The sequence below is a fragment of the Pseudomonas sp. P4_B4 genome (assembly GCF_056402255.1).
Genome location: NZ_JBFUHS010000005.1, coordinates 169,888 through 227,558, shown reverse-complemented (window position 1 = coordinate 227,558; position 57,671 = coordinate 169,888). Strand labels below are relative to the sequence as shown.

The 57,671-nt window shown below is 59.7% G+C and carries 44 protein-coding genes and 1 pseudogene (2 of these 45 only partly in view); 21 read left to right on the top strand and 24 right to left on the bottom strand.

What is annotated here, in order from left to right:
- Positions 1 to 89, top strand: partial view of a CS1 type fimbrial major subunit gene (locus tag AC1DVE_RS08680; RefSeq protein ID WP_223458696.1) — the 3' portion only. 406 nt of this gene lie to the left of the window's left edge; 89 of the gene's 495 nt are visible here — the last part of the coding sequence; the start codon falls outside the window, past its left edge; the stop codon is at positions 87 to 89.
- Positions 90 to 138: 49 nt separating this feature from the next.
- Here the strand turns inward: AC1DVE_RS08680 and AC1DVE_RS08675 are convergent, their stop codons facing one another.
- The 3 genes from AC1DVE_RS08675 to AC1DVE_RS08665 form a co-directional block, all read right to left on the bottom strand.
- Entirely contained in the window at positions 139 to 4,800 is a 4,662-nt protein-coding gene (locus AC1DVE_RS08675; protein WP_477783884.1) for a dermonecrotic toxin domain-containing protein, read from the bottom strand.
- Positions 4,801 to 4,971: 171 nt separating this feature from the next.
- Positions 4,972 to 8,085: a transglycosylase domain-containing protein gene (locus AC1DVE_RS08670; RefSeq protein ID WP_223533231.1), complete on the bottom strand. Its 3,114-nt coding sequence runs from the start codon at positions 8,083 to 8,085 to the stop codon at positions 4,972 to 4,974.
- Between the two features lie 252 nt (positions 8,086 to 8,337).
- Positions 8,338 to 8,796 (bottom strand): REP-associated tyrosine transposase, encoded by a 459-nt coding sequence (locus AC1DVE_RS08665; protein WP_477783883.1) that lies wholly within the window; start codon positions 8,794 to 8,796, stop codon positions 8,338 to 8,340.
- A gap of 482 nt (positions 8,797 to 9,278) precedes the next feature.
- Here AC1DVE_RS08665 and AC1DVE_RS08660 point away from each other — a divergent pair, with 482 nt between their 5' ends.
- Entirely contained in the window at positions 9,279 to 10,700 is a 1,422-nt protein-coding gene (locus AC1DVE_RS08660; protein WP_223458701.1) for an amino acid permease, read from the top strand.
- Between the two features lie 62 nt (positions 10,701 to 10,762).
- Here the strand turns inward: AC1DVE_RS08660 and AC1DVE_RS08655 are convergent, their stop codons facing one another.
- Positions 10,763 to 11,896 (bottom strand): OpgC family protein, encoded by a 1,134-nt coding sequence (locus tag AC1DVE_RS08655; RefSeq protein ID WP_223458704.1) that lies wholly within the window; start codon positions 11,894 to 11,896, stop codon positions 10,763 to 10,765.
- A 243-nt stretch (positions 11,897 to 12,139) separates the two neighbouring features.
- Here AC1DVE_RS08655 and AC1DVE_RS08650 point away from each other — a divergent pair, with 243 nt between their 5' ends.
- The 6 genes and pseudogenes from AC1DVE_RS08650 to AC1DVE_RS08625 all read left to right on the top strand — a co-directional run bounded on the left by AC1DVE_RS08650 (position 12,140) and on the right by AC1DVE_RS08625 (position 17,989).
- Entirely contained in the window at positions 12,140 to 12,514 is a 375-nt protein-coding gene (locus tag AC1DVE_RS08650) for a GtrA family protein (RefSeq protein ID WP_223458706.1), read from the top strand.
- Complete coding sequence (locus AC1DVE_RS08645; protein ID WP_223458708.1) at positions 12,511 to 13,452, top strand: glycosyltransferase family 2 protein; 942 nt, start codon at positions 12,511 to 12,513, stop codon at positions 13,450 to 13,452. Before AC1DVE_RS08650 ends, AC1DVE_RS08645 begins: the two co-directional genes overlap by 4 nt.
- A gap of 1 nt (position 13,453) precedes the next feature.
- Positions 13,454 to 14,962 carry a glucosyltransferase domain-containing protein gene (locus AC1DVE_RS08640; protein ID WP_223458709.1) on the top strand — a complete coding sequence of 503 codons (1,509 nt, stop codon included), beginning with the start codon at positions 13,454 to 13,456 and terminating at the stop codon, positions 14,960 to 14,962.
- 147 nt (positions 14,963 to 15,109) lie between these two features.
- A pseudogene (locus AC1DVE_RS08635) lies at positions 15,110 to 15,483 on the top strand (GtrA family protein).
- Positions 15,480 to 16,445 carry a glycosyltransferase family 2 protein gene (locus tag AC1DVE_RS08630; RefSeq protein WP_223458712.1) on the top strand — a complete coding sequence of 322 codons (966 nt, stop codon included), beginning with the start codon at positions 15,480 to 15,482 and terminating at the stop codon, positions 16,443 to 16,445. The pseudogene AC1DVE_RS08635 and the gene AC1DVE_RS08630 overlap by 4 nt, the downstream one beginning before the upstream one ends.
- Positions 16,442 to 17,989: a glycosyltransferase family 39 protein gene (locus tag AC1DVE_RS08625; protein ID WP_477783882.1), complete on the top strand. Its 1,548-nt coding sequence runs from the start codon at positions 16,442 to 16,444 to the stop codon at positions 17,987 to 17,989. Before AC1DVE_RS08630 ends, AC1DVE_RS08625 begins: the two co-directional genes overlap by 4 nt.
- Positions 17,990 to 18,021: 32 nt before the next feature.
- Here the strand turns inward: AC1DVE_RS08625 and AC1DVE_RS08620 are convergent, their stop codons facing one another.
- Complete coding sequence (locus AC1DVE_RS08620) at positions 18,022 to 19,641, bottom strand: FMN-binding glutamate synthase family protein (protein ID WP_223458716.1); 1,620 nt, start codon at positions 19,639 to 19,641, stop codon at positions 18,022 to 18,024.
- A gap of 181 nt (positions 19,642 to 19,822) precedes the next feature.
- Positions 19,823 to 20,623, bottom strand: coding sequence for a helix-turn-helix transcriptional regulator (locus tag AC1DVE_RS08615; RefSeq protein WP_008000231.1), 801 nt, complete (start codon positions 20,621 to 20,623; stop codon positions 19,823 to 19,825).
- 124 nt (positions 20,624 to 20,747) lie between these two features.
- On the opposite strand from AC1DVE_RS08615, the gene AC1DVE_RS08610 reads away from it, so the two are divergent.
- From AC1DVE_RS08610 to AC1DVE_RS08590, 5 genes are all read left to right on the top strand, one after another.
- Positions 20,748 to 21,569 carry a carbon-nitrogen hydrolase family protein gene (locus AC1DVE_RS08610; RefSeq protein ID WP_223458719.1) on the top strand — a complete coding sequence of 274 codons (822 nt, stop codon included), beginning with the start codon at positions 20,748 to 20,750 and terminating at the stop codon, positions 21,567 to 21,569.
- A 161-nt stretch (positions 21,570 to 21,730) separates the two neighbouring features.
- Positions 21,731 to 23,056, top strand: a complete 1,326-nt coding sequence (locus tag AC1DVE_RS08605) for an APC family permease (protein WP_046041027.1) — start codon at positions 21,731 to 21,733, stop codon at positions 23,054 to 23,056.
- A gap of 169 nt (positions 23,057 to 23,225) precedes the next feature.
- A complete protein-coding gene (locus tag AC1DVE_RS08600; RefSeq protein WP_223458721.1) occupies positions 23,226 to 23,660 on the top strand; it encodes an NUDIX hydrolase in 435 nt (144 codons plus the stop codon).
- A gap of 23 nt (positions 23,661 to 23,683) precedes the next feature.
- Entirely contained in the window at positions 23,684 to 24,322 is a 639-nt protein-coding gene (locus AC1DVE_RS08595) for a LysE family translocator (RefSeq protein ID WP_015093692.1), read from the top strand.
- 2 nt (positions 24,323 to 24,324) lie between these two features.
- Positions 24,325 to 24,822, top strand: coding sequence for a GNAT family N-acetyltransferase (locus tag AC1DVE_RS08590; RefSeq protein WP_223458723.1), 498 nt, complete (start codon positions 24,325 to 24,327; stop codon positions 24,820 to 24,822).
- A gap of 119 nt (positions 24,823 to 24,941) precedes the next feature.
- Here the strand turns inward: AC1DVE_RS08590 and metR are convergent, their stop codons facing one another.
- Both metR and AC1DVE_RS08580 read right to left on the bottom strand, forming a co-directional pair.
- The gene (gene metR / locus AC1DVE_RS08585; RefSeq protein ID WP_223458725.1) at positions 24,942 to 25,859 is read right to left on the bottom strand and encodes a transcriptional regulator MetR; all 918 of its coding nucleotides are present in this window, start codon (positions 25,857 to 25,859) and stop codon (positions 24,942 to 24,944) included.
- Between the two features lie 117 nt (positions 25,860 to 25,976).
- Positions 25,977 to 31,211 carry a dermonecrotic toxin domain-containing protein gene (locus AC1DVE_RS08580; protein WP_223534247.1) on the bottom strand — a complete coding sequence of 1,745 codons (5,235 nt, stop codon included), beginning with the start codon at positions 31,209 to 31,211 and terminating at the stop codon, positions 25,977 to 25,979.
- A 218-nt stretch (positions 31,212 to 31,429) separates the two neighbouring features.
- Here AC1DVE_RS08580 and AC1DVE_RS08575 point away from each other — a divergent pair, with 218 nt between their 5' ends.
- The gene (locus tag AC1DVE_RS08575; protein WP_223533235.1) at positions 31,430 to 32,464 is read left to right on the top strand and encodes an alpha/beta fold hydrolase; all 1,035 of its coding nucleotides are present in this window, start codon (positions 31,430 to 31,432) and stop codon (positions 32,462 to 32,464) included.
- Between the two features lie 153 nt (positions 32,465 to 32,617).
- On the opposite strand, the gene aauR is transcribed toward AC1DVE_RS08575, so the two are convergent.
- The 7 genes from aauR to AC1DVE_RS08540 all read right to left on the bottom strand — a co-directional run bounded on the left by aauR (position 32,618) and on the right by AC1DVE_RS08540 (position 41,170).
- Positions 32,618 to 33,946 carry a two-component response regulator AauR gene (aauR, locus tag AC1DVE_RS08570; protein ID WP_223458730.1) on the bottom strand — a complete coding sequence of 443 codons (1,329 nt, stop codon included), beginning with the start codon at positions 33,944 to 33,946 and terminating at the stop codon, positions 32,618 to 32,620.
- Positions 33,943 to 35,844, bottom strand: coding sequence for a two-component sensor histidine kinase AauS (aauS, locus tag AC1DVE_RS08565; RefSeq protein ID WP_223458731.1), 1,902 nt, complete (start codon positions 35,842 to 35,844; stop codon positions 33,943 to 33,945). Before aauS ends, aauR begins: the two co-directional genes overlap by 4 nt.
- Positions 35,845 to 36,007: 163 nt before the next feature.
- Positions 36,008 to 36,742: an amino acid ABC transporter ATP-binding protein gene (locus AC1DVE_RS08560; protein ID WP_007985725.1), complete on the bottom strand. Its 735-nt coding sequence runs from the start codon at positions 36,740 to 36,742 to the stop codon at positions 36,008 to 36,010.
- On the bottom strand, positions 36,739 to 37,410 hold the full coding sequence (locus tag AC1DVE_RS08555; protein WP_223458957.1) for an amino acid ABC transporter permease: 672 nt from the start codon (positions 37,408 to 37,410) through the stop codon (positions 36,739 to 36,741). The genes AC1DVE_RS08560 and AC1DVE_RS08555 overlap by 4 nt, the downstream gene beginning before the upstream one ends.
- On the bottom strand, positions 37,410 to 38,156 hold the full coding sequence (locus AC1DVE_RS08550; protein ID WP_223458733.1) for an amino acid ABC transporter permease: 747 nt from the start codon (positions 38,154 to 38,156) through the stop codon (positions 37,410 to 37,412). Before AC1DVE_RS08550 ends, AC1DVE_RS08555 begins: the two co-directional genes overlap by 1 nt.
- 193 nt (positions 38,157 to 38,349) lie before the next feature.
- Positions 38,350 to 39,264 carry a glutamate/aspartate ABC transporter substrate-binding protein gene (locus AC1DVE_RS08545; protein WP_103394668.1) on the bottom strand — a complete coding sequence of 305 codons (915 nt, stop codon included), beginning with the start codon at positions 39,262 to 39,264 and terminating at the stop codon, positions 38,350 to 38,352.
- Between the two features lie 277 nt (positions 39,265 to 39,541).
- Positions 39,542 to 41,170: a glucan biosynthesis protein D gene (locus AC1DVE_RS08540; protein WP_477783881.1), complete on the bottom strand. Its 1,629-nt coding sequence runs from the start codon at positions 41,168 to 41,170 to the stop codon at positions 39,542 to 39,544.
- 418 nt (positions 41,171 to 41,588) lie between these two features.
- On the opposite strand from AC1DVE_RS08540, the gene AC1DVE_RS08535 reads away from it, so the two are divergent.
- The gene (locus AC1DVE_RS08535) at positions 41,589 to 41,774 is read left to right on the top strand and encodes a hypothetical protein (protein ID WP_150754247.1); all 186 of its coding nucleotides are present in this window, start codon (positions 41,589 to 41,591) and stop codon (positions 41,772 to 41,774) included.
- Positions 41,775 to 41,837: 63 nt separating this feature from the next.
- Here AC1DVE_RS08535 and AC1DVE_RS08530 read toward each other — a convergent pair whose 3' ends face one another.
- Positions 41,838 to 42,350, bottom strand: a complete 513-nt coding sequence (locus tag AC1DVE_RS08530; RefSeq protein WP_477783880.1) for a BRO-N domain-containing protein — start codon at positions 42,348 to 42,350, stop codon at positions 41,838 to 41,840.
- A gap of 440 nt (positions 42,351 to 42,790) precedes the next feature.
- On the opposite strand from AC1DVE_RS08530, the gene AC1DVE_RS08525 reads away from it, so the two are divergent.
- Positions 42,791 to 43,372: a ComF family protein gene (locus tag AC1DVE_RS08525; RefSeq protein WP_223458741.1), complete on the top strand. Its 582-nt coding sequence runs from the start codon at positions 42,791 to 42,793 to the stop codon at positions 43,370 to 43,372.
- A gap of 5 nt (positions 43,373 to 43,377) precedes the next feature.
- Positions 43,378 to 43,935, top strand: a complete 558-nt coding sequence (locus AC1DVE_RS08520) for a hypothetical protein (protein ID WP_223458743.1) — start codon at positions 43,378 to 43,380, stop codon at positions 43,933 to 43,935.
- Between the two features lie 62 nt (positions 43,936 to 43,997).
- Here AC1DVE_RS08520 and AC1DVE_RS08515 read toward each other — a convergent pair whose 3' ends face one another.
- The 8 genes from AC1DVE_RS08515 to AC1DVE_RS08480 all read right to left on the bottom strand — a co-directional run bounded on the left by AC1DVE_RS08515 (position 43,998) and on the right by AC1DVE_RS08480 (position 54,149).
- Positions 43,998 to 45,482, bottom strand: coding sequence for an APC family permease (locus tag AC1DVE_RS08515; RefSeq protein ID WP_223458745.1), 1,485 nt, complete (start codon positions 45,480 to 45,482; stop codon positions 43,998 to 44,000).
- Between the two features lie 206 nt (positions 45,483 to 45,688).
- Positions 45,689 to 47,113, bottom strand: a complete 1,425-nt coding sequence (locus tag AC1DVE_RS08510) for a gamma-aminobutyraldehyde dehydrogenase (RefSeq protein ID WP_223458747.1) — start codon at positions 47,111 to 47,113, stop codon at positions 45,689 to 45,691.
- Positions 47,114 to 47,293: 180 nt separating this feature from the next.
- Entirely contained in the window at positions 47,294 to 48,103 is an 810-nt protein-coding gene (locus AC1DVE_RS08505; protein WP_046041051.1) for an ABC transporter permease, read from the bottom strand.
- The gene (locus tag AC1DVE_RS08500; RefSeq protein WP_223458749.1) at positions 48,093 to 49,040 is read right to left on the bottom strand and encodes an ABC transporter permease; all 948 of its coding nucleotides are present in this window, start codon (positions 49,038 to 49,040) and stop codon (positions 48,093 to 48,095) included. Before AC1DVE_RS08500 ends, AC1DVE_RS08505 begins: the two co-directional genes overlap by 11 nt.
- Before the next feature lies 1 nt (position 49,041).
- On the bottom strand, positions 49,042 to 50,079 hold the full coding sequence (locus tag AC1DVE_RS08495; RefSeq protein WP_223533237.1) for an ABC transporter ATP-binding protein: 1,038 nt from the start codon (positions 50,077 to 50,079) through the stop codon (positions 49,042 to 49,044).
- 248 nt (positions 50,080 to 50,327) lie between these two features.
- On the bottom strand, positions 50,328 to 51,479 hold the full coding sequence (gene ydcS, locus AC1DVE_RS08490; RefSeq protein ID WP_046041056.1) for a putative ABC transporter substrate-binding protein YdcS: 1,152 nt from the start codon (positions 51,477 to 51,479) through the stop codon (positions 50,328 to 50,330).
- A 150-nt stretch (positions 51,480 to 51,629) separates the two neighbouring features.
- The gene (locus tag AC1DVE_RS08485) at positions 51,630 to 53,129 is read right to left on the bottom strand and encodes a gamma-aminobutyraldehyde dehydrogenase (protein WP_477783879.1); all 1,500 of its coding nucleotides are present in this window, start codon (positions 53,127 to 53,129) and stop codon (positions 51,630 to 51,632) included.
- Between the two features lie 105 nt (positions 53,130 to 53,234).
- The gene (locus AC1DVE_RS08480; protein ID WP_007975056.1) at positions 53,235 to 54,149 is read right to left on the bottom strand and encodes a LysR family transcriptional regulator; all 915 of its coding nucleotides are present in this window, start codon (positions 54,147 to 54,149) and stop codon (positions 53,235 to 53,237) included.
- A 194-nt stretch (positions 54,150 to 54,343) separates the two neighbouring features.
- On the opposite strand from AC1DVE_RS08480, the gene AC1DVE_RS08475 reads away from it, so the two are divergent.
- The 4 genes from AC1DVE_RS08475 to AC1DVE_RS08460 form a co-directional block, all read left to right on the top strand.
- Entirely contained in the window at positions 54,344 to 55,036 is a 693-nt protein-coding gene (locus AC1DVE_RS08475) for a tellurite resistance TerB family protein (RefSeq protein WP_223458755.1), read from the top strand.
- A gap of 325 nt (positions 55,037 to 55,361) precedes the next feature.
- Positions 55,362 to 56,984, top strand: coding sequence for a methyl-accepting chemotaxis protein (locus AC1DVE_RS08470; protein WP_223532487.1), 1,623 nt, complete (start codon positions 55,362 to 55,364; stop codon positions 56,982 to 56,984).
- Positions 56,984 to 57,520: a chemotaxis protein CheW gene (locus AC1DVE_RS08465; protein ID WP_477783878.1), complete on the top strand. Its 537-nt coding sequence runs from the start codon at positions 56,984 to 56,986 to the stop codon at positions 57,518 to 57,520. Before AC1DVE_RS08470 ends, AC1DVE_RS08465 begins: the two co-directional genes overlap by 1 nt.
- Positions 57,517 to 57,671, top strand: the start of a protein-coding gene (locus AC1DVE_RS08460; protein ID WP_223532491.1) for a CheR family methyltransferase. It continues 1,117 nt past the right edge of the window; only the first 155 of its 1,272 coding nucleotides appear in the window; its start codon is at positions 57,517 to 57,519; its stop codon lies off the right edge, out of view. The genes AC1DVE_RS08465 and AC1DVE_RS08460 overlap by 4 nt, the downstream gene beginning before the upstream one ends.

The window sequence follows — 57,671 nt, the reverse complement described above, 5'->3', positions numbered from 1 at the left end:
AGATCGTGCCGAAAGTGCCTGTCGGCGGATACAAACCGGGTGTTTATTACGGCAATGTGCAACTGATATTCATCGCCGCTGCGCCTTGATGTGCGGCAGCCTGACGCGTCAGGCTGCCTTTGACTTGCTTTGTGGACTTTATTGGCCGGCTTTGCGCAGCGCCTCTCGGGTCAGTTGTCTCGCCATCTGTTTCTCCTCGTCACCCAGGTCGATGAGAAAACGATCGAAGTCAGATTCGCTGATGGGCTCATCGGCAAAGACTACGGTCTCTGGAACGGGCAGAACGTTGATGAGTTCCCAGAGCCGGTTGCGCAGGTCGGCTTTCTCAATGTCTGACGTCGACTCGAGCCACTGAAGCTGGGTTGTGCGCAGTGTCTCCAGTTTCTCGAATTTGCTCTGGTAGAGATGTTTGTTCGTCTCCGTTCCAACAGGCCATTTTTCACACAAGTAACGCTCCCAGAAGTCCTGTTCAAGCATCTTGTTGATCAGACCATCGCCTTCGCCCAGGGCCAGCACCGTGTCGTATGCCTGATCGATCATGGTGTCGGTTACACCGGCTACCGTTCGGTACAACATGCCTTCGGATTGCCAGGGCAGGTTCAACCGCGAGACGAGACCCGTCTGGTACGCCAGGTAGATTTCGACTTCATCAGGGTTGCCGCCACGACTGGCGACGTCGGCCCGGGCAATGTCGTTGACGTGATCCAGCCGTGCGGCGCCTTTGGCCAGGGTCACCAGTTTGCGCTGAAGTTCTGCACTGTCGGTGGTGTACGAATACGCCTCGGAGGCGAGCACGCGAATCCCCATGTTGTTGAACAACTGCGCACCGGCATCGGCGCAATCGACGGGGGCGATGGCCATGGTGTAGAGCTGCTCGCGCAGATGAGTGTCGATGTACACGGCATCGAGCATGCGCGCCATGCGCTGTACCAATTGCTGGCGAGCAGAGCCACCAGCGGCAAAGTCCTTGGTGTTTTCCTGTTTGAGCACCGCCTCGATAAACTTATGAGACAGAGGGTCGTCGGACAGTTCCCGGAAAGAGGCGATCCGTTCTACCCCCAACCCCGGTACATTGGCCCAATCATTGGCAGTGGTCCGGTATTCCATCGGGTGAGGAATCACGAGAGGTTCGGGAGGCAATCCCACTGAGCGACGAATCTCCTGGTATCTCAGTTGGTTTACGTCCGACAAATCACCGACATTGAGTCGGGTGCGCGCAACGACCCAGGCTTCGGGCCTGCCGGGCACCACCTCGGGAATTACTCTGAGGGGATTGTCCCGCAGGTCCAGGAGAAAACCCCTTGGTCGGTTTTTGGCCAGGGTGCCGACGGGCCAGGTGGTCAGGCCGGTGTTTTTCAAGGCCACAACTTTGAGCCTGGGCATGCGACGAATGTCCGGTGCCATTGCCAGAGGGTTGCCTTCGAGCCTGAGTATTTCCATATAGGTGAGTTGCTTGAGTCGCAGCACTGCGTAGGCATCCAGCACAATGGCATTGTCGCTCAGCTGCAAGCATTCCAACCGGTGCATGGCCCCGATCCTGTCGGGCAGATTCTTGAGCTCGCAATGTCTGGCGCTGAGTTGGCGCAGGCGGGGGAAGTCTTGAAGCAAGCCATCCGGTGTTGCCAGAAAGCGCGTGTTGTCGAGCTTCAGTACCGTGACTTTATCCAGATATTTTTTCAGTTCCGGTCTTTTCGGCCATGAAGCTTCCAGGTCCACGGGCGATAGCCCCTGTGATACATCCCGTGAAAGATCCAGCGCGTAGCCATCCGGATCGATACGGTTGCCGAACTCGCTGTTCTTTCGCTCGAAACACTTGAGCAGACGCTCGGCAATGTGCGAGCGCGTGCCATGTAGCGGTATTGGATTATCGGCATCCAGCCCGGCGAATTGGTGCTCCCAGAGTTCGACAGTCTTGCGTAGTTCGTCGAGATCTTTTTCCTGTTCCTCCAGACGTTTCATCGGCTCGCCCTTTTCAATCAGGGCTTGGGCAAAGACGTCGACCTCGTTGTCGCTAAAATGTGGATGCAGGTCGTGAATTCTTTCGTGCAGTGTTTTTCCTTCCTTGCTTAGGCCTCCTCCACGTACCAACAGCATGGTCTCGTGCTCGGCCACCGTACGAATCGGTGGTGTGGCCAGAACCGCTCGGCGCTCGCTCGGTGTCTCGGTCTTGGCGATGATCCAGTGCTTGAAGAACCCGATATCCCCCGCTCGATATCCCACCGCTCTGCGCCCATCCCGGCCCATGGCCTGGAGCAGGGCTGGAAGAAAATCATCGGCTGCGTGGATCTGCTGATCCTCGGCGTCACGTACTTCGTATTTTCCGGATTCGTCGCGAATCATGACCCTTACTTGTGCTGCATCTTCCGGCCCGGCGCTGCATCGCAGTTCGCCGTCGAGCGCGCCTTGGCGGATTTCGATGCGCAGGTTGCCGAAGGTATCGGTTTGCGTCCGCAGGGTGCCCAGCACCAGGCGTTCGGTATCGCGACTGACCAGCGCGTTGTCGTACAGGCCGTGGGCGGCGCGCACCGCCTGGGTCTCGAACTGAAGTTCCCGGGCCTGGCTTTTCAGGCGCAAGGGCAGGCGCTTGTGTCGGGTAGTCTGCTGGCGTTCCGAATGGGTGGCGCCGGCGAAGATTTTTTTCGCGACGGGGCCGGGCAGTTCGGGAAATTCGCTGAAAAGTGCAGCCATTTCGGGGGACAACGCAGGAGGTGGATTCACCGGTGCCCCCAGGCGTTGCAGGGTGTCGGTCAGCAAGGGCGGCGGCGGGGCGTGCTCGATGTGCATCCTGCGCAGTTCGGCCTCTTCAGTACCGCTGATCTGACGGATCCGCTCCAGTTGTGTGTCGCTGAATGCGTCGGTCGTATGGCCCAGGCGACGCATCAGGGTCGTGCCTTCCCACTCGCGCGGGTTCTCCGTTTCACTGACCCAGGCACCATGACTGTTGTGCCGCAGGTTCGGGGTATACGCGTCGGGGCGTTGTGGATGTTGAATGCGGTGTTGTCCGGTTACCGGGTCTGTTTGCACGGCGAACAATTGATCGTCCAGTCGCAGAATCTGTTGCCCTTGATGCTGGTAAATCCCCTGTGCATCGGGCCTGGCGTCTGTGGGCAAGGCCAGGTCAGATTGTTGATAGGGGGCGAGGTCCGGGTTCCACAACCGCGTCCGCCCATCGGCCGTTTGCACCGGCTTGAGTCCTTCGAAAAACGGCGAGAGCTTCGCGCGCGCGACATTGCCGATTGCGCCGCCCGCGGCAAATGCGCCCAACTGGACGACGCTTTCCAGCACGCTGATGGTCTGTTCTGCCGCCTCGGCAAAATGACCCTCGGCCAGGTCGACGATACCCTCGACCACTTCATCGGTCAGTTGATAGGCGGTGTAGGCCAGCATCAACTCGCCAAGGCCGGGGACAAGCGGCGTGGCCACCAGCAGCGCGACGTTGAGAATGTCCGACAGCATTTTTTCCAGGTTATCCCACCAGGCCCAGCGGGCCATACGATCGGCGTACTCGGTGGAAATCGCGATTTCCCGCCCATCGTTGAGAATCTTGTTGAGCTTCTGGCGGTAGTAGTAGCCCCAGAGATCATTCTTGAACACAGTCTCTCGGTCGGTCTTGACGCTCGACAGGCTGAACTTCAAGTCGGGGTTGGCCACGGGCGTTTCACGCCAACTGGGCAAGCTGGAGCCAGGTGGGACCGGCTGCCATTCGATTGTGCTCAGGCGGTCATTGAGTCCGGCGAAGAAATGCCCGCGTTGCTGATGGGGCACGAACTGGCTGAAGTACTGTTGATAACTTTTGCTGGAGGTGCCATCGCGCAGCTGGCGTGTCAGTTGCGCCATGAAATCGAGCGTCGACGGGTACAGCTTGAGCGGATGCTCCGGGTCATGGGGAACATACGCCAGGACCGGGACGGCACCTGTGGCGGTGAATACATCGGGGGCGATCAGCACAATGCCAACCAGGCGCGTGTCCATCATCGACAGGTTGTAATAGCCGACGGGCTGACCGTGCCATTGCAGTTGTGAACGATCGTCGAGCATGCCTTGCACGACGTCATAGGCCTCCTGGTCGATGTCCTTTTTCATCAGGGCCATTTGTGCCGCAACATTCAACGCGCTTTTCTGACTGCGAATGACGATGTAACGCAGGTAATTGCTCGCCACTCTGTTGGTCGACAGCAAAAACTCGTTCAGATGCTGTTGGTATCTGGCACCGGTGTTCAGTTCGCGGCACAGTGATTTGAACTGATCGATGCTCAGTTTGTGCTTGAGGTGTTTGACCCCGAAATGCCCGCGAGCGTCGGGGCGGGTGATGAACTCGGAGTCTTGGTGAAATGACTCGTCGAGCGAAAAATTATGCAGGGCGGCGTCCAGTAGCGAAACGGTCCGGCTGGTGGTGCCGCCTGAAAAGTCATGCACCCACCAGGATGTTTTCACCGGTGCATACAAATGTAGCCAGGTCTGCTCGACATCGTCGTCGACGCCGAAGCGGTCCTTCAGTGCCTGTTGCAGGATGGGACGGGCAAATGCGTAGACATCCTGTAGCTCGCTCAGTGCGCGATCTACCTCGTTTTGCGCAGTCCAGCTGAGCTTGATGCCGTGCTTCAGTCGTTGCTGCAGCGCCTGGGTGGCTTCCCGCAGCGGGTCTGGAAGGATCACCCTGTCGGTTTTCAGTTCATCGACACGAGCGATGGAAGTGTCTTTCAGCCAGGTAGGGATAGCCTGTTCGACCCGTTCGAAATGGATACTTTTATCGGCCAGGTCATTGGCGAGCGAGTCTGGAATTTTATCCGGGTTGGGCATTGTCTGATCGTCCGTTGATCAATAATGGAACGGACAGACTAGGTACGCGTGGCCCCCGAAAAAAGCTCAAAAACTGGTTTGAAAGGGCGCAGGTTTTGCCCCAAGCCTCCCAAAATCAAAGAGTGAAAAATAAATAGTTACCGCCACCCCGGCCCCGGTTTTTGGTAATGCTTAGCGGACAGCCGTTGCCTGGGGTGGCTGGCACATCGTGTGGGTGCCCGGTTGCAGGTACGGCGTCAGAATCGGCGCCATGCCTTTGAGCACCTGCACTGGCAACGCCGAGGTGAAAGTGAAGCTCTCCGCCGAGCGACCCGGCACGTACGCGGTCAGGGTGCCGAAGTGGGTATCGCCGATGTAGAACACGAACGTGGCCGTGCGGTTGAGCGATTTCGAACTCAGGATCCGTCCGCCGGAACCGATGGCTTCGATACGGTTGTCGCCAGTACCGGTCTTGCCGCCCATGGCCAGCGGGCTGCCATCCGGCAGTTTGAAACTGCCGGCCACGCGCTTGGCCGTACCGGCATCTACCACCTGTGAAAGGGCTTCGCGCATGGCGGTCGCCACCTCGGATGGCATCACCCGTTTGCCGACGTCCGGGTCATTGATCAGTTGGGTTTCATAGGGCGTGTTCGCAGCGAAATGCAGGCTGTCGATACGCAGGGTCGGCATGCGCACGCCATCGTTGAGGATGGTGCCGATCAATTCGGCCAAGGCGGCGGGACGGTCGCCGGAGCTGCCGATGGCGGTGGCCAGCGACGGTACCAGGTGGTCGAACGGATAGCCGACCTTCTGCCAGCGCTGGTGGATGTCGAGGAACGCTTCGATCTCCAGCATGGTGCGGATGCGACTGTCGCGGGCACCCTTGTGCCTGCTTTTGAACAGCCAGCTGTAGACCTCCTGGCGCTCGAACTGGCTGGCTTTGACGATTTCACCCCACTTGGCGTCGGGGTGATTGAGCAGGTAGCCCATCAGCCACAGGTCCAGCGGGTGAACCTTGGCGATGAAGCCCTGGTCCGGCAGGTCGTAGGAGCCGGGGCCGTAGCCCTCGTAGAGCCGCACGAGACGTTCGTCAGTGAGTTTTTCCGTGAGCTTGGCACCCGTGAGGTGCGAGCGCACGAAGGCGTTGAAGCTTTCCTGAGTGGCCTGTGGCAGCAGGTAGCGGTGTACGGCGGCCATGCGGATCGGGGTCGGCCGCATGCTATCCAGGAAGGTGTCGAGCCGGTCCTGGGTGTCCTTGTTCTTGTACTTTTTCCAGAATTTGAGCAGGAACGAATTGCCCTCGTGGTCGGCGAATTCGGCCAGGTATTCCTGGCGCCGCGGGTCGCGGTCGTCCTTGAGCAGTTCGGCACTGCTGTTCGGGCCGGAGTAGGTGGTGTAGCGCACCAGGTCACGCATCAGGCGAATGAACGGCAGGTTGATCGACTCGCGCAGGGCGTCGCGCAGGGTCGGTATCCGGCCGTTGTCTTCCTTGCGGAAATTGTGGAACACATGCAGGCCACCCCCGGTGAAGAATGCCTCGCCAGGGCTGGCGGAGTATTTACGGTCCAAGGCTGCACCGAGCATTTTTTGCAGGTCGCGGTCCTTGTTCTCGATCAGGTAATCGACCGCCCAGCGGCTCAGGCGGTCCTGATCCGGCACGTCGACTTTCTTCAGTTCCGGGACAGCCATGCCGGCGTATTTGTCGTGCAGCTCGGAGATGATTTGCAGGTAGGTGGTCAGCACGCGCATTTTCGCGGTAGAGCCCAGTTCCAGTTTGCTGCCTTCGTTGATGTCGAATGGCTGGTCGGTGCTGTCGGTCTGCACCCGAACCCGCGAGCCGTCCGGAGTCAGTTCGAACAGAGTGAAGCTGTAGCGCACCTGGGTGGTGCTGGTGGTGGTCAGAAGGCGTTCGCCGATCAGGCCGATTTGCGTGGCAAACTCAGGGTCGGCCAGTTTTTTCAGGTACTCGGTGGCCTCGGCTTGCAACTCGCCTTGCAGGGTGCTGGTGGCGGAGAGGTCGAGGCGGTCGAGGTCATACAGCGGACGATTGAGCATGCCGGCCAGACGGCTGCGCGCGACACTGATGCCCTTGTTGGCTTCGATCGGTTGAATGGTCGGCTGGGTGGCCCAGTCGCGGTAGGTCACTTTGCTGGCCAGGGCTGCTGCGGCGAGCTGAGCATCGATCACACTGTTTTGCGCCAGCAGGCGAATATGGCTGTCGGTGAGGTCGGCCAGTTCATCGTGACCCTTGGTCAGGTAATGCGACGGGCGGCGCTGGGCAATCATCAACGACAGCATTTCACGCAGGGCCAGGCCTTTTTCCGCCATGGTTTTTGGATCCGTCGCGGTGCTGGAAAGAGCTTCGTTGGCCTGATTGAAGTCGGAGCCGTACCACACACGCAACCCTTCAGCCATACCGTGCACTTCACCGTGGCCCGGTACGGCCGACAACGGCACGCTGTTGAGGTAGTCGCGAACCACGTTCTGCCGGGCTTCGAGGGTTTGTGGCCCGGCCTGGTAGGCGCGCACGGTGGCGGAAATCATCTGGCGAATCTTTTCCGCGCCATTGACCGTCAAGCCATCGGGGGAATGCCGGTACTTCTCAAGTTGCGTGGCCAGGGTACTGCCACCGGCGGATTGGCCTGGCACGTGTAACAGCTTGGCCACCTGGGACCACGCCGCCATGCCGAACCGCGGCCAGTCCACCGCCGGGTTGGCCAGCGGTTGCTTGGGGTCGAGCAGGAAGCGGTTCTCGATGAACAGCAGGCTGTTGACCACCACCGGCGGGATCGAGGCAAAGCTTGAATAAAGCTGCTGCGGATAGTTGTACTGGTACAGCGGGGCTGCACGGCAATCGGTGATCGACAGCCCGGCCTGGATTTTCTCGGCATAAGGCACGAACAGGCCCTTGTCGCTGTACTTCAACAGCGCCGGGGAAAAGCGGGTTTGTGCTTCGACGACGAAATTTCGCTTGATCAGGCGCGGCAGGAACTCATCCAGCGAGCTGTAGCCCAGGCGCCGATCGAACGGACCGTCGCCCGGATAGCGAATCGCATCGCTGGGGCCGGGTTTGAGCTCATAGTTCAGGGACGCGGCGTATTTGCTGACTTCCCGGGCCTGGAACCTCGAGGTACGCATTTCCCTCGCAGCTGCCAGCCCCACGACAATCGCGATTATCAACAGCAATAGCCAGAACGCTCCCCATCCGTGCCTGGAGCGACGGGGTTTTTCAGGAATAGGCGCTTCATCCTCACGTTCATTCGGAACCACGGTTTTACTCGAATCGGTTTGCCACAAAGCGCCCATAGTCGACTGATCCATTCACGCAGATTGATCGGACTTCACTGAAGCTTAGACGGTGGTTGGCGAAGGTGAAAAAAATGTGAAGGGCAAAACGTCGGGTCATGGCCTCTTTTTGTGGCGAGGGAGCTTGCTCCCGCTGGGCTGCGCAGCGGCCCCCAGGCAGGCAAATGCGATTTGTCTGGATGATATGTTTCACCGGCTTTACGACTGCTGCGCAGTCTAGCGGGAGCAAGAGGATCAGCCAGCCATTTGACCTCACAGCCAGCACGCATCCCAGAGCGGATAGTCGCCAATTTTATCCACAAGCCCCGCCCTGAGTGGATTGGCAACGATGTAGCGAGCGAACGGTAGAAGATCTTCTCCGTCGCGGATGGCCCGGTCGTGGTAGCCGGTTTGCCAGAAGGCTCCTCTTTCGTTCAATTCCCGGTTGATCGTGAGAGTGCTGCGAGATTTTATGGCCTGCATGAGTTGCGCCAGCGTGTGCCGCTCAAGCTGTATTAACCAGTGGAAGTGGTCCGGCATGATGACCCAGGCCATTGAGTCGCCCCATTTTTGCTCATGGGCTTGCCTGAACTCTTCAACCAAAAGGCGTCCAAGCCGCCAATCCGCGAATATTCGGCGGCGCTGATGCACGACTGCGGTTATTAAATAGCCCCGTCCTGGTTCTGAGTAACGTCCGCGGCGCAATAGATGCGAGTTTGGATGTGGAGGCATTCCGTTGCTCCCTTTGGCGTTTAGCTAAATACGCTAGCTATTCGTTTTCCTGCGTGATCCTGCATTTGCTGAGTGAAATTTTCAAATCATTGAAGGATTCGGTTCCGTGCAGCGCTTTTGTGGCGAGGGAGCTTGCTCCCGCTGGACTGCGAAGCGGTCCCCATATCAGCAACTCTGATCTGTCTGGAATATCTGGTTTTTTGGTTTTGCGACTGCTGCGCAGTCGAGCGGGAGCAAGCTCCCTCGCCACAGTAGGTAGGAGGGCTGAAACACTTGAACTAGAGCTTTATAGACTTTGGCAGGGGCATGACGATGCACCATTGTTGTGCAATACTCGGCGCCGTTTTTCCCACTGATCTTGCGGGTTTTTCCTACAAGACGACTCTGCCCACGAAGCAGAACCGGTTCGGGAGGCGATGGCTTATCGGTCAGCGCTTCGCCACTCGGTGGTCATATCCAATAACAAGACGAGGATGTCCCCCATGCCCGTAGGCAATCACCTGCCCCAAGGCGAGACCGCTCAGGGCGGTTCGCTTAAACGTGAACTCGGCGAGCGGCATATTCGCCTGATGGCACTCGGTGCCTGTATCGGTGTCGGCCTGTTCCTGGGCTCGGCCAAGGCCATCGAAATGGCCGGCCCGGCCATCATGCTGTCTTACATCATCGGCGGTCTGGCAATCCTGGTGATCATGCGCGCCCTCGGCGAGATGGCCGTGCACAATCCGGTCGCTGGCTCGTTCAGCCGTTACGCCCAAGACTACCTCGGCCCGCTGGCGGGCTTCCTGACCGGCTGGAACTACTGGTTCCTGTGGCTGGTGACCTGCGTCGCGGAAATCACTGCCGTGGCGGTCTACATGGGTATCTGGTTCCCCGATGTGCCGCGCTGGATCTGGGCGCTCGCTGCTTTGATCAGCATGGGCTCGATCAACCTGATCGCGGTCAAGGCCTTTGGTGAGTTCGAGTTCTGGTTTGCCCTGATCAAGATCGTCACCATCATTGCAATGGTGTTCGGCGGCATCGGCATCATCGCCTTCGGTTTCGGCAACGACGGTGTGGCCCTGGGGATTTCCAACCTGTGGACCCAGGGCGGCTTCATGCCCAACGGCGTGCAAGGCGTGTTGATGTCGCTGCAAATGGTGATGTTCGCCTACCTCGGCGTGGAAATGATCGGCCTGACCGCCGGTGAAGCGAAGAACCCGCAAAAGACCATCCCCAATGCCATCGGCTCTGTGTTCTGGCGGATTCTGCTGTTCTACGTCGGCGCGTTGTTCGTGATCCTGTCGATCTACCCGTGGAACGAAATCGGTACTCAGGGCAGTCCGTTCGTGATGACTTTCGAGCGGCTGGGCATCAAGACCGCGGCGGGTATCATCAACTTCGTGGTGATCACCGCGGCGTTGTCGTCCTGCAACGGCGGCATCTTCAGTACCGGGCGCATGCTCTACAGCCTGGCGCAGAACGGCCAGGCCCCGGCGGGGTTCGCCAAAACGTCGAGCAACGGCGTACCACGGCGTGCATTGCTGCTGTCGATTGGCGCGTTGCTGCTGGGCGTACTGCTGAACTATCTGGTGCCGGAAAAGGTGTTTGTCTGGGTGACGGCGATTGCCACCTTCGGCGCGATCTGGACCTGGGCGATGATCCTGCTGGCCCAACTGAAATTCCGCAAAGGCCTGAGCGCCAGCGAAGCGGCCGGCCTGAAATACCGCATGTGGCTGTACCCGATCAGCTCTTATCTGGCGCTGGCGTTCCTGGTGCTGGTGGTCGGCCTGATGGCGTACTTCCCGGACACCCGCGTGGCGCTGTATGTGGGCCCTGCGTTCCTGGTGCTGCTGACCGTGTTGTTCTACGTGTTCAAGCTGCAACCGACCAATGTTTCGCAAGGTGCGGCGCGTTCGGCTTCGTAAGTCGTAATGCCTGAAAGACAAAAGCCCCGGTCGAAATGATCGGGGCTTTTTGGTTTTGAAGATCAATGGATCGCAGGCTGTGATCTTTTGATTGTCTGGTTCAACCGCTTGTTGAACTCCAGCCACGCCGCCAGCAACGCCATCAACCCGGCACCCACCAGCGCCGTGAAGATCTGCATGGCAAAAGCATCGTCGGTCAACGCATTGATCATGTCCGCCAATGGTGCCAGCAGCACGCCCAGGCAGAAAATCTCCAGCGAGAAACGGCCCATTCGGCAACTTTGCTGCGCGAGCCAGTTTTGCGTCCATCCGCTGTCGGGAATCAGTTTCGCCGTGATGTAGGCCAGTGCGAGGAAATGCAGCAGGCGCACCGGGGACAGGTCGGTCTTGCTGATGGGGTACAGGAAGTTCTGCAGGCTCGCCGGCACCACGGCATCGTGTATATCCGGCCAGCGCCACAGCACGGTCAACACACCCGCGACCACGACATACAGCGCCGCACTGACAAACAACGGCTGGCGTAGCAATGGGCGCGTCTCGGGCAGGCGCGGGCGCTGGCTGTGAATCGCAGCGGCACCGCCGAGCACGAACAGCAACTGCCAGGCGACCGGGTTGAAATACCATACGCCGTCCTTGATGGCCGCCAGGTTCCAGCCAGCCAGCGGCACCATCAGATACAACGCCAATGACATCGCGACCACCACCCAGGCCTTGTGCACCAGCAGCGGCAGCACCAGGGGCAAGCCCGCCAACAGCACGATGTACAGCGGCAACGGGTCCATCAGGTTCGGCTTGAAGCGTAACAGCAGTTCATCGATCAGAGCCTGCTGCGGGTTGCTGATGAAGTGATGCATGCCCATTTCTTCCACCAGATCCCGTGTTTCCACGTGGCTGTTGGCAAAAAACACAATGCCCATCAGCATCGCCAGCAGGAAGATATGCACCACGTAGAGCACCCACGCCCGGCGCAGGATTTTCACGCAGGCGATCAGAAAACCTTCGCGCGCCAGGACTTTGCCGTACGCCAGTACGGCCGCAAAACCAGCCAGAAACACGAAAACCTCGGCCGCATCGCTGAAACCGAAGTTACGCAGGGTGATTTGCCCCAAAGGGTTGTGGGGCACGTGATCCCAAAAGATGAAGATCAGTGCCAGACCACGAAAAAAGTCGATCCGGTGATCGCGTGCTAACGTCATGACAGCAGACTCGTAACAGCGGGTAAAAATGGGATTGGTGGCGGGCGCAAAGGCCACGCGCCCGATCGGCGGCGCGCAGGGTGGACTGATTCGCGGGCAATTGCAAAGTCGGGATATTTCCGGATGTCTCGGGCGTTGCTTCAAGGCTCAACCGCTGGTCTGAAAGGTCCAAAAACCTGCGATTTCTGACAGCAGACAGGCTCAAATACTAATGAATGCAACGTTCTGAAACGGGAGCCTCACATGAGACTGTTGTGGAAAGGGCTGTCCAGTTACACGGCGATCGGGGTCGCCAACACCCTGATCCACTGGCAGATCTTTTTCCTGCTGAGTGTGGCGGCCGGCCTCAGCCAGGCAATCAGCAACCTGGCGGCCTTCTGCGTGGCTGCGTCGTTTTCTTTCTACATGAACGCGCAATTTACCTTTGCCGCCAGTGCCACGGTCGCAGGTTACCTGCTGTTTCTTTTGGGCATGGGGGCATTGAGCCTGGGGGTCGGCCATCTCGGCGATGTCTGGCGATTGCATGGTTTGCTCACCGTGGCCCTGTTCTCGGCGTTGAGCCTGGTATTCGGCTTCCTGTATTCCAAATACGTGGTGTTTCGCGAGCGTGATCAATGAAAGTGTCGCTCATTGTCCCGGTGTTCAACGAAGAACAGGCGATCGACCTGTTTTATCAGGCGGTACGACGGGAGTTGAAGCTCAGCGGCACCGACGTCGAGATCGTGTTCATTAACGACGGCAGTTCCGACCGCACGGCCGAACAGGCCACGGCACTGGCCCAGGCGGATGATCAGGTGCTGCTGATCAATTTCTCGCGCAACTTCGGCAAGGAACCGGCACTGTTTGCCGGCTTGGAACACGCCAGCGGCGATGCCGTGATTCCCATGGATGTCGATCTGCAAGACCCGATCAGCGTCATTCCGTTATTGGTCGAGCAATGGCAAAAGGGCGCCGATGTGGTACTCGCCAAGCGCCGCAATCGGGACGTCGACGGCTACCTCAGGCGTCACAGCGCGTCGATTTTCTACCATGTGCTCAATCGCATCGCCTACACCCGCATCGAGGAAAACGTCGGGGACTTCCGGCTGATGGATCGCAAGGTGGTCGATGTGATCCGTTCCCTGCCCGAGCACCAGTTGTTCATGAAAGGCGTGTTGTCGTGGGCCGGGTTCAATACCGTGGTGGTGGAGTTCGAGCGGGCAGGAAGGGTGGCGGGGAGCAGCAAGTTCAATGGCTGGAAGCTGTGGAACCTGGCCCTGGAAGGTGTGACCTCGTTCAGCACCGTGCCGCTGCGTTTGTGGACTTACGTCGGTGGCGGCATTTCGATTTTCGCGGTGCTCTATGCGGTGTATATGGTGCTGGACAAGATTTTCTTCGGCAACAGCGTCCCCGGTTATCCATCGCTGATGACCGCGATCCTGTTTCTCGGCGGTGTGCAACTGATCGGCATCGGCATCCTCGGCGAGTACATCGGTCGCATCTACATCGAGGCCAAGCACCGGCCGCGCTATGTGATCAAGGACATCGTCGGCGGTAAAGACCGGGGTAGGCGTTAGCATGGGCCGGTTCAGCGACTTCTTCGTTCGCGAGCTCAGCCGGCATCAGGTCTGGCGGTTTTTTCTGTTCGCGACCTTGGTGTATGTCCTGCCATTGATCCTCGTGGACTACCCTTACATCGATGACAACTGGCGCTCGCTGTCGGCGGGCATGGCCTGGGCCGAACAGGGCCGACTCTTCACTCAGCTGTTCTACAACGCGCTAACCTTCAGCCATGCCGCGCCGAACATCTTTCCCTTGCCCTTGTTGATTGCCACGCTGGCCATGGCGACGGCGCTGACCAGCCTGACGTTCCATTACTTTTGCAAGCCCACCATCGCTTGTTGCCTGGTGCTGTTGCCGCTCTGGTACAACCCGTTCTTCCTGCAAAACCTGTCCTATCAATACGACGGTCCCGCGACGGCCCTGAGCCTGGTGGCGGTGATCTATGCGATCACCTTTCGCCACCCGTGGCGCAGCGTGCAGTGGCTGGTGCCGTCGTTCCTGATTGCACTGGCGTTGGGTTTGTATCAGATCAGCCTGAATGTGTTTCTGGGCCTGTGTTGCCTGGAGTTGCTCAGGGCCGCCAACGATAAAACGGCCCCGGTGCCATGGCGCGACCTGCTGGGCTGGAAAGCCGCCCAGTTCATACTTGGCGGGTTGATCTACAGCGTCAGTGCTTATCCGTTCATGGACTCCAATCGCACATTGCTGCTCAATTGGGCGGCGAATCCTTTATTGCAGATCCAGATCAACATTGCCCGGGTCCTGGAAAAAGTCGTGCTGCTGTTCCATGGCGGATGGCTCTGGGTGTTTGGCGGGTTACTGCTGCTTGCGATAGCCGGGGCGGTGCAGTTGGGATTAAGCGTAGCGGCGCGTCAGGACAGCGGACCGAAGAAGCTGTTGATCGGCCTGATGTGTTTGCTGACATTGCCGGTGGTGACGCTGCTGGTGTCCGGTGTCGCGCTGTTTTTCCGCGACTTCAACGAAGGCGCCCGCACCTTGATGGGCTTCGCCGTGCTGTTGGTGTTGCTGTGCTATTTGAGTCATCTGGCGCTGGCGTCGATCCATGAGCGGCTGCCGCTGCTGTTGATGATTCCCCTGCTGGCCATGTTGTCGCTGTCGTTCGCCTATGGCCGGGTGCTGACGGTGCAGAAAACCTTCGCGTCCACGGCGCTGGCCGGTCTTGCTTACGACATCGCCAGCCACCAGTCGCTGCGCGAGGCCAGGCGGATCTACATCTCGGTGAGTTATTCCGACTACTGGTTAGCGGCGGCGGCGGGTTCATTCAAGCAGTTGCCGGTGCTGCACTACCTGCTCAACACCGACTTTTACATGCTGGCCGAGAACCTGCCGAAAGCGGGGATCACCAACGTGGTGGCGGAGCGGGAGCGGCGTAACGCGACGCGGGTTGGTTATCAGGGCTATCCGGCGCTGGTGGAAAGCCAGTTCTACCGGATTTACCTGATCGGTGATTACGGTTTCATCGTGATGAAGGAACCGGCCCCGATCACTGCTCTGCGTTGGTGAGTCTGAAGGGGCGTGAAAAGTGTCGACATCGTCAGTATGACCGCTGGTCTGAAATCCTTACCAGCCTGTTATTTCTGTCAGTAGACCGCTGTGGCGGCAACACTTAGTTTGAATGCTCCTGAAACAGGGATCTTGGCGGGCGTCGGCATGAATGTTTTGTGGAAGGGATTTTCTACCTATGCGGTCATCGGGCTGGTCAATACGCTCCTTCATAGGCAGGTTTTTTTATACTCATCAATGCTGCCGAACTCACCCAGGCAACCAGTAATTTTGCAGCGTTTTGCGTCGCTGCATCATTCTCCTTCTATGCGAATGCCCTTTATACATTCGATACAAAGGTGACGATATTGCGATACCTACTGTTTGTTTGCGTCATGGGTGTATCGAGTTTCGGCGTCGGTTTTTTTGCTGACAAGTGGCGCATTCACGGATGGGTGACCGTTGCCTCGTTTTCGTTGTTAAGCCTGACTTGCGGGTTCCTTTATTCGCGTTTCGTAGTATTTCGCGAGCACAAGGTATGAAGGTTTCACTGATTGTCCCTGTGTTCAATGAAGAGCAGGCTATCGGGGTGTTCTACCAGGCCGTGCGTCAGGATCCGAGCTTGCGCGAGTACCAAATTGAAATCGTGTTTATCAACGATGGCAGTACAGACGGAACATCCGACCTTGCCAATACGATTGCCTTGGTCGACAGCAGTGTGGTGGTGATCAGTTTCTCACGCAACTTCGGCAAGGAACCGGCTTTGTTTGCCGGGTTGGAACATGCAACTGGCGATGCCCTCATTCCCATGGATGTGGATCTGCAGGATCCAATCAGTGTCATTTCGCGGCTCATCGAAGAATGGATCAATGGGGCTGATGTGGTGCTGGCAAAACGACGAAACCGTTTGGCCGACAGTTATTTCAAACGTCATTTCGCAAGCCTGTTCTATCGGCTACTCAATCAGATTGCATCGACTCGCATCGAGGAAAACGTTGGCGACTTTCGCTTGATGGATAGAAAGGTCGTTGAAGTCATCAAGAGCCTTCCCGAGCAGCAGTTGTTCATGAAAGGTGTGCTGTCATGGGCAGGGTTCAACACGAAAGTCATTGAGTACGATCGTGCTCCACGGGTGGCTGGAAAAAGCAAGTTCAATTTCTGGAAGCTATGGAATCTGGCACTTGAGGGCATCACTTCGTTCAGTACTGTGCCGTTGCGCGTATGGTCCTACATCGGCGGCATCATCTCTCTGATAGCGCTTATGTATGCGGCTTACATGGTTCTGGACAAGGTGCTGTTTGGCAATAACGTGCCGGGGTACCCGTCTCTGATGGCCGCCATTTTGTTTTTGGGGGGGGTACAGCTGATTGGCATTGGCATTCTGGGTGAATACGTCGGGCGTATTTACATGGAGTCCAAGCATCGACCCCGGTATGTGATCAAGGAAATCACCAGAAGTATTAATGAACCGGTAGATCGAGCCTCAATGGAGAGAATCCCATGAGCGCAATGGATCGCTTGGTCGATGCTCAAGTGCGGCGGCAACGCCTGGTTGTCTACGGTCCAGTCCTCATTTTGGTCATGCTGGCCCTTGTCGCTCGCCTTCACGGAATTTCAGTGCCAGTGATCTGGTATGACGAAGCATATAGCCTGCTGTTGAGCGAGCGTTCGCCAGCGCAGATCTGGGCAATTACGGCGGGGGATGTTCACCCTCCGTTGTATTACTTGATTCTCCACTACTGGACTATGGTGTTTGGCAACAGCGCCTTTTCAGCGCGAAGCCTGAGTACGCTGGCCGATATCGGCACACTGGTGCTGTGTATCAAACTGATGAGTCTAATTGCTACGCGCAGGGCGGCTTTGATCGCCGGTGTGTTACTGGTGTTGCTGCCGATTTCGGTGCGTTACAGCCAGGAAGCGCGCATGTACGCCTTGCTCGGATTCTGGCTGATGGCCGCCACGGTCGCGTTGGTATGTTGGAGCCGGCAACCGCATCTCAAACGTTACCCCGTGATGTATGTGCTGCTGATGACATCGGCTTTTTACACGCACTACTTTGCGGCGTTGTGTGTGCTGGTGCATTGGGTGTATTGGTCGGGGGTGGGCAGCGGCGAATCGGCATCATTACCTGGGCGGAAATGGTTGGCGGCCAATGTAGCGATTGTCACGTTGTATTCGCCCTGGTTACCGCATTTCATTGACCAGGCTTGGAAAATGAAAGGACTCGAATGGATCGCGCCCACCACATGGGAAATATTGCCGAGCTTTATCGCGCAATGTGCGGCGATGATATCGGCTTCGGATGGCGGGTTACGGGGGGCGCTGATTGTCTCGGGCTTGATGATCGCCTGCTGTGTTGTGTCGTTGCGGTATCGGCGCCGCGATCGTCGTTCAACCTTGCTGCTCATCGCTTACTTCTTCGTGCCAGTTATCACGGTGTTTTTTTTGTCATGGGCCGTTCCGATCTTCGTTCCCAGGTATCTGGTGTTTGCAGCAGCCGGTTTGCCCCTGATCGTCGCTGTTGCGCTGGATCGATTGGCTGAGCACCGGCCTGTCATTGCGTTCCTCTGCTTGAGCGCTTTTATCACAGGGGAAGTGCATGGATTGCTGAACGTTTATTCGCAGCAAGACGGGTTGAACGGAACCTTTATTCGTAAAATGGCCAGGTTGGACACTTTGGCCGAAGGCATCAAGCGTCAGGCCGAGGCTGGCGACGAGATCGTGGTTGACGGCATTTACTGGTATTTGCCGTTCAGTTATTACAACAGCACGGGGATTCAACCGAGGCTATATATCTCCAGTTCGCCGACCGGTGGACCGAACGGTCCCCTCGATTTTGGTGGCTGGCTTCTGATCCCCCAGCGTTTGGACTGGATTTTTTTCAACAATGTCTCAACGGTGAAACTCAGCTCTAAAAGAGTCTGGTGGGTGACTGGCAGGCCCCGCCCTGAATATGTACTGACCTTTCCTCCGTGGTGGAAACAGACGCAGACGCTCAAGGGCGAGGAGGTTGAGGCGCGTCTGTACATTCTGGACGGTGAGCGCTGAAGTCGTCTCAGTCTTTCAGCGCTGGCACAGGTTCAAGCCGCAACCACGTCATTAGGTTCGAAACTGTCCGCCTGCGCCATCTGCCACATCCGCGAATAAAACTCGCCATTCACCTCACCGGTCAGCAACTCGCCCGGCTTGAGGAACACGTGCAATTGCGAGAACAGCTTGATCTCGGTCGCCGACATGCGTCGCACCAGGTGCTTGGCCGACAGCTGCGACGGGTGTTCGAGGCCGGCGGCGGCGAGCATTTCCGCCAGGGCCTTGAGGGTGTTGCGGTGGAAGTTGAATACGCGCTGGGCCTTGTCCGGCACCACCAGCGCGCGCTGGCGCAGGGTGTCCTGGGTGGCGACACCGGTGGGGCATTTGTTGGTGTGGCAGCTCTGCGACTGGATGCAGCCGATGGCGAACATGAAGCCGCGCGCGGAGTTGGCCCAGTCGGCACCGATGGCCAGCACGCTGGCGATGTCGAAGGCGCTGACGATCTTGCCGCTGGCGCCAAGTTTGATCTTGTCCCGCAGGTTCAAGCCCACCAGGGTGTTGTGCACGAACAACAGACCTTCGCGCATCGGCACACCGATGTGGTCGGTGAATTCCACGGGCGCGGCGCCGGTGCCGCCTTCCTTGCCATCGACCACGATGAAGTCCGGGAGGATGCCCGTCTCTAGCATGGCCTTGGCGATTCCCATGAACTCCCACGGATGGCCGAGACAGAACTTGAAACCCACCGGTTTGCCACCAGACAGTTCACGCAGCTGTGCGATGAAATGCATCATTTCGATCGGCGTGGAAAACGCGCTGTGGCGCGACGGTGACACACAGTCTTCACCCATCAGGATGCCGCGGGTTTCGGCGATTTCTTTGGTGACCTTGTGCTTGGGCAGGATGCCGCCGTGGCCCGGTTTGGCGCCCTGGCTCATCTTGATTTCGATCATCCGCACCTGCGGCGTCCGGGCTTGTGCCGCAAAGCGTTCCGGGTCGAAGCGGCCGTCGCTGGTGCGGCAGCCAAAGTAACCGCTGCCCAGCTCCCAGGTCAGGTCGCCGCCGTTTTCCCGGTGATAGGGGCTGATGCTGCCTTCGCCGGTGTCATGGGCGAAATTGCCGAGCTTGGCACCCTGGTTCAAGGCGCGGATGGCGTTGGCGCTGAGGGAGCCGAAACTCATGGCCGAGATATTGAACACCGACGCCGAATACGGCTGGGTGCACTGTGGGCCACCGACTGTCACCCGGAAACTGCTAGGGTCGCTCAACGGCGCCGGGCGCATGGAGTGGCCGATGAATTCGAAACCCGACTGGTACACGTCAATCAGCGTGCCGAAGGGTTTGTCGGCGGTTTCATTCTTGGCCCGGGAATAGACCAGCGAGCGCTGGGCCCGGGAGAAGGGCAGGGCGTCACTGTCGGATTCGAGCAGGTACTGGCGGATTTCCGGGCGGATGCCTTCGACCAGATAACGGATATTGCCGAGGATCGGGTAATTACGCCGCACGGCGTGGGGACTTTGCAGCAGATCGAACAGGCCGATCAGGCTCAGGACGGCGGTGACGGCGGTGATTGGCCAGAGCCAGTCGTATTCAAGAAACGGCAGGCTGGCGAGGGTGAAAATCACGCAGGCGGCAAAGAAGGCGTAGCGGCTCAGGAGTGACAGGCTCATACGGTTTCCTTGGGTTCGGACTCAATAACGTTCAGCGCAGCGGGTGCATGGATACAGAGATCCCCTGTGGGAGCAGGCTTGCTCGCGAAGACGGAGTCACATCCAGCATTTTTGTTGACTGACACACCGCTTTCGCGAGCAAGCCCGCTCCCACATAAAAGCAAAGCACTCCACTGGGCTGTCAGGCATTTTGTGCCTGGAGAAAAATCGAAAACAGCTCGGACTGGGATTTGATCCCCAGCTTGCTGTACATGTGTTTCTTGTGGACTTTCACGGTTTCGACAGAGATTTCCAGCTTACGGGCGATTTCTTTACTGGAGCAACCGCTGAGCATCAAGCGCCCGACATCCAGCTCCCGGGCGGTCAACTGCGCGCCTTTGAGTTGCTGCACCGAGGCCTCCAGCTGTACCCGCCAGTCGGCTTGCGGCGGTGCGGGGGCCAGGGCCACGACTTCGTTGATTTCATAGGGTAGACGCTGGCGCAACAAACCGAGCACCCACGGCTGGATCAACGACAACAAGGCGATCTGCTGGCTGCTGAAGCGCTGCGTGCTGCCCAGCGACAGGCACAGCGTGCGGTCGCCTTCGAGCTGACAATTGAACTGGATTTCGTCGGCCACCACATTCAGACGAAAGTAGCGCTGGTAATACTCGGTCAGCTCGAAGTGCTCCGGGGCGACTTCCGACAGGCGATACAGCCCGGTGCGAGACTGCTCGCGGCAGGCGATATAGAAGGGGTCGAGCAGGTACAGGCCGCGCAGGTAATCCTGGAACAACTGGTCAGGGCTGCCGTCTTCGCCGGGGCATTCGGCGAACACCTGGGGGCGCTGATCGGCACTGAAAAGCAGCGCCACCCAGCTGTCGAAGGACACGTACTGGTCCAGCAGGCGTACAAGCTGGGTCCAGAAATTGGGCTTGTCCAGGGCGTCGATCAGTTGCCCCACCGAGCGGTGCCAGGCGATGTCGTCCAACGAGAGTGTCATGCATCTACCCCTATCGTGTTACCCCAGCGGCGTAATTCCCCGCCCGGTTGCTTGCTGCGCATACTGGCGCACAGACACCGACCGGGCAATCTTTCTGCCGCCCGGTCCATAACAAGGAATACCCATGAAGGTCGAACTCGCCCAATTGGCAGGCCGTGACAACGATACGGCTTACAACCTCGAACGCACCCTGGCGGCGATGGCTGCGTGCGCTGCCGATACGCAGCTGATCCTGTTCCCCGAAGGCCACTTGATGGGATTCCCTTCGGCCGAGTCCGTGGCCGAGGTGGCCGAGGCGCTGGACGGCCCGTCCGTCAGTGCGGTGATCGCCGCCGCCCGCGAGCGCAATATCGCCGTGGCCATCGGCATGGCCGAGAACGACAACGGCCGCTTCTACAACACCACGTTGTTGATCACCCCCGAAGGCATCGCGCTGAAATACCGCAAGACTCATTTGTGGGCCTCGGATCGCGGTGTCTACGAGGCGGGCGATCGCTACGCCACCTGCCTGTGGAACGGCGTGCGCGTGGGCCTGCTGATTTGCTACGACATCGAATTCCCCGAAAGCGCCCGCGCCCTGGCGCAACTGGGTGCCGAGTTGCTGCTGGTGACCAACGGCAACATGGACCCCTACGGTCCGACCCACCGCACCGCGATCATGGCCCGCGCCCAGGAAAACCAGGCGTTTGCGCTGATGGTCAACCGGGTGGAAGAGGGTGACGGTGGTTTGTTGTTTGCCGGTGGCAGCGCATTGGTCGATCCGCTGGGCACCTTGTTGTTCGAAGCCGGACGCGAGGAAGGGCAGTTTGCGGTCGAGCTGGACCTGAACCAGCTGACAGCGGCGCGCCAGGATTATCGCTATCTGGATGATCAGCGGCTGAGGTTGCCGGGGGAGGTGGTTGAGCATGTTTCTGGCGTGCGGGAGCTGCTGATTCCTGCGCGCTGATCCGGATTCCGTGTTGGCTGGGCTGACGCCTTCGCGAGCAGGCTCGCGATGAGGCCCTTCCGGACAACACACCCGTCTGATCGAAGAACAACAATGCAACACCCGTAATTTGCGCCGAACTCGGCTCTGCCATAAATCTAATAATTCCGGAGTAGTCGCTCATGGCTCGTTTACAACGCACCTTGTCATTAGGGTCGGTGGTGCTGTTTGGCATCGCCTACATGACGCCGATCATTGTGCTCGGCACCTTTGGCATCCTCGCCCAATCCACCGCCGGCATGGTGCCGGCCGCGTACCTCGCGGCGCTGGTGGCCATGTTCTTCACCGCCATGAGCTACGGGCGCATGGCCTCGGCGTTCCCGGTGGCCGGCTCGGCCTACAGCTATGTGCGCAAGGCCATCAGCCCGAAACTCGGGTTCATCGCCGGTTGGGCGGTGTTGCTCGATTATCTGTTTTTGCCAATGGCGATCTGGCTGATCGGCGCGGCCTACCTCAACTCCGCATTCCCTGCGGTGCCGCAGTGGATCTGGGTGCTGGCGTTCATCGGCATCACCAGCGCGATCAATATCGTCGGCCTGAAACTGGCCAACGGCATCAATGCCTTACTGATGCTGGTGCAGTTTTTGGTGCTGATCGCCTTCGTCGCGCTGTGCGTGCATTACGTCGGTGGTGATGCGAGTACGCCGTTGTGGTCGATCAAACCGTTCTTCAATGGCGACATGCAGATGCCGCTGATCATGAGCGGCGCGGCCATCGCCTGTTACTCGTTCCTGGGCTTCGACGCGGTCAGCACCCTGACCGAAGAAACCCGCGATCCACGCCGCACCATTCCCCGGGCGATCATGCTGATCACCCTGATCGGGGGGCTGATCTTCGTCGGCGTCTCGTACTTCGTGCAGATTGCTCATCCGTCGTTCCAGTTCGACAACGTCGACTCGGCGGCCTATGAAATTGCCCGCAACATCGGTGGCGACCTGTTCGTGTCGATCTTCCTGATCGGCCTGATCGTCGGCCAGTTCGCCTCGGGACTGTCGGCCCAGGCCAGTGGTTCGCGACTGCTGTACGCCATGGGCCGCGACGGCGTGTTGCCGAAAGCGTTTTTCGGCACCCTGCACGAACGCTTCGGTACGCCGATCAACAGCATCCTGCTGTGCGCGGTGGTGGCGTTACTGGCACTGAAACTGGACGTCACCACCTCGACCTCGTTCATCAACTTCGGCGCGTTCCTGGCGTTCAGCCTGGTCAACCTGTCGGTGATCTTTCATTACTGGATCGGTGGTGAGAAAAAAGGCCCGCGTGAGTTCGTGCTGTTCCTGCTGTTCCCGTTCATCGGCCTGGCAGCGGATTTGTGGCTGATGGTCAGCCTCGATCATCTGGCGGTGTATCTGGGGTTGAGCTGGCTGGCGATTGGCGTGGTGTACCTGGCGGTGTTGACCGGTGGTTTCCGTCGGCAGCCACCGGAGATGGATTTCCAGGAAGCTGCATAAAGGAAACTGTAGGAGCGAGCTTGCTCGCGATAAACCTGAGGGCGCCGATGGGCATCTGGTTTTACGCGTTTTCGTTCACGACCATCGTCGGAACGCCGCCCGGAGCAAGCTCGCTTCTACAGGGCGGACATGTGATCCTTGCCGCTTTTGAGTCAAGGGCCTTCTGTTTATGTCGACGTTTTCCATGCCTGTTTCCGGGACTATTCGCATCGCCGCCGCCCTGTTGATCGGCCCTGACGGCCGCACGTTGCTGGTGCGCAAGCGCGGCACCACGGCGTTCATGCAGCCGGGTGGCAAGATCGAGCCCCATGAATTGCCGGTTCACGCCCTGGCCCGGGAGCTGGAAGAAGAGCTGGGTCTGGACATCGACCCGGCGCAGGCCGTTTACCTCGGTCACTTCTCGGCACCGGCCGCCAACGAGCCGGGTTTTGTCGTACACGCCGAGCTCTTTCAGCTGAATATTGATTCGAATGTCACCCCGGAGGCAGAGATCGAAGAAGTGATCTGGATCGACCCGGCCACCGATGGCGGTGTCAGCCTGGCGCCATTGACACGGGACCTGATCCTGCCGTTTTATCGAGCATCGCTGACCGCGATCGCCTGATCATTACGCAAAGGACTTCGCCCATGATCCCGCTTCAAGACCTGCTGATTTTTGCCGCTGCCGCGTTGCTGATGGTGCTGACGCCCGGGCCGAACATGATCTACCTGATCTCCCGTTCGATCTGCCAGGGGCGCAAGGCCGGGGTGATCTCGTTGCTTGGGGTGGTCGCCGGATTCTTCGTGCACCTGTTTGCCGCGGCCGCCGGTTTGACCGCGGTGTTCCTGGCGGTGCCGATGGCCTATGAGGTGTTGAAGTGGGCCGGTGCGCTGTACCTGTTGTGGCTGGCCTGGCAGGCAGTCAAACCCGGTGCGCGCTCGCCGTTCGAGGCGCAGCAGTTGCCCCCGGATTCGTCGCGCAAGCTGATCACCATGGGCTTTCTGACCAGCGCCCTGAACCCGAAAATCGCGGTGTTCTATCTGTCGGTGTTTCCGCAGTTCATCACGCCGGAGCATGGCTCGGTGTTCAGCCAGAGCATCATCCTCGGCCTGACCCAGATCAGCGTCAGTTTCTGCGTCAACCTGCTGATCGCCATGTTTGCCGCGGGCATCGCCTCGTGGTTCGTCAACAATCCGACCTGGCTGGCGATGCAGCGCTATTTCATGGGCTTCGTATTGTCGGGGCTGGCACTTCGCCTGATGCTTGAGCAAAAACGGATGGCTTGAGCATGTGGATCGAACGACTGGATGCCAGCCATGCTCTGGACTACCGGGCGCTGATGCTCGAAGCCTACGACCTGCACCCGCATGCCTTTACCTCGAGCGTGCGTGAGCGGGCGGCGATGCCGCTGAGCTGGTGGGAGTCGCGCCTGACCGGCAAGCTGGACGTGGTGCTCGGGGCGTTCGAAGAAGGCCGGTTGGCCGGCATTGTTGGCCTTGCGTTCGAGCCTCGGGAAAAGGCCCGGCACAAGGTGACGCTGTTTGGCATGTATGTTTCACCGACGGTCCGCCAGCGCGGGCTCGGCCATCAACTGGTTCAGGCTGCCTTGGCCGAGGCGTGCAACCGTGAGGGTTTGCGCCTGATCCAGTTGACCGTCACCGCCGGCAACGAAGCCGCGTTCAACCTCTACCAGCGCTGCGGTTTCGTCCAGTTCGGCCTGGAACCGATGGCGGTGCGGGTGGGGGAGGATTACTTCGACAAGATCCATATGTGGCGCGAAATATAAGGGTCACCAAGATCCTTGTAGGAGCGAGCCTGCTCGCGATGGCGGCGTGTCAGTCTGCAGATATTGAATGTCAGACCGCTATCGCGAGCAGGCTCACTCCTACAGGGATTTTTGTTGCTCTATCGAACTGCGCTAACCCCATCCAATGTCGAAAACGACGTGTCCTTGGCCGTCAGCAAGAAGTCGCGCATGTACGGCGCGTCGAGCATGTCGGCACGGATCGCCGCATACAGCGTGGCGAACAAACCTTTCTCACCCAGCCGCTTGGCTTTCACGTAACCCCGCGAGCTGTATTCATGCAGTGCCCAATGAGGCATGCCGCACACGCCGCGACCGCTGGCCACCAGTTGCATCATCATCACCGTCAGTTCCGAGGTGCGGACCTGGGCCGGTTCGATGTCGGCGGGTTCGAGGAAGCGGGTGAAGATGTCCAGTCGGTCCCGTTCCACCGGGTAGGTGATCAAGGTTTCCGGGAGCAAGTCTTCGGGGACGATATAGGCCTTGCTGGCCAGGCGGTGCTGGTTGGCCACCGCGAGCATCGCTTCATAAGTGAACAGCGGTACATAGGTGATCCCGGCCAGGTCCACCGGATCGGAGGTCACCACCAGGTCCAGGTCGCCACGGGCCAGGGCCGGCAGCGGGGCGAAGGAAAATCCCGAGGCCAAGTCTAGCTCGACTTCCGGCCAGGCGTCGCGGAACTGGTCGATGGTCGGCATCAGCCACTGGAAGCAACTGTGGCATTCGATGGCCATGTGCAGGCGACCGGCGGTGCCACCGGCCAGGCGACTGATGTCGCGTTCGGCGGCACGCAGCAGCGGCAGGGTGGCGTCAGCCAGTTGCAGCAGGCGTAATCCGGCGCTGGTGAAGCGCACCGGTCTGGTCTTGCGCACGAACAGCGGCATGCCCATGCGCTCCTCCAGCTCCTTGAACTGGTGGGACAGGGCTGACTGGGTCAGGTGCAGGCGATCGGCCGCATCCACCAGGCTGTCGGCTTCGCGCAAGGCGTGCAGGGTCTTGAGGTGACGGATTTCAAGCACCGGGGGCTCCATGAGGAAAACTTGTCGATAAATCGAAAAGGTTGAGTTTGTCTCATGTTGATGCCGCTGTCGACCACAAGCACGGCGGAGCACATTGCGTGCCCCGCCGTTGCTGCTTTACAGCGTGGAAAAGTGTTTGTTGCCCAGCGGTTTGCCGATGTCGCCGCGCCAGATCGCCTCGACCGTACCGCCACTGGCGGCCACGTCCTTCTGCCATTGCAGGCCCAGGTTGCGTTGTTCCGGCAGTTTCAGATGGCCTTTGACGAAGTCGCTGAACTGAGGCTTGGCCGAGGTGTAGTGGAAGTGTGCGTACCACAGGGTTTGCGCCGGTTCGCTGCGCAGGTCGCGCACCTCGTATTCCTGCAGGAAATCCCGCCGTCCGTCTGCGCGTTTGCCCAGGTCGCGCAAACCGCCTTCCTTGCGGATGTCCACCACTTGCTGTTCAAGCAGATAGTCCAGATAACCTTCGGTCGGGGTTTTGCTGCTCATGCTTTGATCGATGCGCAGGGTGCGCCCTGTGCGCAACATCTCATCCGCCCGATTGCGCAATTGCAGCGCCACAGTCTCGGCGGGGGACAACCGTTCGATGGCCTGGGCGCGCGTGATCAACTCCGTGGCCTCGCTGCTCATCATGTGCTCCAGGTCGACGGGCAGCATGTTTTGCTGCGCATAGCCTTTGACTTTGTTGGTATAGGCGTCCGCGGCCCCCAGCCTTTTTCCGGCCTCTGTCAGCAGCGGCCTGACATCGGTCGGCAGCATCGGTTGCGCGGAGATAGCTGGTTCACTGAGATGATATTTACCGCTGGAGCGGGGCAGCCAGGTTTCCGTACGGCCATCGACACCTTCGATGGTGAAGCGCTGTTGCCGCGTCGTGGTGTCGGTACTGGCCACGCCGATCAGCAACTGGTTGTCCTCGGTTTCGAACAATTGCCGTCCGGAGCGTTCTTCCACTGGCGTGATGGTGGAGCGGTTCTTGAGGGCATGGCGAGCGAATGCTTCCATCTGATCGAGGTTATCCAGAAACACAGTGACTTGCTCCAAGTCCAGGTGTTGCGGATAGCCCAGTGTCCAGGCGCCAAGCTGGCGACGGAATTGGGTGTAAATGGCCTGGCAGTCTTCGAAAACCCTGTTGCGCTGGCCGACGTTGGAGCGTACTTGCGGCAGTTGATGTTGGGTCAGCAGGGCACGTCCGACCTTCTCGCGGGACTTTTTCAACTGCACATGGAAGTAAGTCCACGACAGGTCGTCGACAGCGTCGTAGTGGGTGATGGTTTCCAGCACATGCGCCGCCTTCAGGTACCGGTAGTTGGCATCGCTGTATGCGTTGTTCAGCAGTTCGACGGTCTTGGCCACGTTCTCTTTATGCTTGGGGCGGGTGATGCGGCGGTTCCATCGGTTGGCTTGCTCGACGGCCTGGTGTTGCTGGTCGAATTCCTTGATAAAGGTTTTTCGGACCTCCTTGCGCTCGGCCATCAGTTTCAAATGTGCGGCGGTATCGTTGACCGGCGTTGAATCCGAACGGGTGATCAACTGTTCGATCCGGTCGAGGCTTTCCACCAGTCGCTCCCTGGCCAGGCCGATCCTGCGGTCCAGGCGGTCGACGACAATCCAGGCGCAGCGGCTTTGGATGTCATTGATCTGGGCGCGATTGTTGCCATGACTCAATGCCATCAGCTCTTCAAGGGTCAGGTACAAAGCCTGTGCGGTTTCGATATCGTCCAGGCAGGCAAGCTCGACATCGGGGCGAAGTGCCAGGCGCTGCGCGGGCGCAAGATCGTAGTAGCCCTGCACCAGGTTGTTGTTCTTGCGGGTCTGGGTATCGAGGCGCCGGGTATAGGCATCGGCGGTGTTTTTCAGGGTCAACTGGCGACGCAAGGCCCGATCCGTCCACCAGCGTGGCAGCCAGCGGCGAATGGCGACCGGCCAGAGTGGGTCCAATCCATCGGCCATGTGCCCAAGCACCGCGCCACCCCCTACGCCGCCGCCTTCGATCACGGTGCCGTACACCGCGTAGTGGGTGTTCCAGTGGCCGGACTCATCGAGGGCGACAGGCTGTTTGTAGGTCCGGCTGCTGGTGCCGCTCAAGCGCCAGCGGGGTGGATTGCCCTCCAGTTCGATGCGATAGATTCGCCCCTGGCTGACCATGAAATGGCCGTCAGCGTGACGATATACCTGGCGATAGACGCCCTCGGTGCCCGGTTGCAGGCCGGCGAGGGAGATCATCTGTTCGTATTCATAGCCCTTGAAGCGTTCCAGGGTTCGTTGTGCCTGGCGCTGCGTCGAACTCCTCAGGGCGCCGGCGCTTTTGCTGACGGCGCGCAATTGGCGCTGGCGGGTGATGGCAAGCGCCGCCGAAGGTGCTGCACTGGCACCGGGCAGCACATCCATGGCCGCGTCGATTAGTGACAACAGCACCGCTTCAACCTCGGCCAGCCCGTGGCCGACATCCCCGCGCATGAAAGCGGCCACCGCCAGGTTGGCGCTGTTCCAGGCGTCGTACAGGGCGATGGTCGCACCGACGAAAGGCAGCATGCCCACGGCCATTTTCAGGTAGTTGAACATCGCGCCGGACTTCAGGGCGACTTGCTCCAGGTACAAGGCATCATTGGAGCGCGATGTCACCCGATGGGCTTCCAGTAAACGACCCATGTGCACGTTCAGCAGATGCGCCGCCAGGGAGGTGCGGGATGGCCAAGGCGTACCGACGCCGATCAGACCGTCGAAGTTTCTTACTCGCGCCTCGTTGATTCGACTGACGTGATGAGCGAACTCTCCGGTCAAGGCCCGTCCGGCGAGATAGGTGACCGTGGAGCTACGCAGGCAATCGTTGAACAGCCGTATCCGCGCCTGCTCAAGGTTGTCGAACTGGCGCACAAACACACCGTCCGGGCTGTCCGGCAGGTAGAGCAGGGTCAGGCCACTGATCCGCTCGACAATGAAGGTCACGCCAGACAGGGTGCTCGGCCCTTGGCCAGGGGTGTCGCTGCCGCCGACTGTCAGGTGCGCGGGAAGCAGTTCGATCCGTTTGCCATTGGCGCTGAAGGCTTCGCGGCTGCTGGCATCGATGGCGATGCCCAGGACTTGTTGGCCATCGGCATTGATGTCTTTGGCGAGCACGGCGAACTCGCCTTGCAGGCGCAGCATAAGGTGCCAGGGTTCGCTCAGGCATTCGTGGCGGTATTCATTGCTGAAGGCCGGTGCGGTCGAGGTGCCGAGGAAGGTTTCACGGATCAGCGTTTCATACTGTCCGGCCAGGTCCAGTTCGGTGACCATCTTGCGCAGCCAGGTCGGGGTGATGCCGGTTTTCAGCTTCTGCTGATCTGTCGGGTCGCCGCCGCTGGTCTCGACTTGCATGAACGACAGTCGCCATGACATCGCCTGATCAATGTTGCTTTGCGCCAGGTCGCCGAGGGACAACTTGCTGCGTTGCTGGCTGGCGACCAGCACATTTTCCTGGGGTGTTCCCGGTGCCGCACCCTCGGTGACGACCTTGCGCCAGGCGGTGGAGTCAGGCACGTCCAGTAGCACGTCAACGTTGCGGGTCAGGCCGAACGCCTTGTGCAGGTGGGCATCAATGGCCTTTTTGCTGAATGCATCGCGGGGCGGCAACTCGCGCTCCAGCCATTCATGGGAGCGCTTCATGGCCTTGATGTATGACTTGAACAGCGACTTGATCCGATCACGTTGTGCGGCGGATAGGGTGTCGTGCCACGCTGGCAAACGTGCGGCCAGTGCACTGCTGTGAACTTGCTCGACAATGTGCTGGTGCGCCAGCTCCCGGGCTGCGGGGACAGGAACCGTCAGGCAGGCGAGGGTCTGTTCACGCAGCTTTTCCAGTTCTGTCTCGCGTTGGCTGGCGCGAGCTGGAACCGGGTTGGCGGTCAGCAGCCGGGCCACTTGTTGTTCACAACTGTGAAGCTGATTCTGCAAGGCGTATTCGAACGGGTTCGCAGTCAGCGGCAGCAGTTGCAGCGCTTGAGTGCTGTCGTTGGCCGCAAGTTTGAACAGCGTCTGTTCCAGCGCCTGTCGAGAAGCGAACCGTTGCAGGCCACCGAAGCGTCCGGGCCAGTAGAGCAACAGGCTTTCGGTCGAGGGCGGCAGCAAGGCCGACGGCCGGGAAAACAGCAATACACCGTCCAGCTCCCGGGATTGTGTGCGGGTGGTGTCACCTTCGGTGTCCGTCATCGACAACACCAGGCACGCGACCACCACCCCGGCTGGGCGTGGTAGATCCGGTGCATCCAGCACGCTGATCAGCCATTGATGTTCCTCGTGGCTGATCTGGTTCAGGCTCAGTTGCAGCCCGGCTTCGGTGCGCAGGCCGTCCAGGCGCGCCTGGTAAAGGGCGGCGTAGTGCGGGCGGTTTTTGTGGCGCAGCTCCAGCATTTTCTGCGCACTGTCGGTGTGCAGCAGCGCGGTTGCGGCGGTGGTGCTGGCCTGCTCGGCCGTGGTGAGGGCGTTCATTTGCTGTTGCAGACGTTGCAGGCGCGGGTCAGTGTGGTCGCCCTGAAAGTTCTCGCCCAGCAAAGCGTCCAGTGCCGTCTGCTGTTGCGCCAGTGCCTGGCGACGGATGCCCAGTGGTATATCGGGGCTCAACTGGCCGAACAGGACATCGTCATCGTTGGACTCCACGTCGGGCAGGTCGGCGGGCAGGGCCAGGATCAATTCGTTTCGCGGCCGGTCGTCAGGTGCGACGAGCAAACGCGACCACAGGGATTCGGCGCTGGTCTGCAGCACCCTCTGCTCAAGTACTGTGTAATCGACACTGACTGTGCCTGTCGGTAACCGGGGTTGGTCGAACACCTGCGGCTGATGTTCGATCAGCCAGCTTTCCATTTCATCGCGACTTTGAAAGGTCATCCAGGCGGTTGTCCGGGAAGGCAAGTACAGCAACTGAGCGACCGGTTGCCCCGTATCCCGGGTGATGACCAGCGCGCCCGATAGCTCCACTGATCGCGCAGTGTCATCCTTGAGTCGCAGTTGCTCGACGTAGAAGCGCGGGGTGTCAGGTGTTGTCGCCTGTGCGGGTGGGTCGATGATCGCCTGCAGTGTCTTGATCTGTTCGGCTTGCAGAATGCCCTGCGCAAAAGCCCATTGGCTCGACGCCTCGAAATGCTGGCGGTACAAGCGGTTTGTCTGTGCCTTGCGTGACTGATCCGTACCGCGCGCCCGGGCAGCCCACCAATCGCTATCGAGAGGTGATTGCGGGCTCTGCGCCATGAGCGCCCGCCACTGCTCACAGCAATCACTCCAGCGCGCTGCGGCGCTCAGGCTCAGGCCTTGGTCCGGGTTGACGGACAAAGGGAAGGTAAGGCCGAAATCGGCCGTTAGGGGTGTGGTTTCGTCAGCCATGACGATGAGTCTCCAGAAAGCCGGGCCGTGCCGGCGGTACGGGCATTAGGAGGCAGTCGTCAAACGGTCGGGTGGTACATAGTTATTGCGAGGCTGAATCTGACGCCGGATGACCGCCCGGCACTCTTCATCAAACTGTCATGGAACTGTGGCAGCGCGCTTGAACAAACTTCATCAGACTCGCGCTCTACTGGGGTTCTGCGTTTTGGTGTTTTTTCATGGGTGCTTCATTCTTTTCACGCATCGTATTTTTGACCGCGCTGTTGTTCGGCCTGCCGTCCCTGGCGGCTTCGCGTTGTGACGTCAATGTTCCGACCGAACGGGTGGATCTGGCCCAGGTAAGCCTGGCGTACCAGAGCATCGGTCGTGCGTCGGATCCGGCATTGCTGCTGGTGATGGGCCTGGGCGGGCAATTGATTCACTGGCCGGACGAGGTGGTGGTTGCGCTGTGCCAGCAGGGGTTCCGGGTGATCCGCTATGACAATCGCGATGTCGGCCTGTCGACCTGGCGGCAAGCACCGGCCGAAGCCAACCTGACCTTCGAAGTGCTGCGCTACAAGCTAGGGTTGCCGGTGTCGTCGCCGTACTCGCTCACCGACATGGCCGACGATGGCCTGGGACTGATGGACGCCTTGCACATCGATCAATTCCACGTGTTGGGCGCCAGCATGGGCGGGATGATCGCCCAGCACATGGCGGCCATGGCACCGCAACGGGTCGAGAGCCTGACCCTGATCATGACCACCTCTGGCGCCGAAGGCTTGCCGGCGCCGAGTGCGGCGCTGGTGCAGTTGTTGGCCCGGCGCGGTGCACCGAACCGCGAAGTGGCCCTGGAGCAACAGGCCGACTTGCTGGCGGCGCTGGGCAGCCCGATGGTCACCGATGATCGCCAGGCGCTGCTGCATCAGGCGGCGCTGTCCTATGACCGGGCGTTCAATCCCGAAGGCGTGAAACGCCAGATCATGGCCATTCTCGCCGAGCCGAGCCGGGTGGCGTTGCTCAACCAGTTGCGGGTCCCGGCACTGGTGGTGCACGGCACGGCCGACCCGCTGCTGCCGGTGATGCACGGGGTGCATCTGGCGGCGCATCTGCGTGGCAGTCAATTGATCTTGATTCCGGGCCTGGCCCATCGCTTCCAGGAGGCATTCAAGGCGCCGTTGCTGGGGGCAGTGTTGCCGTATTTGCGCGAGCACCGTGAAGACACTTCACACTGGGCACAGATCGAGCCTGTGGCCGATCGCAACCTTCTCTGACCCTCCTATTACTTGTGGGAGCGAGCAGGCTCGCTCCCACAGGAGAATGCATTTATCCGTGAAAGCGTAGCCAGACAGTCACCAAAGCCGTGGCCGCCATCAATCACGCCAGCACCATCGCCGCGCCCAGGGTTGCTTTGAGAATCAGGTCCATCAGTGGCTTAGCCCGTACTTCTTGACTTTGTCGAATAAGGTGGTCTTGGCCATGCCCAGTTCCTGGCTGGCCTGGGTCAGGTTGCCGCCGCTGCGTTGCAAGGCATCGCTGAGCAGGTTGCGCTCGAACGCCTCCACCGCTTCGGCAAAGGCCAGACCCTGATTGCTGGCGCCGGCACCGGTTTTCTTGAACGCTGGCAGGCCCAGGGCAAAGCGCTCGGCAACGTTACGCAGTTCACGCACGTTACCCGGCCAGTCGTGGCTCATCAGGTTCGAAACGGTCTGGTTGTCCAACTCCGGCACCGTGCGGTCGAAGCGTAGGGACGACTGCTGCAAGAAGTGCTCGAACAGTTGCAGGATGTCCTCGCGGCGCTCGCGCAGCGGTGGCAGTTCCAGGGTCACTACGTTGAGGCGGTAATACAGGTCGCTGCGGAATTCGCCGGCCTTGCTCGACTCGACGAGGTCGGATTTAGTCGCTGCGATGACGCGGCAATCCACCGCTACGCTCTGGTTCGAACCGAGGCGTTCGAGGGTGCGTTCCTGCAACACCCGCAGCAGTTTGATCTGCAAGGGCAGGGGCATGCTTTCCACTTCGTCGAGGAACAGCGTGCCGCCGTCGGCGTGTTCGATCTTGCCGATCCGTCGTTTGCCCGCGCCGGTAAAGGCGTTGGCTTCGTGGCCGAATATTTCACTTTCGAACAGGTTCTCCGGCAGGCCACCGCAGTTCAGCGCGACGAACTGCTTGGTGTGCCGCCGACTGAAATCATGCAGGCAGCGCGCAACCAATTCCTTGCCGGTGCCGGTCTCGCCTTCGATCAGCACGTTGGCCGAGGTATCGGCAACGTTGGCGATCAGCTCCCGCAGGTTCTGCATGGCCGGCGAGCGACCGATGATCCGTCCTTCCAGGGAATCACGTTCGGCCAGTTGCCGACGCAGCGACGTCACCTCCCGCGCCAGGCTGCGTTGCTCCAGGGCGCGGCGGGCGACGTCCACCAGACGTTCGGGGGAGAAGGGTTTCTCCATGAAGTCGTAGGCGCCTTTCTGCATCGCGCCGACGGCCATGGAAATGTCGCCGTGGCCGGTAATCAGCACCACCGGCAGGCTGCGGTCGCGGGCCTTGAGGCGGGTCAGCAACTCCAGGCCATCGATGCCCGGCAGGCGAATGTCGCTGACGACAATGCCGGCGAAGTTGTCGCCGACCCGCTCCAAGGCTTCTTCGGCGCTGCCCACGCCAATGCAGGGAATGTCTTCCAGGGTCAGCGCCTGTTGGCAGCCGAGCAGCACATGGGGGTCGTCTTCGACGATCAATACACTAAGGTCGTTGTTCATATTGGCTCGGCGGGAGTGGGGCTTACCAACGGTAAACTGAGGACGAATGCGGTACCACCGCTGGCCGGGTGCTCGACACCCAGGTGACCGCCGGTGGCGGCGGCCAGGCTGGCGGAAAGGGTCAGGCCCAGGCCCAGGCCCTGTTCGCCGGGTTTGGTGGTGAAGAACGGTTCGAACAGGTGCTTGCGCGCTTCGGCGTCGATGCCGTGGCCGTTGTCACGCACGCGCAGGCGGTATTTGCCATCGAACGCTTCGCCTTCGAGCCACAGCTCGGGTTGCGGCTGCGCTTGCATGGCGTCGAGGGCGTTGCCGATCAGGTTGACCAGAATCTGCTCCAGGCGGGTCTGGTCGATTTGCACCTGCACATCGGTGAAATCGCGGTGCAGTTGCAGGTGAATGTTCTCCACCCGGCCACCGAGCAATTGCAGGGCCGCGTCCACGCCTTTGCCGAGGCAGGCCTGACCCTTGTCGTCACCGCGCCGGGCAAACGAGCGCAGGCTGGCGGTGATCCGGCCCATGCGGTCGATCAGTTCGTTGATGGTCTTGAGGTTGGTGCTGGCCACGTCGAGCTGGCCGCGCTCGAGGAAGCGCACGGTATTGCCGGACAAGGTGCGCAGCGCCGCCAGCGGCTGGTTCAGTTCGTGGGCGATGCTGGTGGACATCTGGCCGATGGCCGCGAGTTTTCCGGCCTGTACCAGTTCATCCTGGGCGCGGCGCAAGGTCTCTTCGGCGAGCCGGCGTTCGCGGATCTGGCCCTTGAGCCGTTCGTTGCTGGCGCGCAGGTCGGTGGTGCGTTCGGTAATCCGACGCTCCAGCTGGTTGTTGGCTTCCTGCAAGGCTTCCCGGGCCGCGAGGCGGGTGGCGATCACCTTGCGCCGCTCGTTCCAGGCGATCAAAAGGAACGCCAGGAGGGCAAACGCCACGGCCACCAGGATCCCCTGGTTGATCGCTTCGCGGCGCAAATCCTGGAGCGGCGTGAGCAGGGTGAAATTCCACGGCGTATCGCTCAACGGCCGGGTTTGCGCCAGGTAGCTGATGTTTTCGTCGTCGGACACCAGTTCGCTGTTGGCCGGGAACGTGAGTTTTTCCACGCCTTCGGACAGGGTTTCCCGGGCCAGCGGCTGCAGTTCGTTGAGCGGGAACCAGTAGTACTGCAGGCTGCGGGCGAGTTTTTCCTTGGTTTCTTCGCTCAGCGGCACCACCGATTTCAAGCGCCGCGCCGGATCGCTGGACAGAATGATGATGCCGTTTTCGTCGCTGACGAAGGCTTCCAGGCGTGCCCGTTGCCAGCGTTCTTCCATGGCTTCCAGGCGGACCTTGACCACCGCGACGCCGATGATCTTGCCGTGTTCTTCCAGGCCGTGGGCCAGGTAGTAACCGGGTTCGCCGTTGGTGCTGCCGATGCCGTAGAAGCGCCCCGGCTGACCGCGCACGGCGTTCTGGAAATAGGCGCGAAAGGACAGGTCTTCACCCAGGTAACTGTCGACATCGCGCCAGTTGCTGGTGGCCATGACGCGGCCGGTGGTGTCCATCACGTAGATGGCCCGACTGCGGCTGCGCCGGTTCAGGCCTTCGAGGTAATCGTTGACCGTTTGCCGGTGTTCCGGGGTCGGGTCGGCCAGCAGCTTGGAAACACTGGTTTCGAGTTCCAGCAGGCTGGGCAGGTAGGTGTATTTGCTGATTTCGCTTTCGACGGCACGGGCGTGCAGTTCCAGCTGGCGCTGGCCGTTTTCGCTGAGGCTGCGGATGCCGTAGTGCTCACTGATCCAGAAGCCGATACAGCCCAGGCCGATCATCATGGCGATGATCAGCGGCGGCAGGAACAAATGACGAACCAGACGGGGTTTCACGGCGAGTGATGGCGACGCTGCGCGATAAAGATTGGGGTCGCATTTCATCACAGATGCCTTGGGTCAACCACAACGCAAATCTCAAGATCACCACTGAACCAGTGTGGGAGCGGGCTTGCTCGCGAAAGCGGTGTGTCAGTCACATCTATGTTGGATGTGCCGCCGTCTTCGCGAGCAAGCCCGCTCCCACATTTGGGGAGCGGTGTTTTTCTTAGTGCTGCAGAATCTTGTTGAGGAAGTGCTGCGTGCGATCGGCGCGGGCGTTGATGTCGCCGAAGAACTCTTCTTTCTTGCAGTCTTCGATGATCTTGCCGGCATCCATGAAGATCACCCGGTCCGCGACTTTACGCGCGAAGCCCATTTCGTGGGTCACGCACATCATGGTCATGCCCTCGTGGGCCAGTTGCACCATCACGTCGAGCACTTCGTTGACCATTTCCGGGTCCAGCGCCGAGGTCGGTTCGTCGAACAGCATGACGATCGGGTCCATCGCCAGCGCACGGGCAATCGCCACACGCTGCTGCTGACCACCGGACAGTTGGCCAGGATGCTTGTGGGCATGGGCCGAGAGACCGACGCGCTCGAGCAGTTGCAGGCCTTTCTTGGTGGCTTCTTCCTTGCTGCGGCCCAACACCTTGATCTGCGCGATGGTCAGGTTCTCGGTGATGGTCAGGTGCGGAAACAGCTCGAAATGCTGGAACACCATGCCCACGCGGGAACGCAGTTTCGGCAGGTTGGTCTTCGGGTCAGCGATGGAGGTGCCGTCGACCACGATGTCGCCTTTCTGGAACGGTTCCAGGGCGTTGACGCACTTGATCAGGGTCGATTTGCCGGAACCGGATGGCCCGCACACCACGATCACTTCGCCTTTTTTGACCTCGGTGCTGCAATCAGTCAGTACCTGGAAGTCCCCATACCACTTGTTGATGCTTTTGATAGAGATCATACGGCGAACCTTTTTTGCAGACGCTTGACCAGCTGCGAGGCGGCAAAGCTGACGGTGAAGTACACGAGACCCGCGAAAATCAGGAACTCATTGGAGCGGCCAATGATGTCGCCACTGGCGCGCGAAGCATTGAGAAAGTCCACCAGGCCGACGGCGTAGACCAGCGAGGTGTCCTGAAACAGGATGATGCTCTGTTGCAGCAACAGCGGAGTCATCTTGCGGAACGCTTGCGGCAGGATGATCAGGCGCATCATCTGCCCGTAAGTCATGCCCAGTGCCTGGGCAGCGCCCATCTGGCCCTTGGGAATCGACTGCACACCGGCACGGACGATTTCGCAGAAGTACGCCGCTTCGAACATCATGAAGGCCACGATGCACGAGGCGAACGCGCCGATCGGCGTGTCTTCGCCGGTGATCCAGCGTAATACGAACGGCACCGCCAGGTAGAACCAAGTGATCACCAACAGCAGCGGGATCGAACGGAAGTAGTTGACGTAGGCGCCGGCGATATTCGACAGCAGCTTATTGTGGGACAGACGCATCAACGCCAGGACGGTGCCGAGGATGATGCCGCCGATCACGCCCATGGCCATCAGCTTGAGGGTCATGATCATGCCGTTCCACAGGCCTGGCAGGGACGGGATGATGCCCGAGAAGTCGAATTCCATCATTTACCCCCTACGGAGATCAGGCCCGGTACGGCGACTTTCTTCTCGACCAGGCGCATCAGCAACATCAGGCTCATGTTCAGGGTGAAGTAGATCAGCGTTGCCAGGGTAAAGGCTTCGAACAGGTTGGCGGAAAACTCGGCGGTCTGTTTGGTCTGCGCGAGCAATTCCATCAAGCCGATCAGCGAGGCCACGGAGGTGTTCTTGAAAACGTTCAAGAATTCCGAGGTGAGCGGCGGAATGATGATCCGGTAGGCCTGGGGCAGCAGCACGTTCCAGTAGATCTGCGGCAGTTTGAAACCCATGGCACGGGCTGCGGATTCCTGGCCTTTTGGCAGGGCCTGGATACCGGTGCGCACCTGTTCGCAAACGCGAGCCGTGGTGAACAGGCCCAGGCACACGACGACGCTGAGGAAGGCCGAGGTGGTCGGGTTCAGATCCTGTTTGTACCACTCTTGTAGGTCCGCCGGCAGCAGGTCGGGTACCAGGAAGTACCAGATGAACAGCTGCACCAGCAGCGGCACGTTACGGAAGAGTTCGACGTAGCAGGTGGCGATGCCCGATACGATGCGATTCGGCACGGTACGCATGACACCCAGGATCGAGCCCAGTGTCAGGGCGATGATCCAGGCCGCGATGGCGATGCCGATGGTCCAGCCCAGACCAGTCATGTACCAGTCGAAATAGGTCTCGCTGCCCACGCCGGTGGACTTGAAGAACACGCCCCAGTCCCAGTTGTAATTCATTAGGGTCTCCCCTCAGTTCAATCGATGTACAAGTGCCCGCTTGGGGGAAGCTCCGTTCCCGCCTGACCTTGAGAGTCAGGCACACGCGCTCGGCTCGACAGCCACCGGTTCGAGTGTTTCCAGAAATGCCAGCAGGAAGTGACCACCTCCTGAAAGGGCGAGGGCCCTCTCAGGAGATAAGGTTAGTCAGAAATCAGGATTTCTTGTCGTCAGCCGCTTTATCGGTCGGATTGGCGATCAGGGCCTTGAGCTCGTTGCTCATCGGGAAGTTCAGGTTCAGGCCTTTTGGCGGGATAGGTTGCATGAACCATTTTTCGTAGATCTTGTTGATCTCGCCCGATGCGTAGGTGGCCTTGATGGCGTCATCCACAGCCTTTTTGAACGGCTCGTCGCCTTTGCGCACCATGCAGCCGTAGATTTCGTAGGACTGTGGAGTGCCGGTCACGGCCCAGTCACTGGCCTTCTTGGCCTTGGCAGCCTCACCGGCCAGCAGGGCGTCGTCCATCATGAAGGCCACTGCACGGCCGGTTTCCAGCATCTGGAACGACTCGCCGTGGTCTTTGGCGGAGATGACGTTCATGCCCATCTGCTTGTCGGCGTTCATCGCCTTGAGGATGCGCTCGGACGTGGTGCCGGCGGTGGTCACGACGTTCTTGCCGGCCAGGTCAGGGAAATCCTTGTACTTGGAGTCTGCCTTGGACAGCAGGCGAGTACCGATTTCGAAGATGCCAACGGAGAAGTCAACTTGCTGCTGACGCTCGACGTTGTTGGTGGTGGAACCGCACTCGAGGTCCACGGTGCCGTTCTGCACCAGCGGGATACGGGTTTGCGAAGTCACCAGGTTGTACTTGACCTGGAGGTTCGGCATGTCGAGGTCTTTTTTCAGCGCTTCGACGACTTTCAACTGGATGTCGTGGGAATAGCCGACCGGTTTGCCGGAAGCGTCTGCAATGTAGGAAAACGGAATGGAAGCGTCGCGATGGCCCAGGGTGATGGTGCCGGACTCTTTGATCTTCTTCAGGGTGCCGGTGAGTTCGGCGGCGAAAACTGGAGTGCTGATCAGAGCGGCAGCAATGGCTGCGCCCAGGATGTGGGGAACGATGCGCATCAAATTTTCCTCGACATTGTTTTTTTTATGGAGCCAGTTCATCGGCCCTTTTGTGCTGCAAAACACCTGAGCGCTATTGAGAGTCGGCGCAAAGGACATTCGTCGAAGAAGTGTAGAGCATGACTCGTGCCAGACCAGTCGCAATTGATCAACTAATTGATCTATAAGGAAATTAAATATTTTTTGCGTTGAAATTTCAGTGAGATGATCCGGTTAACCGAACCGACCCGCAGGTCGCGTTCGGAAAACCGAATGGTGGTTGGGTGCTACTCGGGTGTCAGGTGTATTTGCGCTTGTCCGGCGCTGGCGGGAAGTACTGGTACAACCAGGTTTCACTCAGCGTGCGGTCGTTGGTGCGGATGAACAGGCGCAGCTCGACAGGCTCGACGCTGTCATTGGTCGGGTACCAGTCAAACAGGATGCGGTAGCCCTTGATGTCATCAAGCTTGAGCACGCTGAAATCCTTGACCTCGCCGTTCGAGCAAGTGACCACCGGCTCGATGCCCGCGCCTTCAGGCAAGCGGTCCAGGCCGCCGCCGGTGAAGTCCACGGCAAAACGACGGGCCCAGACTGGCGGGTAATGCTCGCCTGGCGCCCAGCCTTCGGTGAAGCCGCCCATGCCCGAACGGGTCGCATTGACCCGTGCCAACGGCGTTCCGACTGGCGGCAATGCGCTCCAGTACAGCTTGTAGCCGTAGTTCAGCGAATCGCCGGCTGCCACCGGTTTCTTCGGGGTCCAGAAGGCGACGATGTTGTCCATGGTTTCGCCGGTGGTGGGAATCTCCAGCAGATCGACCGAGCCTTCGCCCCATGCGGTGGTCGGTTCGACCCACAGGCTTGGGCGGCGGCGGTACCAGTCGACGGTGTCCTGATAACTGGAGAACTCGTGGTCGGTCTGCACCAGGCCGAAGCCCTTCGGGTCGGTATCGGCGAAGGCATTGAATTGCAGGGTCGCCGGGTTGTTCAGCGGGCGGCAGATCCACTCGCCGTTGCCGCGCCACATGGCCAGGCGATCGGAGTCGTGGATTTGCGGGTGAATGGTGTCGCACATGCGGCGTTCGTGGGTGCCGCAACTGAACATGCTGGTCATCGGCGCAATGCCCAGTTGGTCGATGGCGGTGCGCGCGTTGACGTGGGCATCGATCTCCATCACCACGCGCTCGGCCTGGCAGTCGATATCGAAGCGGTAGGCACCGGTGGCGCTTGGCGAGTCGAGCAAGGCGTAGACCACGAAGCGGGTGCTGTCCTTGTCCGGCGTCTCGAACCAGAATTTGGTGAAGTCGGGGAATTCTTCGCGCTTTTTGGCGTAGGTGTCGATGGCCAGCCCGCGGGCCGACAAACCGTACTGTCCGGTGGCGTCCACCGCGCGGAAGTAGCTCGCGCCCAGGAAGGACACCACATCGTGTTTGTCCAGTTCCGGGGCCTTGAACAACTTGAAGCCGGAGAAGCCCAGGTCGCCCTTGAGCTGTGCGGTGTCGACCGTGGTGTTTTCATAGTTGAACAGCGACGGGCGGAAATGCACCTCGCGGGCCATCCGGGTTTTCGGATCGACGCTGTACATGCGCACCGGCTGCTTGAACCCCATGCCGACGTGGAAGAACTGCACGTCCAGCTGACCCTTGAGCTCTTTCCACAACGAATGATTGCCGTCGTAGCGGATCGCATTGAAGTTCTGCGGCGTCATGGTCGCCAAGGTCGGCGGCAACTGTTGCTTCGTGTCCTGATAGCGATTGCTGGCGAGCTGTTTGGCCTGGAGCTTCAGCGCCTCGAAATCGAACGCGGTGGCCTCGCCATCAGCGGTGCCAGCGTTGGCGGCCCAAGCCTGGGCGGCCAACAGCCCCGTGGCGGACAAGCCGGTGTAGGCCGCGATGGCCATGGAGGCTTTGAGCAAATTCCTGCGGTGCATAAATACAACCTGTCTTGAGCAATCCCGCGCCGTTCCTGGCACGTGCTGGATCAGAAATATCGGTTCGGACATGCCTTCGGCCAAACGCAACGGACTTTTAAACAGATGCCCGACAGCTTAAACCGTTCGATTGCAGAGCAAAATTGATTGATGGCACTGCGCTGGCTCGGCAATGAAATAAGACATGTCGGGAAACAATTCCGACAGGGGTTTCTGATTTACAGGGCATTTCTGCTTTTTTCGACTAATTACTCTAAAAACTGCTTTTCAGCGCCCGGAATATTTCTATTCTGTGCACATGACCGGTTTATGCCCTTCGGACCGGTGCGGTTCAGCGGGCACCCAGCGGCTGCTGAAAAAGGGATAGGGCGATGCGGTTTTTTGCAGTTTCTTTGACGTCTAGAGAAGGACATCGTCCATGTCGAAAGTACAGAACATCACTGAATTGTTGGGAATCTTTCCGTGTCTGGCCAGCGGGCGGCGAAGACGCCGACTCAACTCTGAGGAACTGAAACTGGTGGAGCGCTATCGGGAATTGTCGGAGAACGACCGGATAGCGATGAGGTATCTGGTGGATGCGATGAGGAGTGTTTCGCGGTTTTAATAAGGCAAACCAAAGGGACGGACTGTGAAGTCTGTCCCTTTTTTATCAGCTCGATTTATCCCTTCAACGGCAAGTGCCAGCGATTGGGAAGGGGCGCTGCACCTGCATCAACTCAGGCATGTCTCGCCACTTGATCCAGGCGTGATGTTGGTAATGCAGCAAGGGCACCGAGATTCCGGCCCAATTCAAGGAACTCAGGCTTGGCCGGTTTTCCACTGGCTCTGATTTGGCGTCGCGCAACGAGGGAATGACTTCATTGCTCAGCCAATGGCGCAGGTTACGGTTTTCCGGGACGAAGTGGTGAACCAGCAAGGCGTACATGCCTGATTCGCTGACCATCAGGGTTTCGACCGTTTTGCCGTCCTTGCGCAGCCAGACGGTGCGACGTTGGTCGGGATCGAGTTTCAGGGTCAGGCGTTCATTGAGTGGTTTGCCCATCAAGCGACCTAGATCCTGGGCGCAGAACCAGGCTTGGTTGTCTTGCATGAAGGCGTGGAGGAAACGGTTGTGGCGGGTGAAGACATTAGGAATGAAGCAGGAAGGAATTTCAGTCGGATGTGGTGTGTGCTTGTGCATTTTTCGACTCCATGTTGAAGAAAGGAGCCGCCAATAATCCTTCGACAGATTTGGGTGGCGGACCGTGGGGCGTTCGAAGTCGGAACATTCTCGATCAACATGGAAGCCGAGAGGCCCGCGCCACACGGCCCGCCATAACGCGAAACTGAAAGGCAAAAAAATGCCCCAGCTCATATGGGGGCGCGGATGCGCCATGTTGATATGTTCCGGCTTCGACTCCGGGCCGCTGATTTGGCAGCGACGGAGCAAAGCCTATCGGTCAGGCACTCGCGGCGCCAAGTCTACTCTGGGGACGCTTGTTGTAGGAATCGAGGGTTTTTCAGGAAGGCTGCATCTGTAGGAATTTCCTGTTTTTGCGTGAGGTACAGGGGCAAGGGACTTCAAGCGCGTTTTTTCCATTATTTTTTGCGCTCATCAGACGGTGCAAAATGGAGAGTGCCTTGAAAGTATCCCTCAAACAGATAAGCGGTCCCTGGGATCAGGGGTGGGTGCTGGACAAGCACATGATAAGTAGTACCTTTCTCGGAAACGATGAGCGCGGAAATCCATGCTTCGATAATCATCGTACTGAGGTAGGAGAGGCGACCTACCAGCTCAAATACCAGAAGGATTGGAATCAAGTGGGGCCACTTGCTCAAGCCGTGGCAACGAATGTTTTTCCGAAGCTGGATCAAGTGGGATTCGTCGTTCCTATGCCAGCCTCGAATGTTCGCCCACGACAACCGGTTACCGAGGTTGCAGTTGAGTTGGGGCGTATTGTAGGGAAACCGGTATTTTCGGATTTACTCCGAAAGGCCATTACCGGACAATCGCTCAAGGATTTGCACTCCAAAGCTGAAAAGGTTGCTGCTATTGGAGATAGTTTTAGTGTGAATGATGTGATTATCAACGCTGGCTGCTGGAACGCTTTGGTTGTTGATGATTTGTTTGATAGTGGTGCATCAATGGAGGCAGCCTGTACAGCTTTACGTAAGTGTCAAAAGGTGCGGAGCATTTATGTGGTGGCACTAACTTGGAAGTGATCTAAATGACAACTGTATTTATTGCAGGCTCTATTAATATCAAATGCCTTGATCCGAAGGTTAAAGAGCGTATCGATAATATTGTTGCGTCTGAGTTTGAGGTCGTGGTTGGCGACGCCGGTGGTGCTGACACCTCTATTCAAGAGTATCTCCTGAGCTTGTCTCGATCAAAAACTACCATTTATTGCAGTGGTATGGCCCCACGAAACAACCTGGGGAAATGGCCGGCCAGAACAGTGGAAAGCAAGCACTCCAAAGGATCGCGAGCCTTTTTTACCGCAAAAGATGTTGTGATGGCCGAGGCGGCTGACTACGGATTGATGATATGGGATGCAAAGAGCACTGGAACACTTAGTAATGTGATTGAGTTGTTGTCGCGAAATAAAAAATCTCTTGTTTTTGTTGATGATGAAAAGGTGTTTAAAGTGGTTGGTAGTGTGAGCCAACTTGAAGAGTTAATCGCGTCCATGTCTGATCACGCCAAGCAAAAAGCAAATGAAAAAATTAAACTTTTCTATCGCATATCTTTGCTGAAGCATGATCAGACAGAACTGTCGCTTTAATATTCTTTTTTTCAAATATTGTTGACGACCCGGCGCCATCTTTGGCGCCGGGTAAATCCCCGTTACCGACTAACCTTCCAAGCATCCCCCGCAGGCGCCGTACCGTGGTCATACGGCTTGGCGATCCACATGTAGAGCAAGCCCAGGCCAATCACGATGGCAGTGCTCAGCACCATCGCGTAGTTGATGTACCACGCGGCATCCGGCGTACGTGGCCAGGCCATGTTGATGATGGCGCCGACGCCGTAAACCAGCGCGCCGATGTTCACCGCCCAGCCCCAGGCACCGAGGGTGAATTTGCCGCTCGGTTTCCAGCCCTTCAGGCGGGCGTACAGGGCCGCGAGCACGATCATCTGGAACGCCAGGTAGATGCCGATTGCCGCGAAGCTGACGATGGTGGCGACCGCGTCTTGCAGGAAGAAGCCGAGGATGATGATCAACGCCGGCAGGACACCCGACACGAACAGCGCGGCAACTGGAACCTGAGTTGTAGGGGAAATCTTCTTCAGCAGTCGGCTGCCGATGACCATTTCGTCACGGGCGTAGGAATACAGCAGACGACTGGCCGCGGCTTGCAGGCTGATCACGCAGGAGATGAAAGAAATCATCACCACACCCATCACCACTTTCGAACCCACCGGGCCAAACGCGTTGCTGAGGATGGTGGTGACCGGATCCTTGTCGGTGCCGTTGATCACCGCCTGCATGTCAGGCACGGCGAGGATCAGTGCCAGGCAGGCGAACATCGCCGCGATGCCGCCGATGTAGATGGTCATGCGCATGGCCACCGGGATTTTCTTGCTCGGGTTCGGGGTTTCTTCGGCGACATCACCGCAAGCCTCGAAGCCGTAGTACAGGAACATCCCCGCCAGCGAAGCAGTGAGGAACGCCGGCAGGTACGAGCCGTCGACGCTGATATCGAAGGTGTTGAACAACACGCTGATGGGTTGATGACGCTCGAAAATCAGCAGGTAAACACCGACGATCACCGCGCCCACCAGTTCGCAGAGGAAGCCGAACATGGCGATCCGCGCCAGCACTTTGGTGCCGCTCAGGTTGACCAGGGTAGCGAATAGCGTCAGGAACAGGGCGATGATGATGTTGGTGTTGTTGCTCGGTTCAAAGCCCATCATGGCGGCGAGGTACGGACCGGCACCCACGGCAACCGCCGCGATGGTCACACACAGGGCGATGGAGTAGATCCAGCCGACCATCCACGCCCAGCGTTTGCCCACCAAGCGGCGAGCCCACGGGTACACACCGCCGGAAATCGGGAACTGCGAAACCACTTCACCGAATATCAGGCACACCAGCAACTGGCCGCAACCGACCAGCAAGTAGGCCCAGAACATCGGTGGCCCGCCCGCGGCCAGGCACAGGCCGAACAGGGTATACACCCCGACGACCGGGGACAGGTAAGTGAAGCCCAGGGCAAAGTTTTCCCACAGGCTCATGCTGCGGTTGAAGTTGGAGGTGTAGCCCAGTTTGCGTAGTTGCTCGGCATCGCTGTCGGCAAGGGCTACAGAGAGATCTGGTGATGCACTCATGTGTGATTGCTCCGGAAAATCGGCAGATTTCGGATGTCCGAAACCGTGACGGGGCCTTGGGGGCGCCGCCCGGATCGGTGGTTATTGTTTTGTCTTCTTTGGGGTGGAGCCTGGTGGTGCGTACTGCCGGTTTCTGCCTTGAAACCGCGGTGAGCCATTCGCGGGCAAGCCCGCTCCCACAGGGACCGGGTTTGCCTGAAAGGTTTTTAGTGCTTGAACATCACATGCCGCACAACGGTGTAGTCCTCGAGCCCGTACATGGACATGTCCTTGCCATAGCCGGACAGTTTCTGACCGCCGTGGGGCATTTCGCTGACCAGCATGAAGTGCGTGTTGACCCAGGTGCAGCCGTACTGCAAGCGCGCTGCCAGGCGATGGGCGCGGCCGACGTCGGCGGTCCACACGGAGGAGGCCAGGCCGTAGACCGAGTCGTTGGCCCAACCCAGCACCTGCGCTTCATCGCTGAATCTGGTCACCGACACCACTGGCCCGAACACTTCGCGACGGACGATTTCGTCGTCCTGTTGTGCATCGGCCAACACGGTCGGTTCGAAGAAGAAGCCATTGCCCTCAACCGCCTTGCCGCCGGTGATCAAACGAATGTGCGGCTGGGCGATGGCGCGCTCGACGAAACCGGCCACGCGGTCGCGGTGTTGCGCGGTGATCAGCGGGCCGAGTTCGGTCGATGGATCATCCTGCAGGCCGTACTTGATGCTGCTGACGGCGGCGCCGAGTTTCTCGACGAACTTGTCGTAGATGCCTTCCTGGGCATAGATGCGGCAGGCGGCGGTGCAGTCTTGCCCGGCGTTGTAGAAACCGAAGGTGCGGATGCCTTCGACGGCGGCATCGATGTCGGCGTCGTCGAAGATGATCACCGGGGCCTTGCCGCCCAATTCCATGTGCATGCGTTTGACGCTGTCGGCGGTGCTGGAAATGATGTTCGAACCGGTGGCAATCGAACCGGTCAGCGACACCATGCGCACTTTCGGGTGGGTCACCAGCGGGCTACCGACGGTAGGACCACGACCGAACACCAGGTTGAGCACACCGGCCGGGAAAATTTCCGACGCCAGTTCGGCCAGGCGCAGGGCGGTCAGCGGGGTTTGTTCCGACGGCTTGAGCACCACGGTATTACCGGCGGCCAGGGCCGGGGCGATTTTCCAGGCGACCATCATCAGCGGGTAGTTCCACGGCGCGATGGAGGCGATCACGCCCACCGGGTCGCGGCGGATCATCGAGGTGTGGCCGGGCAGGTATTCGCCACCGGCCGAGCCGCTCATGCAACGGCTGGCGCCGGCGAAGAAACGGAACACGTCGGCAATCGCCGGGATCTCGTCGTTCAGCGCGGCGCTGTAGGGCTTGCCGCAGTTGTCCGATTCCAGTTTGGCCAGCTCTTCGCCGTGGGCTTCGATGGCATCGGCCAGTTTGAGCAGCAGCAGCGAACGCGCTTTCGGCGGGGTATGCGACCAGCTGTCGAACGCGGCGTCGGCGGCGCGCACGGCGGCATCGACCTGGGCTGCGCTGGCTTCGTTGATTTCCACCAGCACACGGCCCAAGGCCGGGTTGAATACGGGTTGGGCGGGGCCTTCGCCGGCGAGCAGTTGGCCGTTGATCAAGAGTTTGGTTTGCATGGCATTTGTCCTCTTCGAAGCTATTGTTGTTCTTCTGTAGACCCCGGCCCTAAATGTGGGAGCGGGCTTGCTCGCGAATGCGGTTCAACATTCAACATTTGTGGTGATTGACCCGCCGCGTTCGCGAGCAAGCCCGCTCCCACATTCATCCGGTTTCCACATTGGGAATTGAGTTGTCAGCTACTTACCGCCACTACCCGCAACGCTCTCACCGCCTCGGGTCAGGTAATAGGCGCCGAGAATCGGCAGCATGGTCACCAGCATCACCAGCATCGCCACGACGTTGGTCACCGGCACGTCCCGTGGGCGGCTGAGCTGGTTGAGCAGCCACAGCGGCAGGGTGCGTTCATGGCCGGCGGTGAAGGTGGTGACGATGATTTCGTCGAACGACAGGGCAAACGCCAGCATGCCGCCGGCCAGCAACGCCGAGCCGAGGTTCGGCAGGATGATGTAGCGGAAGGTCTGCCAGCCGTCGGCGCCGAGATCCATCGAGGCTTCGATCAAACTGTGGGAGGTGCGGCGCAAGCGGGCGATGACGTTGTTGTAGACGATCACCACACAGAAGGTCGCGTGGCCGACGATGATGGTGAACATCCCCGGCTCGATTCCCAATGTCTTGAAGGTCGCCAGCAGCGCGATCCCGGTGATGATCCCCGGCAGGGCAATCGGCAGGATCAGCATCAGCGAGATGCCTTGCTTGCCGAAGAAGTCGCGGCGATACAACGCGGCGGACGCCAGCGTGCCGAGGACCATGGCGATCAGGGTGGCAATCGAGGCGATCTGCAACGACAGCTTGATCGCTTCGAGCACGTCCGGCCGCGAGAACGCCACGCTGAGCCAATTCAGAGTGAAGCCCTTGGGCGGAAAGCTGAATGCCGCGTCTTCGGTGTTGAAGGCGTAGAGGAAGATGATCAGGATCGGGAAGTGCAGGAACACTAGCCCGCCCCAAGCTGCGATTTTCAGGCCTATTGAGGCTTTCTCAGAGTGCATCGAAGGCCCCCATTCGTTTGACGATGGACAGGTAAATGGCGATCAGCACGATCGGCACCAGGGTGAAGGCGGCGGCCATTGGCATGTTGCCGATTGCGCCTTGCTGGGCATACACCATGCTGCCGACGAAGTAGCCGGGCGGGCCGACCAGTTGCGGCACGATGAAGTCGCCCAGGGTCAGCGAGAAGGTGAAGATGGAACCTGCGGCAATGCCCGGGATCGACAGCGGCAGAATCACTTGCATGAAGGTCTGGCGCGGCTTGGCACCGAGGTCGGCGGAGGCTTGCAGCAGCGACGGCGGCAGGCGTTCCAGCGAGGCCTGGATCGGCAGGATCATGAACGGCAGCCAGATGTAGACGAACACCATGAAGCGGCCCAGGTGCGAGGTCGACAAGGTGCTACCGCCAACCCCCGGAATGCCCAGCACGAACTGCAGGACCGGTTCCAGCCCCAGGTGCTGCACGAACCACTGCGCCACCCCACCCTTGGCCAGCAGCAGCGTCCAGGCATAAGCCTTGACGATGTAGCTGGCCCACATCGGCATCATCACCGCGATGTAGAAAAACGCCTTGGTCTTGCCGGTGGTGTAACGCGCCATGTAGTAGGCAATCGGGAACGCGACGATGGCACTGGCAATCGACACCACAATCGCCATGCCCAGGGTACGCAGGATGATGTCGAAGTTCGACGGCTGGAACAGCGCGGTGAAGTTGGCCAGGGTCAGGTCAGGGGTGACCGCCATGGTGAAGTCATCGAAGGTGTAGAAGCCTTGCCACAGCAGCGTCAGCAACGAGCCGAGGTAGATCGCGCCGAACCACAGCAACGGCGGCACCAGCAACATCGACAGGTACAGGTTCGGCCGGCGATACAACAGGTTGGAAAACCTGCGCAACGGCGAGCCGCCTGACGAGGTTTGAGTAATAGCCAAGGTGCTCATCTCACACCCCGCCTTCAAGGGTGTCGTGCAAATGGACCATCGCTTCCCGTGCCCAACGTGCGCTCAGGCGCTGCCCGGTCTGGTGTTGCGCGCTGCTGTCGATCCACTGATTGTTGGCCTGGCTGATGTTCAGGGTCTGGCCGTTTTCCAGTTTCAGTTCGTAGCGGGTGGCGCTGCCCTGGTACTGAATGTCGTGGAGCAAACCGCTGACCTCGATCTCGTGGCTGGCCAGCGGGCCTTCGGCGAATCGCACGTGTTCCGGACGAATCGAGAACGGCTGCGGATTGCCACTGAGCTGCTTGGCCAAGTCACCGCGAATCACGTTGGAGGTGCCAACGAATTCCGCCACGAAGGTGGTGGCCGGTTTCATGTACAGGTTGCGCGGGCTATCGACTTGTTCGATGCGGCCCTTGTTGAACACGGCCACGCGGTCGGACATCGACAGCGCTTCGGTCTGGTCGTGGGTGACGAAAATGAAGGTGATGCCGAGCTGGCGTTGCAACTTCTTCAACTCGCCCTGCATTTGCTCGCGCAGTTTCAGGTCGAGGGCACCGAGGGGTTCGTCGAGCAGCAACACCCGTGGACGGTTGACCAAGGCGCGGGCCAGGGCCACACGCTGGCGCTGACCACCGGAGAGCTGAACCGGCTTACGTTCGCCGTAGCCGCCGAGGGCGACCATCTCCAGGGATTCTTCGGCGCGCTTGAGGCGTTCGGCCTTGCCGATGCCTTTGACTTTCAAGCTGTAGGCGACGTTGTCGCGAACGTTCATGTGCGGGAACAGCGCGTAATCCTGGAACACGGTGTTCACGTCGCGCTGGTACGGCGGCAGGCCGGCGGCCTCTTCACCATGAATGCGGATGGAACCGGCGCTCGGTTGTTCAAAGCCGGCGATCAGGCGCAAACAGGTGGTTTTGCCCGAGCCGGAAGGCCCCAGCATGGAGAAGAACTCGCCGTCCTGGATGTCGATGGAAACCCGGTCTACGGCTTTCACTTCGCCGAATAGACGGGAAACGTTGGTGAACTGGACTGCAAGCGTCATGGTGCGGTACTCCCAAAAGGCGAAGACCGTCGCAGCGGCCCTGCCTGGACTTCTGAAAAACAGTTATTCCGTAAACCGTTGTGCTTCTGACAAGGCTTGGGGTGTGGAAAAGTCGTTTCGGGAGCGTCGCGAGCGGCGATTAGTCGTGTCCGGCCAGCGCACAGCCCCCGGAGCGTACGTTAGTACGTGAGGAGGCGAGCACTGCCCGGGCGCGGATAATCGACGCGCAGCAGCTACCGGAATGACTTTTAGCGGCCGCCCATGATCGCGATGTAGTCCTGGGTCCAGCGGCTGTACGGCACGAACTTGCCGCCTTCAGCCTGCGGGGTTTTCCAGAAGGCGATCTTGTCGAACTGGTCGAAACCGTTGGTCTTGCAACCTTCGGCGCCGAGCAGTTCGCTCTCCTTGCACGCCGCCGGAACCGCTGGCAACGAGCCGAACCACGCTGCTACGTCACCCTGGACTTTCGGTTGCAGCGACCAGTCCATCCACTTGTAGGCACAGTTCGGGTGCTTGGCCTCGGCGTGCATCATGGTGGTGTCGGCCCAACCGGTGGCGCCTTCTTTCGGGATGGTCGAGGCGATTGGCTGCTTCTCGTTCATCAGGCCGTTGACCTGATACGGCCAGGCACCGGAGGCGACCACGCCTTCGTTCTTGAAGTCGCTCATTTGCACAGTGGTGTCGTGCCAGTAGCGGTGGATCAACGGCTGCTGGGCGCGCAGCAGGTCGAGCACGGCCTTGTACTGGGCTTCGGTCAGTTCGTACGGGTTCTGGATCCCCAGTTCCGGCTTGGCGGTCTTCAGGTACAGCGCCGCGTCGGCGATGTAGATCGGGCCGTCATAGGCCTGCACGCGGCCCTTGTTCGGCTTGCCGTCCGGCAGGTTTTCCGCGTTGAACAGCACGCCCCAGCTGGTGGGCGCGGTCTTGAACACGTTGGTGTTGTACATCAGCACGTTCGGGCCCCACTGATACGGGGTGCCGTAGGTCTGCTTGTTGACCACGTACCACGGTCCATCCTTGAGGCGTGGGTCGAGGTTTTTCCAGTTCGGGATCAACGCAGTGTTGATCGGCTGCACACGCTTGCCGACGATCAGGCGCAGGGACGCATCGCCGGATGCGGTGACCAGGTCATAACCGCCCTTGGCCATCAGGCTGACCATTTCATCGGAAGTGGCCGCGGTCTTGACGTTGACCTTGCAGCCGGTTTCCTTCTCGAAACCGGTCACCCAGTCGTAGGCCTTGTCGCTCTCACCACGTTCGATGTAGCCAGGCCAGGCCACAATATCCAGTTGGCCCTCGCCCGCCCCGACAGCTTTGAGCGGCTCGGCGGCCTGGACACTGGCACTGGCCAGCAGCGCGGTGGTGATTGCACTGAGCAATGCGGTCTTGTGCACGAACATTGGAATTCCCTCTTCTTTAATTATGGTCGGGGCAGTGGGCTCGGTTAAGCGTGTTGCTGATTGTTATTGTTAGCGTAGCTGCAAGTTTCAAGCTTCAAGCTGCAAGAGAAACGCAGGTCCGCACCTGACTTGCAGCTTGTGGCTTGAGGCTTAAAGCTCCTGTCCATGTCGGGCCATGATGTGTCGTACCACGCTGTAGTCCTGAAGCGAATCGCTGGACAGGTCTTTGCCGTAGCCCGAACGTTTCAGGCCGCCATGGGGCATTTCGCTGACCAGCATGAAGTGGCTGTTGATCCAGGTGCAGCCGTACTGCAAGCGCGCCGCGACCTGCATGGCCTTGTCGAGGTTCTGGGTCCAGACCGACGAGGCCAGGCCGTATTCCGAATCGTTGGCCCAGTCCACCGCTTGTTCCAGTTCATCGAAGCGGGTCGCGGTGACCACCGGCCCGAATACTTCGCGCTGGACGATCTCGTCACTTTGCTTGCAACCGGCGAGCAGGGTCGGCTGGTAATAGAAGCCGGCGCCGGAATGCACCGCTGCGCCGGTCACCCGCTCGATGTGCGGCTGGCCGAGGGCACGCTCGACAAAACTGGCCACGCGGTCGCGCTGGCGGGTGCTGATCAGCGGACCGATTTCGTTGTCGGCGTCGCGTTTGCCGGCGAAGCGCAGGCTGCTGACGGCCGCGCCGAGTTCGGCCACCAAACGGTCATGGATCCCGGCCTGGGCGTAAATGCGGCAAGCGGCGGTGCAATCCTGGCCGGCGTTGTAATAGCCGTAAGTGCGCACGCCTTCGACCACGGCCTGAATGTCGGCATCGTTGCAGACGATCACCGGGGCCTTGCCGCCGAGTTCGAGGTGGGTACGTTTGAGCGTCTTCGATGCGGCCTGGAGAATCTTTTGGCCGGTGACGATATCGCCGGTCAGCGACACCATGCGCACTTTAGGGTGATTCACTAGATGGCTGCCGACGCCTTCGCCGCCACCGCAAACGATGTTGATCACACCCCGTGGCAGGATCTCGGCCAGCGCCGGGGCCAGGGCCAGGATCGACAGCGGCGTGTGTTCCGACGGCTTGAACACCAGGGTGTTGCCGGCGGCCAGGGCCGGGGCGATTTTCCACGCGGCCATCATGATCGGGTAGTTCCACGGCGCAATCGACGCCACGACCCCGATAGGATCGCGCCGGACCATGCTGGTGTAGCCCGGCAGGTATTCGCCGCTGAGCTGGCCGGTCTGGCAGCGTACGGCACCGGCGAAGAAGCGGAACACGTCGACCGTGGCATTCAGGTCATCCTGACGGGCCAGGTGCAGCGGCTTGCCGCAGTTCATGGATTCGAGGCGGGCCAGCAGATCGGCGTTTTTTTCGATGGCGTTGGCGATGTCCAGCAACAGGTTCGAACGTTGCTGTGGTGTGGTGCGCGACCAACCGGCGAAGGCACCGTGGGCGGCGAGGATGGCTGCTTCGACTTGCTCGGTGCTGGCTTCGGCGATCCGGGTCAGGACTTCCCCTGTGGCGGGGTTGAGAATCGGCTCGACGCAGCCTTGACCGGCGACTAATTCACCATCAATCAACAATGCGGTGAACAACGGGGTCTGCGCGCCAGCCATTTTTCGGGTTCTCGTTTTTTGTGTGGCTTCTTGTGTAGACATGGCAGCGCTCCCTGTGACTGGGGCCCGGCCGTCTTTATTAGATGCAACAAGACTAGTTCGCGGACCCGAGGACAACAAATACTAAATACTGAAGGTGGCGTTCGATTAAATAGATGGCTTGCGCCCGCCGTGGGGTTGTTCGCGGGCGACCGTGAGAAACGGGTCCACCAGCGCCGGCCGCGCGGTGCCGCGACGCCACGCCAGGCCGACATCCAGGGTCTGGCTGAGGTCGGCGATCGGCCGCGCTTCGATGATGTCGCCCTCCAGTGACCACGGGCGATAGGTCATGTCAGGCTGGATCGACACGCCCAATCCGGCGGCCACCAGGCTTCGCACCGCTTCGGTCGAGGCCGTGCGCAGGGTGATGCGCGGTTGCAAGGAGGCTGCCGACCACATGCGCTGGGCGTTGCGGTCCATTTCATCGACGTTCAGTTGAATCAATGGCTCGCGGGCCACGTCGGCGAGGTTGATGCTGTCGTGTTCCAGCAGCGGGTGCTGGGCCGGCAGCCATAGCCGGTGCGGCGAATGGGTCAGCACTTCGGTCTGCAAGGCGTGGCGGTCTTCGAGATTGGACAGGATCAACACGCCGACATCGATCTCGCCGCTGACCAGCAAATGCTCGATGTACGGGCGCTCATCTTCCATCACGCGGATTTCCACGTTGGGGTAGGCGCGCTGGAAACGGGTGAGCAGATCCGCCAGGTAATAACCGGCCACCAGGCTGGTCACGCCGACGATCAGTTGCCCGGCGACCTGGTCGGTGCTCTGTTGCAGGCTGCGCTTGGCGTTATCCACCGTGGCCAGGATCAAGTGCGCCTGACGCAGGAATTGATGCCCCTGGTGGGTCAGGGTCATGCCCTTGGCGTGGCGGCTGAACAGGCTGACGCCAATCTCCTCCTCCAGTTGCTGGATCGCCAGAGTCAGGGTCGACTGGGAAATGAACGCGGTTTGCGCGGCGGCCGAGATCGAGCCGGTCTCGGCCACGGCGATGAAATGACGGATCTGACGCAAGGTCATCATGGGAAAGCACCCGGTGGGCTGTTTTTATAGATTGGCGAGAGTGTATATCGTTTTTTCTGATGGGCAGGTGCAAGCGGCAATGCGCGCATTGAGGGAGTGCAACATCTGGAAGCACTCTCGCCCACGGGACGTGGGCACTTTCGTTTTAGGCTGGTGGTCTTGGTTTCAGGCTAAACGTCTTGTGGAGGCGGTAAATGAACACCCGTGGATTGCTCGATCAACTACTCAAGTCCGGCCAGGACCTGTTGCAGAACAAGGCCGGCAGCTCACAGCAAAAGGGTGCGAGCGGTGGCACCAGTGCCCTCGGCAGCTTGCTCTCCGGCGCGAGTGGCGGGGCATTGGCGGCAGGCGCCATGGGCTTGCTGCTCGGCAGCAAAAAGGCCCGTAAAGTCGGGGGCAAGGTTGCGGTCTACGGTGGTCTCGCCGCGTTGGGCGTGCTGGCTTATAAAGCCTACGGCAACTGGCAGGCGCAGCAGGGCGGTGCGGCCGGTACGGAACCGCAAACCCTGGACCGCGTGCCGGCCGCGCAAGTCGAACTGCACAGTCAGGCGATTCTCAAGGCGCTGGTGGCGGCGGCCAAGGCTGACGGTCATGTCGATGAGCGTGAGCGAGCCTTGATCGAAGGCGAATTCACCCGGCTCGACAGCGATCAGGAACTGCAACACTGGCTGCACGCCGAGCTCAACAAGCCGCTGGACCCGAGCGATGTCGCCCGCGCCGCCCGCTCCCCGGAAATCGCCGCTGAGATGTACATCGCCAGCGTGATGATGGTGGACGAGGAAAACTTCATGGAGAAGGCCTACCTCGACGAGCTGGCGCGCCAGCTCAAGCTGGAGCCGGGGTTGAAAGCCGAGCTTGAGAAGCAGGTTCGCCAGGCTTCCCTGTAAAACTTCAGACTGCATTCGCGAGCAGGCTCGCTCCCACATCAGGTCTTCAGTGATCACAGATTCTGCGTACGCCAGAGATTCAATGTGGGAGCGAGCCTGCTCGCGATGGCGTTTTCAGCCACACCACCGCCCCAATGGCCATTCCGCAGCCCCTTTCTACCCAATCACCCCTGGCACCCATCTCCTTCATTAGCGGACAGTCCCCACCCAGAGCCCATCCCGCCTTTTTTCAACGGGATGAGAAGCGGTGCGCAACCGTCTTATAAATGAAACACCGCCCTCGGCTATACTCCCCGCATTTCGAATCAGGCCCCGAGGATTGACTGTGAAGAACTGGACGTTACGCCAACGCATTTTGGCGAGCTTTGCGGTAATTATCGCCATCATGTTGCTGATGGTGGTCGTGTCGTATTCCCGTTTACTGTCGATTGAGTCCAGTGAGAGCGTTGTGCGCTCGGACAGTGTTCCCGGGATTCACTACAGCTCCCTGATTCGCGGTGCCTGGGTCGATGATTACGTGCTGACCCAGCAACTGATCGGGCTGGGGGGCGGTCGAGGCATGACCCAGGCTGACAAGGATATGTACCAGGGTATTGAGGAACGGCTGCAACGCGCGATGGCCAGCTACCGGGGTACCATCTTCGAGAAAGATGATCGGGCAAGGTTCGAGGAGTTTGAAAAGCTGCACGATCAATATGACAAGCTGCTCGAAGAGGTGCTCGATGCCTACCAGCAAAAGGACTTCGAACAGGCCCGTCGCATCCTCGCCGAACAGATGACCCCGGCATGGGCTACCGGCCGCAAACAGCTGGATGAACTCATTGAGTTCAACAGGGAGGCGGCTGAGGCGGCCACTGACTCGATCATTTCATCGGTAGTGGTGGCGAAGCTGATCATGGGCATTTCGTTGCTGGTCGCAGTCATTAGTGCCGGGTTGTGTGGTCTTTTGTTGATGCGCGCGATCATGGCGCCGATGAACCGCATTGTGCAGATCCTCGAAATAATGCGTACCGGCGATCTCAGCAGTCGTCTGAACCTTGCGCGCAAGGACGAATTCGGCGCCGTGGAAACCGGCTTCAACGACATGATGACCGAGCTGACGTCCCTGGTGTCCCAGGCCCAGCGTTCCTCGGTGCAGGTCACCACCTCGGTGACCGAGATTGCTGCCACCTCCAAGCAACAGCAAGCGACCGCCACCGAAACCGCCGCCACCACCACCGAAATCGGCGCGACGTCCCGTGAAATTGCGGCCACTTCGCGGGATCTGGTGCGCACGATGATCGAAGTCTCCACCGCCGCCGATCAGGCCTCGGTACTTGCCGGATCCGGGCAGCAAGGGCTGGCGCGGATGGAAGAGACCATGCACTCGGTGATGGGCGCGGCTGATCTGGTCAACGCCAAACTGGCGATCCTCAATGAGAAGGCCGGCAACATCAATCAGGTGGTGGTGACCATCGTCAAGGTCGCCGACCAGACCAATCTCCTGTCCCTCAACGCCGCCATCGAGGCCGAAAAGGCCGGTGAGTACGGCCGCGGTTTTGCCGTGGTCGCCACCGAAGTGCGGCGCCTGGCGGATCAGACGGCCGTGGCCACCTACGACATCGAACAGATGGTGCGCGAGATCCAGTCGGCGGTGTCGGCCGGGGTCATGGGCATGGACAAGTTCTCCGAAGAAGTGCGCCGCGGCATGTCCGAGGTGCAGCAAATCGGCGAGCAGTTGTCGCAGATCATCCATCAGGTTCAGGCGTTGGCGCCGCGGGTACTGATGGTCAATGAGGGCATGCAGGCCCAGGCCACCGGTGCCGAGCAGATCAACCACGCACTGGTGCAGTTGGGCGATGCCAGCAGCCAGACCGTCGAGTCCTTGCGCCAGGCCAGTTTCGCCATCGATGAGCTGAGCCAGGTGGCCGTCGGGCTGCGCAGCGGCGTTTCGCGATTCAAAGTCTGATGAGCGAAATCACGGCCAAACGCTCTGCCGTGAAGCAGGCGCTGCATGCCTTGTTTCTGGTGTTTCGCATCGGCAACGAGCGCTATGCCTTGAAGGCTATCGAAGTGGCTGAAGTGCTGCCGCGCCTGCCCTTGAAGCCTATTCCCCATGCCCCCGCCTGGGTCGCCGGGGTGTTCGCCTATCGGGGAGCCGTGGTGCCGGTGATCGACTTGAGCGCGCTGACCTTTGGTACGCCTGCACAGGCCCGTACCAGCACACGACTGGTGCTGCTCAACTATCGCCCGGATGAAACCGCCGAGTCGCAGCTGCTCGGTCTGATTCTGGAACAGGCGACTGACACCTTGCGCTGCGATCCGGCGGATTTTCAGCCCTACGGCCTGGACAATCGCCAGACGCCTTACCTCGGGTCGGTCCGCAAGGACGAGCAGGGCTTGCTGCAATGGGTACGGGTCGGCGATCTGCTGGACGATCAGGTGCGTGCATTGTTGTTTCCCGCGCCGCCAATGGATCCGGCGCTGCTGCAGGAGCGGCCATGAACAGCGACCAGCGTTTTTTCGACTTCCTCAAGGAACGCATCGGGCTCGACGTGACCTCTGTAGGGCCTGCGATCATCGAGCGAGCGGTGCGCCAGCGCAGCATCGCTGCGCAAGCACCTTCGGCCGATGAGTATTGGCGCACCCTGCAGGG

Bases quoted from the DNA above. Each gene is read 5' to 3' on its own strand.
- AC1DVE_RS08675 (WP_477783884.1), bottom strand. From the start codon at position 4,800: ATGCCCAACCCGGATAAAATTCCAGACTCGCTCGCCAATGACCTGGCC.
- AC1DVE_RS08670 (WP_223533231.1), bottom strand. From the start codon at position 8,085: ATGGGCGCTTTGTGGCAAACCGATTCGAGTAAAACCGTGGTTCCGAAT.
- AC1DVE_RS08665 (WP_477783883.1), bottom strand. From the start codon at position 8,796: ATGCCTCCACATCCAAACTCGCATCTATTGCGCCGCGGACGTTACTCA.
- AC1DVE_RS08660 (WP_223458701.1), top strand. From the start codon at position 9,279: ATGCCCGTAGGCAATCACCTGCCCCAAGGCGAGACCGCTCAGGGCGGT.
- AC1DVE_RS08655 (WP_223458704.1), bottom strand. From the start codon at position 11,896: ATGACGTTAGCACGCGATCACCGGATCGACTTTTTTCGTGGTCTGGCA.
- AC1DVE_RS08650 (WP_223458706.1), top strand. From the start codon at position 12,140: ATGAGACTGTTGTGGAAAGGGCTGTCCAGTTACACGGCGATCGGGGTC.
- AC1DVE_RS08645 (WP_223458708.1), top strand. From the start codon at position 12,511: ATGAAAGTGTCGCTCATTGTCCCGGTGTTCAACGAAGAACAGGCGATC.
- AC1DVE_RS08640 (WP_223458709.1), top strand. From the start codon at position 13,454: ATGGGCCGGTTCAGCGACTTCTTCGTTCGCGAGCTCAGCCGGCATCAG.
- AC1DVE_RS08630 (WP_223458712.1), top strand. From the start codon at position 15,480: ATGAAGGTTTCACTGATTGTCCCTGTGTTCAATGAAGAGCAGGCTATC.
- AC1DVE_RS08625 (WP_477783882.1), top strand. From the start codon at position 16,442: ATGAGCGCAATGGATCGCTTGGTCGATGCTCAAGTGCGGCGGCAACGC.
- AC1DVE_RS08620 (WP_223458716.1), bottom strand. From the start codon at position 19,641: ATGAGCCTGTCACTCCTGAGCCGCTACGCCTTCTTTGCCGCCTGCGTG.
- AC1DVE_RS08615 (WP_008000231.1), bottom strand. From the start codon at position 20,623: ATGACACTCTCGTTGGACGACATCGCCTGGCACCGCTCGGTGGGGCAA.
- AC1DVE_RS08610 (WP_223458719.1), top strand. From the start codon at position 20,748: ATGAAGGTCGAACTCGCCCAATTGGCAGGCCGTGACAACGATACGGCT.
- AC1DVE_RS08605 (WP_046041027.1), top strand. From the start codon at position 21,731: ATGGCTCGTTTACAACGCACCTTGTCATTAGGGTCGGTGGTGCTGTTT.
- AC1DVE_RS08600 (WP_223458721.1), top strand. From the start codon at position 23,226: ATGTCGACGTTTTCCATGCCTGTTTCCGGGACTATTCGCATCGCCGCC.
- AC1DVE_RS08595 (WP_015093692.1), top strand. From the start codon at position 23,684: ATGATCCCGCTTCAAGACCTGCTGATTTTTGCCGCTGCCGCGTTGCTG.
- AC1DVE_RS08590 (WP_223458723.1), top strand. From the start codon at position 24,325: ATGTGGATCGAACGACTGGATGCCAGCCATGCTCTGGACTACCGGGCG.
- AC1DVE_RS08580 (WP_223534247.1), bottom strand. From the start codon at position 31,211: ATGGCTGACGAAACCACACCCCTAACGGCCGATTTCGGCCTTACCTTC.
- AC1DVE_RS08575 (WP_223533235.1), top strand. From the start codon at position 31,430: ATGGGTGCTTCATTCTTTTCACGCATCGTATTTTTGACCGCGCTGTTG.
- aauR (WP_223458730.1), bottom strand. From the start codon at position 33,946: ATGAACAACGACCTTAGTGTATTGATCGTCGAAGACGACCCCCATGTG.
- aauS (WP_223458731.1), bottom strand. From the start codon at position 35,844: ATGAAATGCGACCCCAATCTTTATCGCGCAGCGTCGCCATCACTCGCC.
- AC1DVE_RS08560 (WP_007985725.1), bottom strand. From the start codon at position 36,742: ATGATCTCTATCAAAAGCATCAACAAGTGGTATGGGGACTTCCAGGTA.
- AC1DVE_RS08555 (WP_223458957.1), bottom strand. From the start codon at position 37,410: ATGGAATTCGACTTCTCGGGCATCATCCCGTCCCTGCCAGGCCTGTGG.
- AC1DVE_RS08550 (WP_223458733.1), bottom strand. From the start codon at position 38,156: ATGAATTACAACTGGGACTGGGGCGTGTTCTTCAAGTCCACCGGCGTG.
- AC1DVE_RS08545 (WP_103394668.1), bottom strand. From the start codon at position 39,264: ATGCGCATCGTTCCCCACATCCTGGGCGCAGCCATTGCTGCCGCTCTG.
- AC1DVE_RS08540 (WP_477783881.1), bottom strand. From the start codon at position 41,170: ATGCACCGCAGGAATTTGCTCAAAGCCTCCATGGCCATCGCGGCCTAC.
- AC1DVE_RS08535 (WP_150754247.1), top strand. From the start codon at position 41,589: ATGTCGAAAGTACAGAACATCACTGAATTGTTGGGAATCTTTCCGTGT.
- AC1DVE_RS08530 (WP_477783880.1), bottom strand. From the start codon at position 42,350: ATGCACAAGCACACACCACATCCGACTGAAATTCCTTCCTGCTTCATT.
- AC1DVE_RS08520 (WP_223458743.1), top strand. From the start codon at position 43,378: ATGACAACTGTATTTATTGCAGGCTCTATTAATATCAAATGCCTTGAT.
- AC1DVE_RS08515 (WP_223458745.1), bottom strand. From the start codon at position 45,482: ATGAGTGCATCACCAGATCTCTCTGTAGCCCTTGCCGACAGCGATGCC.
- AC1DVE_RS08510 (WP_223458747.1), bottom strand. From the start codon at position 47,113: ATGCAAACCAAACTCTTGATCAACGGCCAACTGCTCGCCGGCGAAGGC.
- AC1DVE_RS08505 (WP_046041051.1), bottom strand. From the start codon at position 48,103: ATGCACTCTGAGAAAGCCTCAATAGGCCTGAAAATCGCAGCTTGGGGC.
- AC1DVE_RS08500 (WP_223458749.1), bottom strand. From the start codon at position 49,040: ATGAGCACCTTGGCTATTACTCAAACCTCGTCAGGCGGCTCGCCGTTG.
- AC1DVE_RS08495 (WP_223533237.1), bottom strand. From the start codon at position 50,079: ATGACGCTTGCAGTCCAGTTCACCAACGTTTCCCGTCTATTCGGCGAA.
- ydcS (WP_046041056.1), bottom strand. From the start codon at position 51,479: ATGTTCGTGCACAAGACCGCATTGCTCAGTGCAATCACCACCGCGCTG.
- AC1DVE_RS08485 (WP_477783879.1), bottom strand. From the start codon at position 53,129: ATGTCTACACAAGAAGCCACACAAAAAACGAGAACCCGAAAAATGGCT.
- AC1DVE_RS08480 (WP_007975056.1), bottom strand. From the start codon at position 54,149: ATGATGACCTTGCGTCAGATCCGTCATTTCATCGCCGTGGCCGAGACC.
- AC1DVE_RS08475 (WP_223458755.1), top strand. From the start codon at position 54,344: ATGAACACCCGTGGATTGCTCGATCAACTACTCAAGTCCGGCCAGGAC.
- AC1DVE_RS08465 (WP_477783878.1), top strand. From the start codon at position 56,984: ATGAGCGAAATCACGGCCAAACGCTCTGCCGTGAAGCAGGCGCTGCAT.